Origin of the sequence: Idiomarina sp. 017G, from assembly GCF_004362265.1 — a bacterium.
In the GTDB taxonomy this organism is placed as follows: domain Bacteria; phylum Pseudomonadota; class Gammaproteobacteria; order Enterobacterales; family Alteromonadaceae; genus Idiomarina; species Idiomarina loihiensis.
Map to the genome: position 1 here is coordinate 56,543 of NZ_SNWT01000009.1, position 57,671 is coordinate 114,213.

Annotated in this window: 54 protein-coding genes and 1 riboswitch (2 of these 55 running past the window's edge); of the genes, 34 read left to right on the forward strand and 20 right to left on the reverse strand. The window is 47.8% G+C overall.

Features of this window, described 5'->3' with window-relative positions; translation table 11 throughout:
• The 6 genes from DEU30_RS11430 to pgsB form a co-directional block, all read right to left on the reverse strand.
• On the reverse strand, positions 1-146 hold the beginning of the coding sequence (locus DEU30_RS11430) for an ABC transporter permease (protein WP_011235631.1). 970 nt of this gene lie to the left of the window's left edge; only the first 146 of its 1,116 coding nucleotides appear in the window; its start codon is at positions 144-146; the stop codon falls past the left edge of the window.
• Positions 147-2,876 (reverse strand): ribosome-associated ATPase/putative transporter RbbA, encoded by a 2,730-nt coding sequence (rbbA, locus tag DEU30_RS11435; RefSeq protein WP_114982249.1) that lies wholly within the window; start codon positions 2,874-2,876, stop codon positions 147-149.
• Positions 2,876-3,931, reverse strand: coding sequence for an HlyD family secretion protein (locus DEU30_RS11440; protein WP_011235629.1), 1,056 nt, complete (start codon positions 3,929-3,931; stop codon positions 2,876-2,878). Before DEU30_RS11440 ends, rbbA begins: the two co-directional genes overlap by 1 nt.
• A 111-nt stretch (positions 3,932-4,042) precedes the next feature.
• The gene (gene pgsW / locus DEU30_RS11445) at positions 4,043-5,194 is read right to left on the reverse strand and encodes a poly-gamma-glutamate system protein (RefSeq protein WP_011235628.1); all 1,152 of its coding nucleotides are present in this window, start codon (positions 5,192-5,194) and stop codon (positions 4,043-4,045) included.
• A 14-nt stretch (positions 5,195-5,208) separates the two neighbouring features.
• On the reverse strand, positions 5,209-5,784 hold the full coding sequence (gene pgsC / locus DEU30_RS11450; RefSeq protein WP_011235627.1) for a poly-gamma-glutamate biosynthesis protein PgsC: 576 nt from the start codon (positions 5,782-5,784) through the stop codon (positions 5,209-5,211).
• Positions 5,781-6,986: a poly-gamma-glutamate synthase PgsB gene (pgsB, locus tag DEU30_RS11455; RefSeq protein WP_011235626.1), complete on the reverse strand. Its 1,206-nt coding sequence runs from the start codon at positions 6,984-6,986 to the stop codon at positions 5,781-5,783. Before pgsB ends, pgsC begins: the two co-directional genes overlap by 4 nt.
• A 103-nt stretch (positions 6,987-7,089) precedes the next feature.
• Here pgsB and DEU30_RS11460 point away from each other — a divergent pair, with 103 nt between their 5' ends.
• On the forward strand, positions 7,090-7,584 hold the full coding sequence (locus DEU30_RS11460) for a DUF4199 domain-containing protein (RefSeq protein ID WP_011235625.1): 495 nt from the start codon (positions 7,090-7,092) through the stop codon (positions 7,582-7,584).
• Here the strand turns inward: DEU30_RS11460 and DEU30_RS11465 are convergent.
• Genes DEU30_RS11465 through DEU30_RS11475 form a run of 3 tightly spaced genes read right to left on the reverse strand, consistent with a single transcriptional unit; the run spans position 7,581 to position 10,574 of the window.
• Positions 7,581-8,789, reverse strand: coding sequence for an ectonucleotide pyrophosphatase/phosphodiesterase (locus tag DEU30_RS11465; protein ID WP_011235624.1), 1,209 nt, complete (start codon positions 8,787-8,789; stop codon positions 7,581-7,583). The two genes, DEU30_RS11460 and DEU30_RS11465, sit on opposite strands and share 4 nt — an antisense overlap.
• A gap of 21 nt (positions 8,790-8,810) precedes the next feature.
• Positions 8,811-9,149, reverse strand: coding sequence for a zinc ribbon domain-containing protein YjdM (locus DEU30_RS11470; protein ID WP_034822721.1), 339 nt, complete (start codon positions 9,147-9,149; stop codon positions 8,811-8,813).
• A gap of 60 nt (positions 9,150-9,209) precedes the next feature.
• Positions 9,210-10,574 (reverse strand): SLC13 family permease, encoded by a 1,365-nt coding sequence (locus DEU30_RS11475; RefSeq protein WP_011235622.1) that lies wholly within the window; start codon positions 10,572-10,574, stop codon positions 9,210-9,212.
• An 88-nt stretch (positions 10,575-10,662) separates the two neighbouring features.
• Here DEU30_RS11475 and DEU30_RS11480 point away from each other — a divergent pair, with 88 nt between their 5' ends.
• Both DEU30_RS11480 and DEU30_RS11485 read left to right on the forward strand, forming a co-directional pair.
• Entirely contained in the window at positions 10,663-11,883 is a 1,221-nt protein-coding gene (locus tag DEU30_RS11480) for an APC family permease (RefSeq protein WP_114982250.1), read from the forward strand.
• A gap of 9 nt (positions 11,884-11,892) precedes the next feature.
• A complete protein-coding gene (locus tag DEU30_RS11485) occupies positions 11,893-12,840 on the forward strand; it encodes an alpha-L-glutamate ligase (RefSeq protein ID WP_114982251.1) in 948 nt (315 codons plus the stop codon).
• A 64-nt stretch (positions 12,841-12,904) separates the two neighbouring features.
• Here the strand turns inward: DEU30_RS11485 and DEU30_RS11490 are convergent, their stop codons facing one another.
• Complete coding sequence (locus DEU30_RS11490) at positions 12,905-15,040, reverse strand: TonB-dependent receptor (protein ID WP_114982252.1); 2,136 nt, start codon at positions 15,038-15,040, stop codon at positions 12,905-12,907.
• Positions 15,041-15,269: 229 nt separating this feature from the next.
• Between DEU30_RS11490 and DEU30_RS11495 the strand changes: the two genes are divergently transcribed.
• From DEU30_RS11495 to DEU30_RS11505, 3 genes are all read left to right on the forward strand, one after another.
• Entirely contained in the window at positions 15,270-16,211 is a 942-nt protein-coding gene (locus DEU30_RS11495) for an META domain-containing protein (protein WP_114982253.1), read from the forward strand.
• An 18-nt stretch (positions 16,212-16,229) separates the two neighbouring features.
• Entirely contained in the window at positions 16,230-16,682 is a 453-nt protein-coding gene (locus DEU30_RS11500) for an Rrf2 family transcriptional regulator (protein WP_110013448.1), read from the forward strand.
• 94 nt (positions 16,683-16,776) lie between these two features.
• Positions 16,777-18,051 (forward strand): amidohydrolase family protein, encoded by a 1,275-nt coding sequence (locus tag DEU30_RS11505; RefSeq protein WP_114982254.1) that lies wholly within the window; start codon positions 16,777-16,779, stop codon positions 18,049-18,051.
• Between the two features lie 17 nt (positions 18,052-18,068).
• Here DEU30_RS11505 and DEU30_RS11510 read toward each other — a convergent pair whose 3' ends face one another.
• Both DEU30_RS11510 and DEU30_RS11515 read right to left on the reverse strand, forming a co-directional pair.
• Positions 18,069-18,959, reverse strand: a complete 891-nt coding sequence (locus tag DEU30_RS11510; RefSeq protein WP_114982255.1) for a MaoC/PaaZ C-terminal domain-containing protein — start codon at positions 18,957-18,959, stop codon at positions 18,069-18,071.
• Between the two features lie 112 nt (positions 18,960-19,071).
• Positions 19,072-21,114, reverse strand: coding sequence for a BCCT family transporter (locus DEU30_RS11515; protein ID WP_114982256.1), 2,043 nt, complete (start codon positions 21,112-21,114; stop codon positions 19,072-19,074).
• 153 nt (positions 21,115-21,267) lie between these two features.
• On the opposite strand from DEU30_RS11515, the gene DEU30_RS11520 reads away from it, so the two are divergent.
• Complete coding sequence (locus DEU30_RS11520; protein WP_227016381.1) at positions 21,268-22,434, forward strand: PAS domain-containing protein; 1,167 nt, start codon at positions 21,268-21,270, stop codon at positions 22,432-22,434.
• Here the strand turns inward: DEU30_RS11520 and DEU30_RS11525 are convergent.
• Positions 22,431-23,699, reverse strand: a complete 1,269-nt coding sequence (locus tag DEU30_RS11525) for an AMP-binding protein (protein ID WP_114982258.1) — start codon at positions 23,697-23,699, stop codon at positions 22,431-22,433. The genes DEU30_RS11520 and DEU30_RS11525 overlap by 4 nt on opposite strands.
• Position 23,700: 1 nt before the next feature.
• On the reverse strand, positions 23,701-24,078 hold the full coding sequence (pyp, locus tag DEU30_RS11530) for a photoactive yellow protein (protein ID WP_114982259.1): 378 nt from the start codon (positions 24,076-24,078) through the stop codon (positions 23,701-23,703).
• 143 nt (positions 24,079-24,221) lie between these two features.
• Between pyp and DEU30_RS11535 the strand changes: the two genes are divergently transcribed.
• Positions 24,222-24,812, forward strand: a complete 591-nt coding sequence (locus DEU30_RS11535) for a TetR/AcrR family transcriptional regulator (protein ID WP_114982260.1) — start codon at positions 24,222-24,224, stop codon at positions 24,810-24,812.
• Here the strand turns inward: DEU30_RS11535 and DEU30_RS11540 are convergent.
• Positions 24,796-26,043 carry a CynX/NimT family MFS transporter gene (locus DEU30_RS11540; RefSeq protein ID WP_227016382.1) on the reverse strand — a complete coding sequence of 416 codons (1,248 nt, stop codon included), beginning with the start codon at positions 26,041-26,043 and terminating at the stop codon, positions 24,796-24,798. The genes DEU30_RS11535 and DEU30_RS11540 overlap by 17 nt on opposite strands.
• Before the next feature lie 76 nt (positions 26,044-26,119).
• Between DEU30_RS11540 and gmk the strand changes: the two genes are divergently transcribed.
• The 4 genes from gmk (at position 26,120) to DEU30_RS11560 (ending at position 29,692) form a co-directional block, all read left to right on the forward strand.
• On the forward strand, positions 26,120-26,752 hold the full coding sequence (gmk, locus tag DEU30_RS11545) for a guanylate kinase (RefSeq protein WP_114982262.1): 633 nt from the start codon (positions 26,120-26,122) through the stop codon (positions 26,750-26,752).
• 68 nt (positions 26,753-26,820) lie between these two features.
• The gene (gene rpoZ, locus DEU30_RS11550) at positions 26,821-27,090 is read left to right on the forward strand and encodes a DNA-directed RNA polymerase subunit omega (RefSeq protein WP_011235607.1); all 270 of its coding nucleotides are present in this window, start codon (positions 26,821-26,823) and stop codon (positions 27,088-27,090) included.
• Positions 27,091-27,192: 102 nt separating this feature from the next.
• The gene (spoT, locus tag DEU30_RS11555; protein ID WP_114982263.1) at positions 27,193-29,298 is read left to right on the forward strand and encodes a bifunctional GTP diphosphokinase/guanosine-3',5'-bis pyrophosphate 3'-pyrophosphohydrolase; all 2,106 of its coding nucleotides are present in this window, start codon (positions 27,193-27,195) and stop codon (positions 29,296-29,298) included.
• 1 nt (position 29,299) lies between these two features.
• Complete coding sequence (locus tag DEU30_RS11560; protein ID WP_011235605.1) at positions 29,300-29,692, forward strand: RidA family protein; 393 nt, start codon at positions 29,300-29,302, stop codon at positions 29,690-29,692.
• Here DEU30_RS11560 and DEU30_RS11565 read toward each other — a convergent pair whose 3' ends face one another.
• Positions 29,693-31,033: a Na+/H+ antiporter NhaC family protein gene (locus DEU30_RS11565; protein WP_114982264.1), complete on the reverse strand. Its 1,341-nt coding sequence runs from the start codon at positions 31,031-31,033 to the stop codon at positions 29,693-29,695.
• A 122-nt stretch (positions 31,034-31,155) separates the two neighbouring features.
• Here DEU30_RS11565 and DEU30_RS11570 point away from each other — a divergent pair, with 122 nt between their 5' ends.
• Entirely contained in the window at positions 31,156-32,685 is a 1,530-nt protein-coding gene (locus tag DEU30_RS11570; RefSeq protein ID WP_011235603.1) for a bifunctional GNAT family N-acetyltransferase/carbon-nitrogen hydrolase family protein, read from the forward strand.
• Between the two features lie 5 nt (positions 32,686-32,690).
• Here the strand turns inward: DEU30_RS11570 and DEU30_RS11575 are convergent, their stop codons facing one another.
• Positions 32,691-33,899, reverse strand: coding sequence for an HDOD domain-containing protein (locus DEU30_RS11575; RefSeq protein ID WP_114982265.1), 1,209 nt, complete (start codon positions 33,897-33,899; stop codon positions 32,691-32,693).
• Positions 33,900-33,995: 96 nt separating this feature from the next.
• On the opposite strand from DEU30_RS11575, the gene trmH reads away from it, so the two are divergent.
• The 11 genes from trmH to hemB are packed head-to-tail and all read left to right on the forward strand — an operon-like array spanning position 33,996 to position 44,730.
• Entirely contained in the window at positions 33,996-34,676 is a 681-nt protein-coding gene (trmH, locus tag DEU30_RS11580) for a tRNA (guanosine(18)-2'-O)-methyltransferase TrmH (RefSeq protein WP_011235601.1), read from the forward strand.
• Between the two features lie 9 nt (positions 34,677-34,685).
• Positions 34,686-36,767, forward strand: coding sequence for an ATP-dependent DNA helicase RecG (gene recG / locus DEU30_RS11585; protein WP_114982266.1), 2,082 nt, complete (start codon positions 34,686-34,688; stop codon positions 36,765-36,767).
• 41 nt (positions 36,768-36,808) lie between these two features.
• A complete protein-coding gene (ubiE, locus tag DEU30_RS11590) occupies positions 36,809-37,564 on the forward strand; it encodes a bifunctional demethylmenaquinone methyltransferase/2-methoxy-6-polyprenyl-1,4-benzoquinol methylase UbiE (protein ID WP_114982267.1) in 756 nt (251 codons plus the stop codon).
• On the forward strand, positions 37,564-38,169 hold the full coding sequence (locus tag DEU30_RS11595) for an SCP2 sterol-binding domain-containing protein (protein ID WP_110013436.1): 606 nt from the start codon (positions 37,564-37,566) through the stop codon (positions 38,167-38,169). Before ubiE ends, DEU30_RS11595 begins: the two co-directional genes overlap by 1 nt.
• Positions 38,170-38,171: 2 nt before the next feature.
• Positions 38,172-39,833, forward strand: coding sequence for a ubiquinone biosynthesis regulatory protein kinase UbiB (gene ubiB / locus DEU30_RS11600; RefSeq protein WP_181396968.1), 1,662 nt, complete (start codon positions 38,172-38,174; stop codon positions 39,831-39,833).
• Positions 39,834-39,853: 20 nt separating this feature from the next.
• Positions 39,854-40,075 (forward strand): twin-arginine translocase TatA/TatE family subunit, encoded by a 222-nt coding sequence (gene tatA / locus DEU30_RS11605; RefSeq protein WP_011235596.1) that lies wholly within the window; start codon positions 39,854-39,856, stop codon positions 40,073-40,075.
• A complete protein-coding gene (tatB, locus tag DEU30_RS11610) occupies positions 40,076-40,426 on the forward strand; it encodes a Sec-independent protein translocase protein TatB (RefSeq protein ID WP_034822687.1) in 351 nt (116 codons plus the stop codon).
• On the forward strand, positions 40,419-41,153 hold the full coding sequence (gene tatC / locus DEU30_RS11615; RefSeq protein ID WP_082815468.1) for a twin-arginine translocase subunit TatC: 735 nt from the start codon (positions 40,419-40,421) through the stop codon (positions 41,151-41,153). Before tatB ends, tatC begins: the two co-directional genes overlap by 8 nt.
• Complete coding sequence (locus DEU30_RS11620) at positions 41,143-41,934, forward strand: TatD family hydrolase (RefSeq protein WP_034822683.1); 792 nt, start codon at positions 41,143-41,145, stop codon at positions 41,932-41,934. The genes tatC and DEU30_RS11620 overlap by 11 nt, the downstream gene beginning before the upstream one ends.
• The gene (locus DEU30_RS11625; protein ID WP_011235592.1) at positions 41,927-43,705 is read left to right on the forward strand and encodes a diguanylate cyclase; all 1,779 of its coding nucleotides are present in this window, start codon (positions 41,927-41,929) and stop codon (positions 43,703-43,705) included. The genes DEU30_RS11620 and DEU30_RS11625 overlap by 8 nt, the downstream gene beginning before the upstream one ends.
• Positions 43,706-43,722: 17 nt before the next feature.
• Positions 43,723-44,730: a porphobilinogen synthase gene (gene hemB, locus DEU30_RS11630; RefSeq protein ID WP_011235591.1), complete on the forward strand. Its 1,008-nt coding sequence runs from the start codon at positions 43,723-43,725 to the stop codon at positions 44,728-44,730.
• On the opposite strand, the gene DEU30_RS11635 is transcribed toward hemB, so the two are convergent.
• On the reverse strand, positions 44,727-45,653 hold the full coding sequence (locus DEU30_RS11635) for a Ppx/GppA family phosphatase (RefSeq protein ID WP_011235590.1): 927 nt from the start codon (positions 45,651-45,653) through the stop codon (positions 44,727-44,729). The genes hemB and DEU30_RS11635 overlap by 4 nt on opposite strands.
• Before the next feature lies 1 nt (position 45,654).
• Positions 45,655-46,932 (reverse strand): ATP-dependent RNA helicase RhlB, encoded by a 1,278-nt coding sequence (gene rhlB, locus DEU30_RS11640; protein WP_011235589.1) that lies wholly within the window; start codon positions 46,930-46,932, stop codon positions 45,655-45,657.
• A 91-nt stretch (positions 46,933-47,023) separates the two neighbouring features.
• Here rhlB and trxA point away from each other — a divergent pair, with 91 nt between their 5' ends.
• The 9 genes from trxA (at position 47,024) to DEU30_RS11685 (ending at position 56,347) form a co-directional block, all read left to right on the forward strand.
• Positions 47,024-47,350, forward strand: a complete 327-nt coding sequence (trxA, locus tag DEU30_RS11645; RefSeq protein ID WP_011235588.1) for a thioredoxin TrxA — start codon at positions 47,024-47,026, stop codon at positions 47,348-47,350.
• A 249-nt stretch (positions 47,351-47,599) separates the two neighbouring features.
• Positions 47,600-48,868 (forward strand): transcription termination factor Rho, encoded by a 1,269-nt coding sequence (rho, locus tag DEU30_RS11650; protein WP_011235587.1) that lies wholly within the window; start codon positions 47,600-47,602, stop codon positions 48,866-48,868.
• A 7-nt stretch (positions 48,869-48,875) separates the two neighbouring features.
• On the forward strand, positions 48,876-50,348 hold the full coding sequence (ubiD, locus tag DEU30_RS11655) for a 4-hydroxy-3-polyprenylbenzoate decarboxylase (protein WP_114982268.1): 1,473 nt from the start codon (positions 48,876-48,878) through the stop codon (positions 50,346-50,348).
• Positions 50,349-51,050, forward strand: a complete 702-nt coding sequence (fre, locus tag DEU30_RS11660; RefSeq protein ID WP_114982269.1) for an NAD(P)H-flavin reductase — start codon at positions 50,349-50,351, stop codon at positions 51,048-51,050.
• A 50-nt stretch (positions 51,051-51,100) separates the two neighbouring features.
• Positions 51,101-51,199: riboswitch (TPP riboswitch) on the forward strand.
• A gap of 49 nt (positions 51,200-51,248) precedes the next feature.
• Positions 51,249-53,378 carry a TonB-dependent receptor gene (locus tag DEU30_RS11665; protein ID WP_011235584.1) on the forward strand — a complete coding sequence of 710 codons (2,130 nt, stop codon included), beginning with the start codon at positions 51,249-51,251 and terminating at the stop codon, positions 53,376-53,378.
• An 11-nt stretch (positions 53,379-53,389) separates the two neighbouring features.
• Positions 53,390-53,647: a YkoF family thiamine/hydroxymethylpyrimidine-binding protein gene (locus DEU30_RS11670; protein ID WP_034822670.1), complete on the forward strand. Its 258-nt coding sequence runs from the start codon at positions 53,390-53,392 to the stop codon at positions 53,645-53,647.
• A complete protein-coding gene (gene pnuC / locus DEU30_RS11675; RefSeq protein ID WP_011235582.1) occupies positions 53,640-54,266 on the forward strand; it encodes a nicotinamide riboside transporter PnuC in 627 nt (208 codons plus the stop codon). Before DEU30_RS11670 ends, pnuC begins: the two co-directional genes overlap by 8 nt.
• Entirely contained in the window at positions 54,263-55,006 is a 744-nt protein-coding gene (locus DEU30_RS11680; protein WP_114982270.1) for a phosphotransferase, read from the forward strand. The genes pnuC and DEU30_RS11680 overlap by 4 nt, the downstream gene beginning before the upstream one ends.
• A gap of 15 nt (positions 55,007-55,021) precedes the next feature.
• The gene (locus DEU30_RS11685; RefSeq protein ID WP_114982271.1) at positions 55,022-56,347 is read left to right on the forward strand and encodes an MFS transporter; all 1,326 of its coding nucleotides are present in this window, start codon (positions 55,022-55,024) and stop codon (positions 56,345-56,347) included.
• A 14-nt stretch (positions 56,348-56,361) separates the two neighbouring features.
• Here the strand turns inward: DEU30_RS11685 and DEU30_RS11690 are convergent, their stop codons facing one another.
• Positions 56,362-56,559: a DUF3185 family protein gene (locus DEU30_RS11690; protein WP_034822665.1), complete on the reverse strand. Its 198-nt coding sequence runs from the start codon at positions 56,557-56,559 to the stop codon at positions 56,362-56,364.
• A 179-nt stretch (positions 56,560-56,738) separates the two neighbouring features.
• Between DEU30_RS11690 and DEU30_RS11695 the strand changes: the two genes are divergently transcribed.
• On the forward strand, positions 56,739-57,671 hold the 5' end (the start) of the coding sequence (locus DEU30_RS11695) for a TonB-dependent receptor (protein WP_114982272.1). The gene runs 1,524 nt beyond the window's last position; the window shows 933 of its 2,457 coding nt (coding positions 1-933); it begins with the start codon at positions 56,739-56,741; its stop codon lies beyond the right edge, outside the window.

The window sequence follows — 57,671 nt, forward strand, 5'->3', positions numbered from 1 at the left end:
TTGTACAAAGTTTGTGGCGTGGCGGATGCCGCGGTATAAATAAATACGGTAAAAGCCAGCATAATAAACAGCAGTAACATAGGGTCACGCGACAAGCTAATGAGCTCTTTCACACCTAAATGAGCAATATTTTTAACTGATCGCATTTATTGGTCCTGTTTCCTGACTAAGCTAATACCAATGGCAATGAAGAGAATGGCTGCGATGCTGAGCCCGACTAACATGACCTGCAGCTCATTAAACGACAGAGCTTTCGAAAACACGCCTCGGCTGACAATCATATAGTAAGTTGTCGGATAAATTTCGCCGATAACCTTAGCAAAACCTTCCAGCGAAGTAACCGGTGTGATCATTCCTGAGAACTGCGATGCAGGCAGGATGGTGGCAAGTGCAGTACCAAAAAGCGCGGCAATTTGACTGTTAAGAAAAGCTGACATAATAAGTCCAAGTGCGGTTGCACACAGAACATAGAGAAAGGTCGCGAGTGAGAAGGCCAGAAAACTTCCGGTGAGTTCTACGTTAAAAATAAACAACGCCTGAGCAACCAATATTAAGAAGTTCGCCATTGCGAGAACGACATAGGGGAGTTGCTTACCAATAAAAAACTCACTTTTGCGAGTTGGGGTAACATAAAAGTTCGTAATAGAGCCCAGTTCTTTCTCTCTCACTACCGACAGTGACGTCAATATCGATGGGAAAAGCATTAACAACAGTGGAATGACAGCAGGCACCATGGCTGGCAAGCTTTTAACGTCGGGGTTATAGCGGTATCTCGACGCTATATCGACCGTCGCTGGCTTTGTTGACTGGCTACTTAATTGTTGTTGCTGTTTTTGTAACCAGTCAATATGCATGCCCTGAATGTAACCTTGCGCGGTCTCTGCGCGCATTGGCATCGCACCGTCAATCCACGCTCCTATACTGACGTTTTCTCCACGCTGCATATCACGAGCAAAGCCGCTGGGTATTTCTATAGCTAAGCTGATTTCTCCGGCTTTTAAGGCATCGTCAACTTGTTCATAGCTTGTCAGGGGTGTTTTTTCATTAAAATAACGAGAACCCGATAAGCTTAAAATATAGTCCCGGCTGGTGCTGGTCTGGTCACGGTCTAATACCGCGAAATCAATTTCATCAACGTCCATATTAATGCCGTAACCCAAAACAAACATCAGAATAACGCTACCGACTAAGGCCATCACTAAGCGAACTGGGTCGCGGATAAGCTCCAGGGTTTCGCGGTGACTGATGCTGAGCAGTCGCTTAATGCTGAAACCGTGACTGAGTTTCAGTTTTTCATTATGTTGCAGCTCTGGTGAGTCTTCCATCGACTGTTCAGCTCGCTGAGAGTCAGATGCCTCTTCTAAATAATTGACAAAGGCATCTTCCAGCGAATCACTATTACGGCTTTTAGTAATAGCTTCGGGGGTATCGGTTATTAGAACCTTCCCGGCATGCATTAAGGATATGCGATCACAGCGCTCAGCTTCGTTCATAAAGTGCGTTGAGATAAATATGGTGACACCATGATCGCGCGATAGTTTTAGCAGAATTTGCCAGAAGTTATCCCGCGCAACAGGGTCAACGCCCGAGGTTGGTTCATCCAGTATTAATATTTCTGGCTGGTGGATCATTGCAACCGCTAAAGATAATCTCTGCCGTTCCCCCACAGGAAGCTGGGTCGGTAATTGCCGAAACAGTCGCTGTAAATCGAATTGCTCAGCAACGACGTCTATTCTGTCTTCTATGCTGTTTTTAGGAATATCGAATAACTGGGCGTGTAATTTTAAGTTTTGGTAAACCGTTAATTCTCCATACAAGGAGAAGCTTTGAGCCATGTAGCCTACACGTTTTCGGGTTTCAAGAGGGTTATTCTCAATTGGCTGATCAAAGAGCCAGGCCTTACCCGCGCTTGCGGTAAGTAAACCAGTCAGCATTTTCATGGTAGTGGTTTTACCGCAACCGTTAGAGCCTAAGAAGCCAAAAATCTCGCCTTTTTTAATGCGAAAACTTGCTTTATCTACGGCGGTAAAGTCACCAAATTGCATGCTAAGATCCTGAGCTTCGATAGCAATCGATGTTTCTTTTATCGGGAGGCGCGCGGTATTATCAAAGCCTTGATTGGATCCCGCACCCAGCAATTTGATATAGGCTTTTTCAAGAGTCGATGTTGCCGTTTGCTGCAGTAATTCGTCTGGAGAGCCTGCGGCTAATAACTTCCCTGCACTCATAGTGGCGAGCCAGTCAAAGCCTTCGGCCTCATCCATATAAGCGGTAGCGACTAAAACGCTCATGTCAGGGTTCTGTTGACGAATATCAGTAATGAGTTGCCAGAATTGACGACGAGACAAAGGATCTACGCCAGTGGTAGGCTCATCAAGAATAAGTAGCTCGGGTTCGTGAATCAATGCACAGCAAAGCCCAAGCTTTTGCTTCATACCACCGGATAACTTGGCACTGGGGCGATCCCGAAACTCCCATAAGCGAGTGGCTTTTAGCAAGCGACTGACACGGCGCCGACGTTGTTTACCGTCAATGCCGAAAAGTTGTGCGAAAAAGCTGAGGTTCTCCTCAACCGATAAAGTCGGGTAAAGGTTTTTGCCGAGCCCCTGTGGCATGTAAGCCAAACGACGATACAAATGTTTGCGTTGACGCGACTGACTCAAGTCTTCACCAAGCACGTGTAATTGGCCTGTTTGTAGCGCGCGTGCCCCGGAAATCAATGAGAGTAAGGTGGACTTCCCTACTCCGTCGGGACCAATAAAACCGCAGAGCTTACCATGAGGAATAGTAAGCGATAATGATTCAAGCGCTTGTTGTTTCCCGTAGCAATAATTGATCTCGCTAAGTGTTACTACTGAGTCATTGTCTGTTGACATCAGTCAAGCTCCGATTGTAGCTCAATAGGCCAACTGTCCTGTCCATCAAGTTTGACATAAGCTACCCCGGGAAGCCCGGTTTTTACCCGTTCCAGATGTTGTTCTAGTAAATTTTTATCAATGCTGGCCCGGACCCGAAACATCAACTTTTCGCGTTCTTCCTGGGTCTCTACTGTTTTAGGTGTGAATTGAGCTACGTCTGAAATAAAGCTGACATTAGCCGGAATGCGGTAGTCCGGCAGGGCATCTAATACAATGCGGACTTCACTACCGACTGAAATCTTTCCAATAATCTGGGTTGGTAAGAAAAAAGTCATGTAAACATCGCTCAGATCGACCATATTAACTACTCGACCGCCACTCCCGATAACTTCGCCAGGTCTTGATACTATGTATTGAATGCGGCCATCACGGGGAGACAAAAGGGTACTATCATCAATTTGGATTTGGATACGTTCGATGGTTGCTTTGGCTGCTTCAGCAGCAGATTCGGCTTCTTCTCGCTGTGAGATGGCCGTGGTAATTGCCGCTTCAGTAGAAGCAATTTGAGATTTTGCTGCAGCTACCGCCGACTCTGCGCTAACAACAGCGGCTTTTGCATCATCAAGCTCCTGGGCCGACATAGAGCCTTGTTGGGACAAGCTCTGTACGCGTGCCAGACGCTTTTTGGCAAGGTCTAACTCAGATTCTCGTTGTTTTAATAAGGCCTGTGCGGCGTCTTTTTCAGCGCGCCGTTGGTTAACTTGGCTTTTGGCGGTATTGATGGCGTTTTGAGTCTGTTTAAACTGTGCCTGGGTTTGAAGCAGTTCAGCTTCCAGAGTGGTGGTATCAATTTTTGCCAGTTTGTCGCCGGTGAGCACGAACTGACCCTCTTCAACCCATACGTTGTCGAGGCGACCGGCAACTTTCGTGGCTACATTAATTTCGACGGCTTCTATTCGCCCATTGCCACTGGCAATGCCTTCATAGTTAGTCGACTCTTTGTTGATACTAAGATAAACGAAAAGGGCGATGCCAATAATGACCACCGCCCAGACAATATTCCTTTTGTTCATGCTCTCATCTCACTAATAAGCGCTAATATATTACTGTTAGTTTTAGCACTAAATTAGCCAGTATGTAAGCTAGCCTAAAAGAGGGAGTAACTCCCTCTTTGTTGGTATCTATTAAACCATCGGTTTCGTGCTCTTACCGCTTTCGCCGGTTCGGCGCCACAAGCTAGTGATGCGTGCAGAGCGGACGATAAGCCAGGTCATGGCGAATAAACCAAGGCCTAAACCAAGTGCTAACCAGCGGTTATAAACGGTTGCTGAATAGATACCGCCATTGCCAACGGGCACAACTTCTTGTGGCATTAACGGAAGGCCATGTCGTGTGGCCATATCTTTAATGCCACTAAAGTGAATACCCGGAATATCTTCTTGCAGGAAATAGCCCATCATGGTGTCGACAGCAAAAGCTCGTGAAGGAGCGTCCCTCTGAAGACCTGACTTGAACATATCATCAATACCAGGAGGGCCTACTATAGTTGCGCCACCACCAACATTTATGAAGGCTTTGTATTGACGGTCAGCTGAATATTCACGAAATATGGCAATACGGTCAGCGACGGCTTCCTGGTAGCTTGCAGGATCAATAAAATTGATACCGGCTCTTTCTATTGTATTTCGTATTGAGGTAATGCCTTCTTCGGGAATACCAATTCCCCGATCTTCAATACCTCCAATAGAAGCGTAAACGGGTTTTGAACTGAGTACGCCGGCTTCGCGGAGTTCTCGCTCCATATCAAGCCATAGAAAGTTGGGTACGTTTCCGCCCCACTGCGAGGATGATGCGGAAGCGATAATAATCGCTTCTGCTCCCATCGCTTCGATAGCTGAATAGACGGCCAGGTTCATTGCCGGAAAGGAGCCTGATACCGTAACTGCAACTAAATCTCCTTCCTGCACACCAGCATCTGCCATTAATTTGACCGCGACCGCTGCCCAATTAGGGTTAACCGTGGTTTGTTTGGATTCGCGACTACCATGGTTAGTGGTAACAATACTGTTTTCCAAACCAACCATGCCAGAGCGTTGGGGGTCGAACTCCGGGTTAATTGGAGCCAGTTTTGCGCGTAACGGTTTAAGAACCTGCATACCTTCACGCATTATTTTTGACGCATTAACCATGGTTGCGTAATTGTCATCAACGACGGGATCGCGTTGTTTTATATTTTCCGCAGAAACCATAACGATTACTGACAGTACGATAAGAAAAATAAGTCCCCAGGTTGGTACGCCCGACGAACGCCAATAAATCTTTGTAAAACTACTCATGATTCGTCCTCCTGTTACCAGCCTGGCATCTGAAATGCTTGGCTTGCTTCGTACATTTGTAATGATTCCGGCATAATGATGATAAGTGCCAAGCGGACCAGTACCGCAGTTACTGCGAGTCCGCATAAGGTCTGCAGTACGCCTTGCCGATCAAACCAAATAGCGATAAGCCCGGGAATAATGTAGCCGACGATGCTACTTTCCATAATCGACATCATAAAGCTAGATTCAAGAGTGGCAACTTGAGCCTGTGCATCACCACCGCCTGCTATCATTTGCAAATCTACCCAGTTAACAATGTTACCAAGGAATAAATCCATCAAGCCGGCAATGAGATAACCGGTAAGAATCATGATAATGGTTTGGCGACGCCCATAAATAATAGCGAAGCTGGCAATAACTCTGACAATTAGGTAGGTAATAAGCGCCGCAACAAGCGTGATAGCCAAGCTTAGAGGATCAGTCAGTTGCAATGCAACATAACCCGGAACAACCAAGCCGCCGGCGGCTAAACCTAATGTTTGTGTGAGTAACAAAGTAAAAAATAAACCGACACCAATGGCAACGGCAAGAATGTTTAATGCAATCATAAATCTTCCTCCTTGATTGCCCGGTTCTGGAAGAAACGAGCGACTTCTTCGCCACCTCCGTGAATGTTGCACATACCGACAACTAATGCGCTGCTGCCGGATTCTTCTAAAATAGTTTCGGTAATTTCGGTCATCTCAGCATTTTCCATAACAAGTAGCTTTTCGGGGTCAAGGCCGTATTTCACGGCATTACGGACGAAAATGAAGGTTCCTGAGCCCATTAACAGGTATTTATCTGCGGGACTCCATTTAACGATGTCTTCGGCCATTTGCTGAGAGCGGTGGGGGCGGTCAGCCCTGCAGTTGATCAAAACAATTTTACGTCGCTCTTCGCCATGTTTTTCCAGCATATTTTCCCAAATGCGTCCTGTAGACTCAGGGTCATTGGCTGCAAAGGCGTTGACGAATACAATTTCGCGCTTGAAGTAGTTAACGTGAAGAACCTGCATGGCACCCGCTTCCGGCTCTAATGCAACCATGCCATCCAGAGCTTTCTCCCGGTCAACACCAAGGTGCTGGCAGACATTCAGAGCTAAAGCAACATTTTCGGCGTGCTCTGCGTAACGGAAACGCTTCATGGTGTCATCGGTAATAGCGTTAACTTCGTCCTCGGTTACGCCATGCAGTTCACTTTTACGGTCGTTACATGAATGTTTAAACACATCCAGTAAGTCGCGTTCGGCGGTGAATAAGTCGCCTTTTAGTGGGGTGCTACCTGCCAGAGCTAAGGCGACATCGTTCTCACCGGGGCCCATAACATCTAAATGGTCGGCACGGGCATTGGTAATAACACCAACAGTTGAGCGAACCATTCGCAATTCACTCAAAGACTGATACTGAGGCTGCAGTGCCATACATTCCATAACCACAATTTCAGGCTTTAATGCTGCCATTCTTTTGAGTGTGCGCATTTGTTCAATAATATTTGCACCGCTTATTCGGTAAATAGGAAATTCGCGACCATCCGGGTCGGTAATAGCTGCTGCAGAACCAGTTGTTTTAGCACAAATGCGTTTACCACCACTGCGTAATCCTGCCGCAATTAACCGGGTAACGCTGGTTTTTCCCCGAGTACCATTTACATGGACTCGCACTGGAATTTTACGGACAAGTGCCCAATGGCGAACGGCCTCAAAAGCGCCGGCTATCACCAGAACAACCCACAGTGCAGCCACGATAGCGAGCATGCTGGGTATTTCCACGAGAATCCTCCTGAATTAATTCGTTTAAAACGGGACTATAATTACAGACTATCCCTTAATAGTGCTATTGTTTTTAGGGATCTTTACAAAAGGGTAATCCAGAATGCTTAAAACACGAACAACAGAAATAAAGTGGGGCGTTATTTTTATTATAGTCAGTATGTTGTGGGTATTAATAGCAAGGCTAGTTGGTCTTCATGACAATTACATTGCTTACCATTCAACTTACTCGAACTTCTTTGCACTTATTGCTATCGCCATTTATGTATTAGCACTTAGAGAAAAACGAGAAAAAGATCTTAACGGATCAATGACTTGGAAGCAGGGATTCATCAGTGGTCTGATTATAGCCATTGTGGTGGCGGTTTTAACGCCAATTAGCCAGTGGATAACACACGTTATTATTTCACCGAATTATTTTGAAAACGTTAGTAACTTTGCTGTTAATGAAGGTGGGATGGACGCTGAGCAAGCAGAAGTTTATTTTACTTTAGGTAGCTATATTATTCAGTCAATGCTTTTTGCCCTTGTTGTCGGCACCATCACGGCAGCAATAGTCGCGATATTTATGAAAACACCGCAACTTGACGATAATTAATTCGCTTTTAAGATTGGCCGGAGTACGTCAGCCCGGCCATCAATTTCGGTGAGCAGATCTAAATTGAGTAATTCTGCCAGCATTGGGTATATATGGATGTTCTCAAAACGCTCAATTTGCTGGCCACGATGAAAACCGGTTCCGGCTGCAACAAAAAAGCCGTCCATATCGCGGGTGCCGTAATACCCGTGAGTGCCGCCGTCTGACCACTGATCACGCGGCCGTGTAGCGAAGCTGGTAGGAGCATCCGTTGCTAAAACAATGGCAGGAACCCGTGGGCTATTCACGAAGTGCCGTTGAGCCAACGCTGCTTCCGATTCTGTATAAAAGGGGGCATCAGCCATTTGGTTCAAGCGTTGTCGGAGTGAGTCCACTTGCTTGTCCGAAGTCTCCTCATTTGCGTAAATAAGCAGTCGAGTTTGTGCATTTACAACGTTAAAAAGCTCTTCATCAATATTCAGCTCATTAACATCAATCATCTTGTTGGCCTTTATTGGCGCCATGCCGTGGTCAGAAACCAGAACCAGATTAACCGGCGCATCCACTTCCGTTTGCATTCGCTGCCATAACTCGCCAATAAGCTTATCAACGTGCTGAACTGCACCTTTCACTTGTTTAGCGTCCGGGCCAAACCGATGACCCATGGTGTCAACGACAGAAAAATAGCCAGTAACCAGTCTTGGACGCGCTTTCTCCGGTAACTTTAACCATTCAATAATTTGGTCTACTCGTTGGCTATTAGGAACCGGTGTACTGTAATGATAGAAGTAACTGGGCGTCCGGCCATTAATGCGGGCATCAGACTCAGGCCAGAAAAAGGTCGCCGCTTTTACGCCCTGAAATTCGGCAAGGTTCCATAGGGGTAAAGCGGTAATCCAGCTACTGTCCTCTAAGCCGTCGCCCATGCTGTACTTTTGCTGGCGTTCGGTATCGTAAAAATTATTATCCACCAGGCCGTGATTAGTGGGATAACGGCCGGTGATAATAGATAGATGATTTGGGAATGTCTTTGACGGATAAACAGGAATAAGCCCTTTACTGCGCACACCGCTTTTAGCTAATTCTGCAATGTTTTTGGCGTCATGTTTTTCAATATAGTCGTGACGAAAGCCATCAATTGAAATAAGCACCACAGTTTGTTCATTACTTTTCCCGAAAGTAAATGACGAAAAAAGAACAAGGCAGACAGCTAAAAGCGTTCTCATAGTAATTTCCGGTATCCGATTTTAGACCTTTTTAACAAATTCAGATTTCAGTTTCATTGCACCAATACCATCAATTTTACAGTCGATGTCATGGTCACCATCAATTAAACGGATATTCTTAACTTTGGTACCGACTTTAACGACCGATGATGAACCTTTAATTTTAAGATCTTTAATGACAGTGACAGTATCGCCGTCTTCCAGTGGTGCACCGTTGGCATCGCGAAAAGTGGGTGCATCGTCAGTTGTTTCTGGCTCGTTTTCAGACCATTCGTGTCCGCATTCAGGACAAACTAATAAGGTACCATCGTGGTAGGTGAAGCTTGATTTACACTCAGGGCAGGCTGGGAAGTCGCTCATGTCAGATCCTTTTGAGGAGATGAAAGCGTGCGATTATAGCCTGTCAGAGCTGTCGGCGCACTAGACAAAAATTAATACCACTAGTGTTGTGACAATGGCCAGCAAAATATTCAGTACCAGGCCTTCTTTCGCCATGTCTTTTATAGTGACTCTATTAGAGGCAAAAACAATAGAGTTTGGCGGTGTGGCCACCGGCATGCAAAAGGCACAACTGCAGGCAATAACCGCCGGTATCATGAGTAACTCGATAGGTAACTCAAGTGCTGTTGCCGTGGCAGCCAGAATTGGCATCAGCAAGGTGGCAGTTGCTGTATTGGAGGTGACTTCTGTAACGAAGGATACGGTCAGACTCAAAACAAAAATCAGTAACCACAATGGCAGAGCGTCCAACGCCGTGAGAGACTGACCAATAAGTTCGCCAAGCCCACTTTCCATAACGCCGCGGGCTAAGCAAATACCGCCGGCAAATAATAGCAGAATGCCCCAGGGAATATCTCTAGCCAACGGCCAGTTTAACAGTTTCTCGTTTTTCGCATTTCCGGTAGGAATAACAAACATAGAGACAACGCCGGCCAGGGCAACGGTCGCGTCATTGAGGCTGCCAACGCCAAGCAATCCAGTCCAGCCGCCAAAGGGAGCGGTACGTGTTATCCACAAAACGACGACAGTACCAAATACCATCAGCACGCGCTTTTCGTAGGTTGTCATTTCACTGGTGGTTGGCAACTCAAGTGGCTTTGACAGTTTGACGTTACGCGTTAACCAAAGTGCGATAATAGGTAACCCCAGCAGAACCATGGGTAAACCAATGCCCAGCCAACGGGTAAAACTGAATTCTACGCCGGTAATATTCTGGTAAATAGACGCAAAAATCAGATTTGGTGGTGTTCCTACTAACGTCGCGACGCCGCCAAGTGAGCCGGCGTAGGCCAGGCCTAACAGCAAAGCCCGCTGGAAATTTTCGTCGTCGCTGGCATCGGCCAGAGCTAAAGCAACGGGTAAAAGTGCTAAAACACTCGCTGTGTTTGATATCCACATGGACAGAAAGGCGGTTGCTGCCATAAAGGAAATAACCACTTTGCGACCATTGTCAGCACCAATGCGGGCAATCAAAGACAGAGCCATGCGTTTATGAACACCGCTGGCTTCAACGGCTTTGGCCAGCATAAAAGCGCCCATAAACAACAGGATAATATTGTCACCTAAAGCGCCTGCGGCGGTTTGTGTGTCGATAACCCCAAACGTTGGAAGCAGCACAAAAGGCAGTAATGAGGTGACAGGTAAAGGGATGCACTCGGTTACCCACCACCAGGCCACCCAGACAACGGTGCTTAAGGTTAGAGCCGCGGGTAACGGCATGTTTGCCAGCTGTGTTGTGAGTAATACAATAAGGGCGGTTATGGGTCCCAGTGCTAAATGTTTCATTAAGTGGTTGTCACATCCAGTTCATCTTTTACCCTGTAAGATAATAGAGAAGTGACTGAATCACCAACGAAAGAAAAAAGGGCAGCCTATGAGTCAACAACTCGTGCGTTCCACCTCGCTGGCCGGAGCTATAGTTTTAGGGCTGGGTTCCATTTTAGGTACCGGTGCGTTCGTTAGTGTGGGTATTGGTGCGGATATTGCCGGTGGTGCCGTTTTATGGGCCATTCTCATTGCGGCAGTAACGGCTTTATGCAATGGCCTGTCTTCGGCTCAGTTAGCTTCCGCACATTCAGTAGGCGGCGGCACCTATGAATATGGTTATCGGTTTCTGACCCCGGCTTATGGCGTAACGGCGGGTAGCTTGTTCGTAGTAGCAAAAAGTGCGTCAGCGGCAACCGCTGCGCTGGCGGTAGGCTGGTATGTGACGAATGTCACGGCAATACCTGAATATTTAGCACAGTGGATAGCCGCCGCAGTATTGGTGCTATTTACGTTATTAGTACTGGGGGGCGTTAAGCGCACAAACTGGGTTAATGCAGCCATTGTTACGGTGAGCATAGTGGCTCTGTTGGCTTTTATTATTACAGGTCATCAACAAACCGCCGTTGTTGAGCGGGCTTCGGTCGAGTGGTGGCACGTTTTGCAGGCGGCAGCTCTGCTTTTTGTTGCCTACACAGGTTACGGACGTATTGCCACCATGGGGGAAGAGGTACAAAATCCGCGTCAGGTTATTCCGCTGGCCGTTATTTTAACTCTGGCGGTTGTGACGCTTCTGTATTTGGGGGTTGGTAGCGCGCTCTTGCATTTTCCCAGCATAGCGGACTTCCAGGCGGAGCACTTCTCTTTGGCGAGTTTGTTGCCAACTGGACCTATACAATGGTTGGTCACCGCGGGTGCAGTGGTCGCTATGGGCGGAGTTATTCTCAACTTAATTTTGGGGGTGTCGCGGGTGGTTCTGGCCATGGGGCGCAGAGCCGATTTGCCAATGCGCTTTGCTAACTTAAATGACCAACAAACCTCGGCGCCACCGGCAACCTGGTTAACTTGTTTTGTCATGCTGGTGTTGGTCGCAATTGGTGATATAAAGACCGCATGGTCGTTCAGTGCCTTCACGGTTTTAGTGTATTATGGCATCACGAATTTAGCGGCACTGAAGGTCACAAAAAGTGATCGTTTTGTGCCTAAATGGGTATCCATACTAGGTTTAGTCAGTTGTCTTGGGCTGGCCGTTTTTGTTCCCTGGCAGGTATTGTTGTCAGGGCTTATTTTTATTGTCGTAGTTCTGCTGATACATCAGCTGAGACGCTAAGAGGTAACCATGCGAGATATTGTTATTCTGCACGAAAATGAAGAGTGGCTGGTGCCACTAAGAGCAGAGTTTGAGAAGCGCGGTGTGCAAGCCAAAGAATGGTTCCTGGATACGGGGGTTATACCTTTTTCCGAGCTTCCGGAAGATGCGGTTTACTATAATCGTATGAGTGCCTCCTCGCATACAAGAGGACATCGTTTTGCACCGGAGCTGACTCGCATGGCGTTAACCTGGTTGGAAAACAGTAATAGAACCGTGGTTAATGGTACCCGTGTGCTGGCGCTGGAAGTGTGTAAGCTGTCGCAGTATGCGGCGTTACAGAAAGCCGGCCTTAGCGTGCCGAAAACGCAGGCAGTGGTGGGAAAAGAACTGCTGACAGAAGCGGCTGAAAAGTTTGCCGAGTGGCCACTAATTTTAAAGCCTAACCGCGGTGGTAAAGGTTTAGGTGTTATTAAGTTTGATGATGTCGCTGGCTTAAAGAACTACCTAAACAGCGACGATTATGAAGAGCCTTTAGATGGCATTTGGCTGTTACAAGAATACATTCAGCCAAAGCAGCCGCATATTACGCGCAGCGAATTTGTCGGGCAGAAATTTGTTTACGCGGTTAACGTGAACACTGAGCAAGGCTTTGAGTTATGCCCTGCCGATGTGTGCAGTGTGGATGATGCGTTTTGCCCAACCAGTGAAGCGCCTGTTGCAGACGACCAGCCGAATAAATTCACTATTACGCAGCGCTTTAATGACCATGAAATTATTTTTGCGCTGGAAGCCTTTTTAAAAGCCAATGATATTGATGTGGCCGGCATTGAGTTTATTGAAGACGCAAAAGGCGAACTGTACGTTTACGATGTGAACACTAACACCAATTATAATCAAAGTGCAGAACGCGAAGCGGGTGTTAAGAAAACAGGCATGGGCGCGTTAGCGGATTACCTGATTAGCTTAGCGCAATAAGGCGGCCCAGAAAAAATGGCCCCATAAAAATGGGGCCATAACAAATCCAGGGAGGGATTGTTTTTTAGAAAGTGTATTCCACACCTAAAGAGGCTGTTTGAGGTTTGTTCGGACGCGCACCATGTGGTGAGCGAGCAACAATCTTCTGCTGATCGAACAGGTTCTCAACTTTGAAATAAACCGCCATGTTGTTGTCGACTTCATAACGGCTGACAAAGTCGGTCACAAACAGTGATTCGGTTTTGTTGAAACGGCTGTTGTCACGGTTACAGCCAACAGAGACGCACATTTCGTCAATGTATTTACCGACCACATAGTTTACCCAGCCTTTATTGTTGTCTAGTGCAATACGAACGCTGAAGGTATTCTGCGGAATGTCATTCAGTTCATCGCCATCCATCAAACCTGTTACCACATTGTCCTGACTGATTTCACCTTTAGTGTAGGTGTAAGCAAAATCAACTGGCATAAGGAACTGACCCAATTCAAAGGTATTGCTTGCCTGTAACTCCAGACCCGTTACGGTCGATTCACCCAGAACATAAGAGCCCGATTCAGCACCGTTGTCACACGGGTTAGCAATTGAACACTGTTGTGTGGTGTCGCTAAAGTCGCTGTAGAAACCAATGGCTTCCGCAAAGAATGAACCTTGGTTAAAACGAACACCGGCTTCGTAGTTATTGCTGGTTTCTGGTTCCTGGAACTCTTTGGCTCCGCCACCTAAAGGAGAAAAACCTTTATGTGCGCCAGCCAGAACCTGCCAGTTTTCGTTCACGTCATAAGTGAAGGATACGCCCGGCAACCACTCGTCACTGTCGTTTGAACGCGTGCTGTCCAGTTGCTCGCGAGCCGTATCAGAAAACTGATTACGATAAGACTCGACGTCTTCATAACGCAGCGCAAAGTGTACGTTAAGGTTTTCAGTTGCCTGCCATTGGTCGGTTAACCAGAAGCTGACGGCGTCAGCGCCTTCTAAACGGTTATTGCCGCCGCTTGGCATGACTTCGCCCTGGTATACGAGACTACCGTTAACCTGGTCATAAATTTCAACCGGCTGAAAACGATCCATCTCGTCGCTGTGGTCACGAACACCGACTTCCAGGTTATGAGTCCCTAAAGCAAACTGAGCATTGGCTTCAATACCTTTAGATTCATAGGCGCGGTTGTTGTTCTTGTAGTTCAAACCGGCTTCATCCTGAGTGCCTTGCAAAATAGCCAATGCATCGGCGTCACCGTTGTTAGCCGCACTGACGTATGCATTGCCGCCATCCAGCTTGAACCAGTTACGGGCAAACTCATTATAGTAACCCAAAACATTCACGGTCAGGTTATCGGTTGCTTCAAATGCATAGTTTAAACTGTAGCCTTTGTGCGAGTTATCCATCTGATCAATTTCAGAAAGGCCATAACGGCGATTTTCATTCTGAGCAAAATCGGTATCAGTCAGGCCAAGATAGGTTTCATTTGAGATTTCTTCGGAGTACTGAACTTTAGCTAACAGACTCTGGCGATCGCCAGTCCACTGCAGTTTTGCAACATAGTCCTCAATATCAAAACCGGTATCGCGGCTGCTGCGGTCAATTTCTTTGAAGCCGTCGCTGCTGCGTTGCACGGTTTCTAATAAAAATCCCCACTGGCCTTCAGTGCCGCCCACGTGAGCGTGAATGTCACGACTGCTGTTTTCGCCAAACTGAGTCAGAACCTGCCCACCAAAGTCTTCTGGAATAGGTGTTGTCACCAGGTTTAAAACGCCGCCTGTTGTTTGCGGGCCGTAACGTAATAAAGGTGCACCTTTTAATACTTCAACTGACGACATACGGAAGGTCGTCGGGAAGTAGTAGGCGGCCGGATTTGAATAAGGTGCCGGGGCCATCATGACGCCGTCTTCCAGCAGAGTGACCTTGCTGACACGCCCGGCGGTTGCAGCACGAATACCGATATTAGGACGCAGGCCTTCGCCATCTTCTTCACGGACATAAACACCCGGTATGGTTTTCATTAACTGGTTAATGTCGCTCGGAACCTCAATGCGCATCTGTTCTTCGTCAATAACAGCGCTGGAGCCGGCAACATTGCGGGCATCTGTTTTACTGCCAATAATTTTGATTTGTTCGATATCAGTATCGCCTGCTGCATTATTGGCCATAGCGGGAGCTGCAAGAGCGGTCAATATGGTGCTGGCTAAGATCGTTTTCTTCATAACGGACTCATTTCACCTTTTTTAAAAAGTTATTTTAGATTAATTAAATTCGAGGTGAATGATAATTAAAATAAGAATGATTCGCAATAATAGATTCTACCGTTTTTATCTAACTCTTTATTCTGGCGCCCGTTCGGCAGATTTGAAAAAGACTTGGAAGAATTAATGCAATTACCAGCGTGATCTATAGAATTCTAACTTAACGGTTAAAAATATAAGGATGGCAAGTATGCCTGCGATACATATGAAAGGAAGTGTCTCTATTCTCGTTGTAATGCTGCTGTCAGGTTGCGCCCTGTTAACTCCGAAAGAGCAAGTGCCGACATATTACCAGTGTGGAGCCAGCGAGCTCAGTGTGCTGCAAAAAGAAAAGGGTGTGCTGTTAAGTTACGGGTCGCAACAAGAAGAGTTACCTCAGGCGGTGAGTGGCTCGGGAGCCCGCTACTCAAATGATAAAGAACCATTAACTCAGTTTTGGAGTAAAGGTAACGAAGCCGATATTATCTGGCGGGGCCAGGAGATGCCACTTTGTGTTGAGCAAGGCACTTTACCTAAACACTTTACGGCGAAAGGCAACGAACCTTTCTGGCAAGTGGCGGTAAACCCCCAGCATATGGCACTGACAACCCCTGAAAGCGAAGCGATTATTGACTTGGCCGCAGCGGAGGTTGTGTCTGAGCAACCTTACGAGTGGCGTATCGAGTCGACAACCGACAAACATCTTATTGTCATTGACAGACTTTGTCGTGATTCAATGAGTGGACGTTTGTACCCCTATCAGGTCGATTTACAGGAATCCGACCGCATGTATTCTGGCTGCGGTGGCGACAGTGAATGGCTACTTCAGGGGGCCAGTTGGGAGTTGTCAGAATTTGAAGGGCATGCCATTCATTCTAAACCCGCAACCATTCAGTTTTTAAAAGACGGTCAGCTTGCCGGTTTTAATGGTTGTAATCGTTATTTCGGGAATTACAACATGGGTGGCGAACTTGCCCAGATTCGGCTTACCGGAAGCACAAAAATGGCGTGCAGCGGCGAAGCGAACGAACTCTCGCAAGAGTTCAGCAGTGTTCTGGAACGAGTTTATCAAGTGAATATTGATGATAAAGGACGCTTGATATTGAGCACTCGCGGAGGTCGTCAGATGACATTTAAGCAACAGAGCGAATAAAGGTATAAGGGCGCCACCATGCAATTAAAAAAGTACACAGATTACGGTCTGAGAGTTCTTATGTATCTGGCTGCAAAAGAAGATACGAAGCGCGCCACTATTGATGAGTTGAGTGGCATATTCAATGTGCCACGCAATCACTTAAACAAGGTCGTTCATCAATTAGGCAAAGAAGGCTTAATTGAAACGCGGCGCGGCAAAAATGGTGGCTTCCTGCTGGCTATTGAACCGGCTGATATACGGCTGGACAGAGTCATACGCCGACTGGAAGGTGATGAGTACTGGGTCGACTGCCATAAACCCGAGTGCGCTATTTTTCCCGTTTGCGAGCTGAAAAATGTGATTAACCAGGGCAAAGAGACCTTCTATGACTTTCTGTCCAACTATACGCTTGCTTCATTGGTGAGTAACGACGCACAAATTCGAGAGTTTTGGGGTACCCCTATTCCGGTAACTATCGACAAAGACTGACTTTTTGTCTCAATGTTAGCCACTGTCGTTGCAATTGGTTAGAGTTCGGAGTATCAAAGAAGAACAATAACTAAAATGAAGATGAGGGAAAACTATGCTGAAAAAGATAGCCATCGGATTGACTGTTGCCTTAGCCGGTCATTCTGCTCAAGCCGGTGAATGGCTGCATTGCGGAAACGTTTTTGATAGTGAAAGTGGTCGGCTGGCCGGCGAACGCTATATTGAAGTCACTGATAACAAAATCACGGCGGTAAAAGTGAACAGTCCGGGTGACGATGCTTCGGTTACTGACTTAAGTTCTCATACCTGTTTACCCGGCCTCATTGACTTGCACGTGCATCTTGACGGTCAGTCAGGGCCAAACTCATATATAAAGCAGTTTACCGAAAATCCGGCTGATCTTGCTTTAACTGCTCAGCATTACGGGATGAAGACTCTGAACGCGGGCTTTACCACAGTAAGAAATCCAGGCGACTCTCATAACGTGACTATTGCTCTGCGTGATGCAGTGAATGCAGGTGTGGTTGACGGTCCCCGAATCTACTCTGCGGGCAAGTCACTGGCAACAACCGGCGGCCATGCTGACCCGACTAATAGTTGGAAAGAGGAATTGATGGGGCGGCCTACGCCTAAAGATGGCGTAATCAACAGTGCCGCAGGTGCCCGTGAAGCGGTACGACAGCATTATAAAGATGGTGCGGACTTCATCAAAATTACCGCGACCGGCGGTGTTTTAAGTATGGCCAGCAGCGGTGATAATCCGCAGTTTACCGAAGATGAGTTAAAAGCTCTGGTGGATATTGCCAACGATTATAACTTTCACGTTGCAGCCCATGCTCACGGCAAAGCGGGTATGCTACGTGCTGTGAAAGCAGGTATCACCTCGGTGGAACACGGCACTTACATGGATGACGAAGTAATTGCCGCGATGAAAGAGCATGGCACGTATTTGGTTCCGACAATTATGGCCGGTAAATTTGTTGCCAAGAAAGCTGAAATTGACGGTTATTTCCCTGATGTTGTCAGACCCAAAGCCCGTGCCATAGGACCTAAAATTCAGAATACTTTTGCTAAAGCGTACAAAGCTGGAGTGAATTTCGCCTTTGGCACCGATAGTGGTGTTTCGGCGCATGGCGATAACGCGCTTGAATTCCAGTACATGGTAGAGGCCGGCGTATCAGAAGCTGAGGCAATTCAGTCAGCGACTAAAACGGCAGCGAAAATACTGAAGAATGACAATATTGGGCATCTTGAAGAAGGTAAATTGGCCGATATTGTTGCTGTAAAAGGAAACCCGCTGGAGGACATCACGGTATTACAAAATGTGAGTTTCGTGATGAAAGACGGCAAGGTTTATAAGCACCAGTAATGCACCACCCGGAAGGGTTAGTCGAAACGAACTGACCCTTCCAGTTTCAATGAACTGTGATCCGCACTGCGCACTTCGTATTTGGTTTTATCACCTTGCTCTGACGCCCATAGCTGCACCCGTGCAGGTAAAATAACCGGGCGCTTAAAGGTAACGTCGATATAAGTTACGGCTTTTTGCTGACGCTGCTCAAGCTCAGCCTGAGCTCTTGCCATCATATACATGCCATGAATAATTGGTTTTTCAAAGCCAAACCAGCGTGAGACCAGCGGATGCAGGTGAATTGGGTTAAAGTCGCCGGAAATGCGTGCATAGCGTCGGCCCATACCACTGCCTAATTGCCAGTGACTGAGATTTTCCCAGCTGGCTTCCGGCTCAAATACTTTTATCGGAGGCGTCGATTTTTTCGTTGTTCCAGCATTCTGTCCACTCATCACCTGATAAACGCTGGAGCATGTTGCCACTTTCTCATTATTTTGCCAGAACTCAACCACAAACTGGGGGCGCAGGCGACGCGGAGAAACATCAGGGCCGCGCTTAGGTACTTTTACTCTGGATACCAGCTGAAAAGGCGCTTGCGCAGAAATGACCTGATGACGCTCAATTTTATTGCTGACATGAACCAGACCAGGCGCAGGCCAGGGAAAGCTGTCATCGAGCATTTGCGATAAATGAGCTCTTTGCGCAATGCAGTACAGCATGGCCAGAGGAACATCACTGACAAAACCACCAAACGACTGTTGATAACGGCTCAGATGCTTAGCTGTTGGCGCGGGAATAGAATACTCTTTGAGCAAAGTTTCAGACTCTGCTGCTGACTCATCGCTGCGTTGTAACGTTAACAGAGAACGCAGTAACATGCTGGGCATCGGGCTTAGCTTTTGCGGGCTTGTATCAACACGTTCCATAGTGATAGTTAAACTCCATACTGACAATATGGCTATTCTCGCACATGTCTCCTGCTATCAACAGTCCGACCACTAAAAAGCCGCTCCGGAGAGCGGCTTCTTTACGTTCCTTTTACTTTTGTGATTCAAGGTCTTCATTCAGGTCTTCGTCATGCTTTTCAAGGTCCCACGGGAGAACTCCGGGACTGTTATGACGGAAGTGCAGATAGTTCTCAAACTGATTAATCACATCGTTGATGATATCAGTCTGCTCATAACCATATAGATTATAAGACTGCCCACCTTGTCTGAGGAATACTTCAGCTCGATAATAAACTTCTCTGCCTTCATCGTTAGTTAAAGCATACTCTGGCAGCAGGTAGTCTTTTAAGCGAATTTCGTAAGCAAATTCTAAGTCGCCTTTTCGCTCAACGCTGAGAATAATGCGGTTGTGCTCTTCGTCAGCCCTGAATTCTGCCGGCCAGTCCTGGCCTTTCAATTCGTCCCGCACCTTTTTCATGCTTTCGGTAGCTGGTCCATTGATAAACTTAAGTACTGACTCTTTATTCGGAAAGTCGACCAGCCCAGCCAGACGTTTTTTCCAATAGTCGGCTCCCTCATTGACTCCGCGACGATGAGAATGGCGATGACTCTGAAGGCTCTTAGACTGATGACCTTCAATTATGAGCGCGCGCCACATACCCGCTGCCGAGATTAAGATAATTACCGCAAAGGGTAATGCACTGGTGATAGCGGCGGTTTGCAGAGCACCTAAGCCCCCCGCTACGAGCAATACGGATGCAACAATACCTTCAGTGCTCGCCCAGAAAACACGCTGCCAGACAGGCGTTTCCATCATGCCGCCGGAGGACAATGAATCAATAACCAATGAGCCAGAATCCGATGACGTTACAAAGAAGGTGATAATTAACAGTACTGTCAGGAAGCTCAGGACACTGGTCATAGGTAGATTCTCGTAGAGCTTAAACAACGCTACCGCCTGGTTATCCTGAACTTCTGAAATTAAGGTTGTGTAACCTTCATTCATGATCATATTCAGTGCTGTATCACCGAACACGGCAAACCAGAAGAAAGTGAATATGGTTGGCACCAGCATAACGCCAAAAACAAACTGGCGGATGGTGCGACCGCGGCTGATTTTGGCAATAAACAGCCCGACAAAAGGTGCCCAGGCAATAGTCCAGCCAAAGATAAATAATGTCCAGTTACCAATCCAGTCACTGCGCTCATAGGCCTGTAGATTAAAGGTGCGCTCTACAATGCCGCTTAAGTACGCGCCGGTATTTTGCAAGAAAGTTTCCAGAATATGGATAGTAGGTCCAACCGCAAAAACAAACAGCAACAAGAATATGACTAAGGTAATGTTGATTAGGGAGAGTCGCTTAATGCCTTTATCCATGCCTGCAACGACCGATGCGATGGCTGCTAACGTGATGAGTCCAATGGTAATAACCTGAACCGTTGTTCCAACCGGAATGTCTTCCCATAAGTAATTTAGGCCGGCGTTAATTTGAATAACCGAAAGCCCAAGGGTTGTTGCAATACCAAACATAGTACCGAGGATGGCGAAGGTGTCGACTGTGTGTCCAATAGGGCCGTTGATTCTGTCGCCAATAAGCGGGTAGAGCGTTGAGCGCATAGAAAGCGGTAACCCGTGGCGAAACGAAAAGTAAGCCAGTACTAAACCGACTAAGCCGTATATCGCCCAGATATGAAAACCCCAGTGGAAATACGCAATTTGCATGGCCTGCTTGGCTGAACTCACGGTTTCTGCAGCGCCAGCCGGTGGTTCCGCGTAATGCAGTATGGGCTCGGATACACCAAAGAACAGCAAGGCAATACCGTACCCGGCCGAAAAGAGCATGGCGAACCAGGACGTAAAACTGTACTCCGGTTCGCAATGGTCGGGTCCTAATTTAATTTTGCCCCAACTTGAAACAGCCACACCAATAATGAACATGAGAAAAAGTGCGACCGCTAACATATAAAACCAACCGAAGTTGTCGGTAATACCAGCCAGGGTCCAGTCAAACAGCTCGCCGGCTTTTTCCGGGGCACTTAAAGTGCCTATAACCAGTAAAGCTATAACGATAACCGCAGGAAGAAATACTGGCAGTAAAATTGCAGAATGCCATTTTTGCTTCTCGGCTGACATAAAAGCTCCTGTTTTTATTATGATTTATTTATATATAGACTACTTAAAAAGATTTGTAATGGGTCACTTTGCATTTATTTGCTGTCTAGTTTCTGGCCTGTAGGTTAAGATTATGGCTGTTATGGTTGTCGATAAAGAGTCATGTTGCAGTTTATGGATTTTGAAAAAAGCTTGGTTAATCTTGAACATTTAGCAAACTCGGTACCGGGTGCGCTATACCAGCTTGAACGCTCACCGGACGGGCAATTGAAATTTAATTATGTCAGTCAGGGCGTTGAGGCCATTTTTGGGTGCTCTGCTGAGTCACTGGCAAATGACGTGACATTGCTGAGTGAAATTATTCATCCCGACGACTTACAATCTGTTTTGAGCAGTATGCACAACTCTGCCCGCTATCAATATTTGTGGGTGAAAGAGTATCGAGTGATTAAAAATGGAAGAGTAAGCTGGATATACGGGCACGCAGTGACCAGTCAACAGGCCGACGGCAGTACACTCTGGAATGGACAGATGCTGGACATTACTGAGAGAAAAATGCTGGAGCTGAAAGTTGAAGAGAACCAGCGAAATTTAATGCTTGCTGAACGAGTTGCCGGGTTAGGCCATTGGCAGCTCGACTTAGAAACCGGGCAGTCGCAGTGGTCGGATACCATGTACAATTTGCATGGACTGAACAAGGCCAAAGTTACCCCCTCCTTGGCTCTGACTTTAGAAAGAACTCATCCTGAAGATAGGCAAGCTGTAACAGAAGCAATAAATGCCGTTAAACAGTCCGGCGCGAGAGATGTCGAGCATCGCGTTATGTTGGGTGACGGTGAAATTCGATGGTTAAGACGCTCGGGGATTTACCATATTGACGAAGCCGGGCGTGAAATTATTTTTGGTACCACGCAGGATATTACCGATTATAAAGAGCTGGAACTCAGGCTCAGAGAAACTGGTGGTAATGACGAACACACCGGGTTTTATAATCGCAGGCTGATGCTGCAGTCTTTGCAACGGCGCTTTAGCTTATATCAGGCTCATTCTGAGCATCAGTATTATTTGATGGTCGTGCGAGTTGCTAACAACGCAGAAACTTTAAAAGCGGTCAGTAAAATTGTTCGTCAGAATATTCAGGATTACGACACTCCGGGTTGCTTGGGAAAAGGAATTATCGTTGTACTCATGTCAACGTTGTCGGCTGAGCAAAATAAGAACTGCCTAAAGGCTACCCGGCAGTTGTTAGAGCAGCACGAAATTGAGCACAAAATAGCGTTAGAGTGTGCACAGATAACGGATCTAAGATTTGACGATGTGTTATTGCGTGCGTTGAATTAATCTAACGGCTTACCCGTTGGCGAGTTATCGATACTCCAGTCTTGCGCCTTACCCATAGAATTTATGGGTAATTGCTCCCCAAAGCTAATTCGTTCAGGTATTTCCGCGGCACAGAGGTTGTCACTTAACCAGGTTTGAACACTTTGCTCGGTAACCGTTTCGTTAATACTTTCTTGTAAAACAATAAAGGCCTTCAGCCCACAGCCTTCATCAGCTCTCATCGGGCGTACCGTTGCATCGGCAACTGCCGGGTGTTGACGCAGACACTTAGCAATATGAGCCGGGAACACATTGATCCCTCGTATCGAAACAGCCTCGTCGACTCGTCCGGTAATTTGGAATTCATCCTCTGTATGCCATCGGGTATTATCTGGTATTTCGTAATTAACTTTTGTTTTTTTATCAATTAGCTGCTGTTGGTTTTCTGTATTTTTGCGCCAGCGTGATAACAGACGGTAGTTATTTTCTGGTTTACTCCGGTAGCCCATACCTGCAGTCTCTGAACTACCATAAATTTCGACAGCGCGAGCTGCGCCTATAGCATACAACTGGTGCACCGTACTGGCCGGGCATGGTCCGGCAGAGCTAAGAAAAAGTACTCCGGGCGGTAATGGTGGCATCTCTGACGATAACTGAGTGAGTAACTCAGGGTAACCGACAACAACATCTCCGGCACGTAAGCCTCCGTTGCGAACATGGCTATAAGCTTTAAAGCCGCGCAGCACCGGGGCATCAACAAGATGCGGCAACAATATGGTAAACAGGAAGCCGTAAATATGATGGCTGGGCACTAAAGCGACAATACGAGCTGGAGATAACTCATAATCGTTTTCAAAGATGCGGACAAACTCTCTCACTTCCTCAACTAATGTACTCCATGAATGCTCGCAGGCCTTAGGTTGGCCGGTGCTGCCGGAAGTGGTAACTGTTAAGTTTTGGGTGTGAACTTGCCGCGATTTCAGAACAACTTCAGCCCATTCGGCCAGACTGTTACGGCGCAGAAGGTAATCTTCAACTCCGCTGTCTCCCATATGAAAGAACTGAACTACACGACCAGCTAAAGCCAGTCTTTCCAAAGAATCAACTGGAACTTCATCCTCGCCACTGTCTTTGGTTGATTTGTGTTTTGCCACTAAAGTGTCGTCTTCATGCCATTGACGACGTTTCCAGTGCTCACTTTCAGTCGGGCGCATACGCGCAAGTTCATCGGCGATAATATCGCCGATGACAGTAACAACAAGGTGCTGCTGAAGTGAGTCTGTCACTTTATAGTCGCTTCACGAATACCCAGTAGGTGTCGCCGGTTAAAGCTTTCTTCATATGAACTTTAACTTTGGTCGGCTGCATTTCGTAATCAAAAACATATTCAAACATGGTGTTTAAATTACCGCTTTTAACGCCTTCGTCGAAGCGCCCTTTAAACTCAGGGCTGTTGGTACATGGCGCCACTTCGTTAAAGAAGTTTTTGCCAACGACAGCGCCCGGATCACGACCGGTAATGTCGCCTTCGGCGGCGTTGTATTGAATAATTTTACCGCTAGCGTCTAACTGAATAGCGCCAAAAGCAATGTCGTTTAACTTGTCATCTGACATTTTAGATAAAGTGTTTTCGATATCATCAGAACCGAATTGAACAATCTCCATTGTGTTACCTCTAAGTACGAAATGTATGGGTTAATAGTGGAGCCCGAGATATTTAGATCATGTTTTCTTAACACTTCTTAAAGTGAAATTAACAACAAGCAGGTCTATACTTGCCTTCAGGTAAATAATTAAGGATAAAGATAATGCCCAGAACGCCTAAATTTCACCGGGAAACAGCGCTTAACAATGCGCTGAAGCTTTTCTGGCGCAAGGGATACCACGCAACCTCTATGAAAGACATAGAGGAAGAAATGGATATGAGGCCAGGAAGTATTTATGCTGCATTTGGCAATAAAGAAGCCCTGTTTAAAGAGACCCTTGAAGAATATTCCTCTCTCGCAGAGGAAGAGTTTAAGCAAGCCTTAGCGCAAAAATCTTCGGTGCTGCAGGGAATAAGTTTGTACCTTCGTAACATTGCGGTAGTGACAGCAACCTGTGCACCAACGCAGGCTTGTATGCTGGTAAAAACCTTGCTGGAATTTACGCCGGAAGACAAAGCGTTTAGCGAGCCGGTACAAAGTTATCTTGAAAAATTCGAGCAGCTTTTTACAGAGGCGTTTCAGCAGGCGCAGCAGCGAGGAGAAATTGGTAGTTCGCAGTCTCCTGAACGTCTAGGCCTTTTATTACAGACGAATATTATTGGTTTACGAACCATGGCCAGGCGAGAAATTCCGCGGCAGCAGCTGGAAAGCCTGGCCGATGATATAATTGCGAGAATTATTCCCGCAAGTTAAACAGGCCACGGTAGCTGTTAGGGTTAAATTGCCAGGTTATAAGCAAAATAAGAATGCCGACAATAATATGTAACTGCCAGCCTAAACTGTAATTACCGTAAACGTCTCTGAACCATCCGGTCAACAACGGCATCAGGCTGGCAAACATAAAGCCAATACCCTGCATAAAAGAAACCAGGCGCCCTGCCTGCACAGGGTTATCGATATGGTCCAGCGCCATAACAATACATAGCGGGAAGGCACCACCTAAGCCAAAGCCGCAAAGTGCCGACCATAGCCAGGGAGCTTCGGTCGGAAACCAGCTTAACCCCGCAAAGCCTGCCATTTGAATAAGTACCGCGGCTGTTAGCCACAACCGTCGGTCTTGTGTGCGCGATAGAGCCGGTAGCAGCAAAGCTCCAATAACCTGAACCAGAGAAAACAACGCCAGTAAATTCCCTGCTTTTTGTGCGGGCCAACTGAATTCACCATAAAATGGCGCTATCCACGCAATAAATCCGGCGTATCCTGCATTCACCAGGGCAAAATAAATACCCAGGAGCCAAGCCCTGGGGTAACGGTGAGCCCGCAATAACAGGTGCCGGGGAGGAATGCTGGCAACCGGTGTGCGGTTAAAAGGTAAGTACCAAATAATCAGCACTATCGCCGCTAAAAGAGACCAGCTGCCTAGTGCCTGAAAGCGCTCTGGTAATAAATTTGCAGCCCATGGCGTAGCGACAGCACCTAGCGCCGCGCCGCCCATGAGTGCCGCAGACCAAAGGCCAGTGACCATACCCAAACGATTCAAATACTGTTGTTTGGTCAGTTCCGGAATAACGATATGCAGTAACGCAATACCAACTCCGCCCACTAAAGCACTGGTAATCATACTGGTGCTGGTCGGCTCAAATAGCCGGGCAGTAAGGCCTGCGCACAGAATCAACAAGCCCAGCCCAATACCTTGCCGATAACCCAAAGCGGTTGTCACCCGCCCGGCAAATAAGGCCATTAAGCCAATCATTAGAATGGGCAGTGTCGTTAACAGCGATATCTCACTGAAAGACAGACCTGTGATGGTTTGTAGCTCATCGGTTAGTGGCCCTACGGATGTCAGCAAAGGACGCAGATTAAGCCCCAGTAATACCAGTACGAGCAAGCCGAACAGCAGGGGGAATTTAGACGGTTTTGCGACAGGCGCCGATTGAGTCTGCAAAGTAATACCACGAGTCCTTAAAAGCCATACTTTACTCAATTTTCATCGCGGTGTGAAACCGTGTTATTATTTCGCGCCAACAGTGATCGTCCGTTTCTTAAAAAGAGAACCCGTTATGACCGCGTCTCCGGTGTTAGGGAATTTGTTTATCATTGCGGCCCCGAGTGGCGCAGGGAAGTCGAGCCTCATTCGGGCTTTGTTGGAAAAGCATCCAGATCAGTCAATGCAGGTGTCTGTATCATCTACTACGCGTAATCCGCGTCCGGGAGAGGTTCAGGGCGTCCATTACCACTTCCTCAGTACTGAAGAATTTGAACAACGCATTGATGCCGGTGAGTTTTACGAATGGGCGCGTGTATTTGGCAATTATTACGGCACCTCCCGCAAAGTCGTAGAGTCTTTGTTAGCTGAAGGCAAAGACGTGTTTCTGGATATTGACTGGCAGGGCGCTCAACAGGTTCGTGAACACCACCCTGAAGTGCGTTCGGTTTTTATTGTTCCGCCCAGCCTGGAAGTTCTGGAGGAACGTTTACGCTTTCGCGGACAGGATTCCGACGAAGTTATTGCCGAGCGCATGGCAAAAGCTCAGGCAGAAATGTCGCATTATCATGAGTTTGACTACCTATTGGTAAATGATGACTTTAACAACAGCCTGGCATCGCTGGAGCATATCGTTTTAGCTCAGCGACAAAAAATGCCGCATCAGCAAATAAGATATTCAAGCGTATTGAAGGAATTGCTTGGATAATAGGCCTTAATTCCGTATAATTCTTAGCCTTTCGAAAAATACGACTCACGCTTTATTGGGAGTAAACCATGGCTCGCGTAACTGTAGAAGATGCTGTAGACCGTGTTGGTAACCGTTTTGATTTAATTTTGTTAGCCTCACGCCGCGCGCGTCAGTTGGCCAATGGTAAAGAGCCATTAGTTGAAACAAAAAACGAAAAACCAACTGTTATTGCTTTGCGTGAAATAGAGCAAGGCCTTATCGACAACGAACGTCTTGATATTGAAGATCAGGCGGCTCAAAAGCAGCAAGACGCTGAAGAACTGCGTGCGGTAGATGCGCTGCGCGGTATCGAATAAAAGTTTCTGTTCGCCAACGGCATCAATGCCGTTGGCAATTCCGTCAAATCCCCTTATTCTGAAAGTATATTCATAGTCCGGTATTACCCGGGGAGTTAACTGGTGTACTTATTTGAAGGCTTAAAGGCTCAGGTTAGTGAGTATCTTCCGTCCGAGCAGGTGGAACGTATTCGTGATGCCTTTGTTGTAGCAAACGAAGCCCACAGTTCGCAAAAGCGCAGTAGCGGTGAGCCTTACATTACGCACCCGGTTGCGGTTGCAAGCCTGCTTGCCGACATGAGACTGGATTGCGAAACCTTAATGGCGGCTTTACTTCATGACGTTATTGAAGATACTGAAACCAGCCGTGAAGATTTGGCCGAGCGTTTTGGGGCAACCGTTGCCAGTTTAGTGGAGGGTGTTTCTAAACTGGATAAGTTGCAGTTTAACTCCAAAGAAGAAGCCCAGGCTGAAAACTATCGCAAGATGATTATGGCGATGGTGCAGGATATTCGGGTTATTCTGATTAAACTTGCTGATCGCACCCATAACATGCGCACCATTCAGCATCTGCGCCCCGATAAACGCCGCCGTATTGCCCGTGAAACCTTAGAAATTTATGCTCCACTGGCACACCGGCTGGGTATGCACGATATTAAAAATGAACTGGAGCAACTGGGCTTTTGGGCGCTGTACCCCTGGCGTGGGAAATTGCTTGAGTCAGAAGTAAAACGTGCCCGCGGTAACCGTCGCGAGTTTACAGAGCGTGTGCAAAGTGAAATCAGTTCGCGTCTGGACGGTAACAATATTCAGGCGCGGGTCTCTGGCCGTGAAAAGCATCTGCACAGCATTTACCGGAAAATGCAGGCCAAAGAAGTGAAGTTTGAACAGGTCATGGACATATACGCTTTCCGCGTCATTGTGGACAGTGTCGATACCTGTTACCGGGTTCTTGGGGCGTTGCACAATTTGTATAAGCCCATTGAAACGCGGTTTAAAGACTACATTGCTATTCCAAAGTCGAACGGTTATCAGTCGTTGCATACCTCTTTAAAAGGCCCGCATGGCGTGCCGGTAGAAATTCAGATTCGTACCGAAGAGATGGATCTGATGGCTGACCGCGGTGTCGCCGCGCATTGGATGTACAAACAATCAGACGATTCCAGCACCACGGCTCAAGTGCGTGCGCGTAAGTGGATGCAAAGCTTGTTGGAGCTACAACAAAGCGCGGGTAATTCCTTTGAATTTATTGAAAGTGTAAAGTCTGACTTATTCCCGGATGAAATTTATGTCTTTAGTCCCGACGGGCGTATCACCGAATTACCTCAGGGCGCTACGGCGGTAGATTTTGCTTACGCGGTTCATACCGACGTTGGTAACACCTGTATTGGAGCGAGAGTTAACCATCGTACTTATTCGTTGAGTAAACCGCTGGAAACCGGACAAACGGTTGAGATAAAAACAGCACCTAATTCGCGGCCGAATATTGCCTGGTTAAACTTTGTGGTAACGGGTAAAGCCCGGGCTAAAATTCGCCAGTACCTGAAAAGTCAGGAAGCTAATGAAGCGCAGCAATTAGGTGAGCGCTTACTTCGCTCAGCACTCGGGCAGGTCAGTTACGACGAAATTCCAGAGTCGGAATTTAAGCGCGTGTTGCAGGAAACGAAAATTGATAGCCGTGAGAATTTGCTGAAACAAATTGGGCTGGGCAATATGATGTCGGTGGCCATTGCGAAGCGCCTTTTAGGCGACTTACAGCCGATAAAAGATGACAACGCATCACAAAAAAGCCTCTCGATTAAAGGCGCCGAAGGCCTGCTGGTCAGTTTTGCCAAATGCTGTCGCCCTATTCCGGGCGACGATATCATTGCCCATGTGAGTCCGGGTAAAGGTTTGGTTATTCATCGTCGTGAGTGTAAAAACGTTCGCGGGCACGAAGATGACCCGGGGCGTTACTTCCCGGTTGAGTGGGATAACAAACCCGAAGCCGAGTTTATTTCTGAAATTCGCATTGAAATTGTCAATAATCAGGGCGTGCTGGCTAAGTTAACATCGGCTATTGCAACCACGGGCTGTAATATTGATGGTCTGCAGACCGAAGAAATTGATGCCAACATTTATTTCATTGATGTGGCTTTAACGATAAAAAACCGTAAGCATTTAGCGGATGTGATCCGTCATATTCGTAAGATGCCGGATGTTCAGCGCGTGACGCGCTTAAGGAAGTAATATGTCTAAAGTGATTATTTCAACGGATAAAGCGCCAGCAGCTATCGGCACTTATTCACAGGCGGTAAAAATTGGTACGACGGTGTATCTTTCCGGACAAATTCCTCTGGTTCCTGAAAGTATGGAGCTTGTCAGCGAAGACTTCACGGCCCAGGCCGAGCAGGTGTTTAAAAACCTGACTGCTGTTTGTGAGGCATCCGGCGGCGAACTGCAGGACATGATAAAGGTGCAGATTTATCTGACCGATCTGGGGCAGTTTGCCATTGTAAATGAAGTTATGGCGAAGCATTTCAGAGAACCGTATCCGGCTCGCGCGGCTATCGGCGTAAAGCAGTTGCCGAAAGGCGCGCAAATTGAAATTGACGGCATTATGGAACTGCCCAGTACCTACTAATTAAACTGTTTCTGGTGTCGGCTCTCTGTCTTCCAGAGGGCGGCGCCAGATGATAATGGCAATAGCCACGGCTGCCAGAATAAAGCAATACCCCGTATGCAGACTGACCGATAGTGGCGATATTTTAAAGCTGGCTCCCATCAACAGTGCCTGTGCCCCGTAAGGCAAAGCTCCCTGTACAACGCAGGCAAAAATATCCAATAAGCTGGCGCTTTGGCGCGGTGCTAAATTGCCCACTTTGGCCAGTCGTTTACTGACTTCGCCGGCCAATAAGATGCTGACGGTGTTGTTGGCGACGCATAAATTTGTCAGAGCAGTAAGTGCGGCAACACCAATAGCTGATGCACGCTGTTTGTGTTTACTGACCTTATTGGCTGCGCTTTCGACAAAACCCGCTAAGAAAGCCAATCCCCCTTGCTGGCGAATTAACGCCGACAAGCCACCAATGAGCAGCGACAGCAGGAAGATTTCCTGCATACTGCCAAAACCTTCGTAGATATCCTGACTAAAAGCTACCCACTCGTAGTCGACAGTGAACATGCCAAAAGCGGCGGCTAAGACAATGCCAAGCCCGAGTACGGCGAAAACATTAAGCCCCATAACCGCTAAAACAATAATGACGAAATAAGGTAATGACAGCCATAGGTTGGCTTCCGGAATTTCCAAAGGCACCTGGCTGGTATCGTATGTCACTAACCAAATGACGGTAAAGATAGCCGCAGGTATGGCAATTTTTAAGTTCGCGCGGAACTTGTCCCGCATGGTACAGCCCTGTGTACGAGTTGCGGCAATGGTGGTGTCCGAAATGATAGATAAGTTGTCGCCAAACATGGCACCACTAACAAGTACCCCGGCCAGCAGCGGCAAGCTAATATCGGTTGCTTCACCAATGCCCAGAACCACCGGAGCAAGCGCTGCCAGTGTTCCCATAGAGGTGCCCATGGCGGTAGAGATAACCCCGGCAATAATAAACAACCCGGGCAGCAGGAAAGAAGCCGGAATAACATTTAGCCCCAGTGCCACCATGGCATCGACGCCGCCGGTTGCTTCTGCCACCGTCGAAAACGCCCCCGCCAGCAAGTAAATGAGGCACATGGTAATAATGTTATTGTCGCCGACACCGCCAACGAAGGTTTCGATGCGCTCTTCAAATGCCTGCTTACTCAGTAAAATACCAAGGACTATTGCCGGCAGAATCGCAACCGGGCTGGGTAATTGGTAAAACGCGTATTCAACCCCTTCGCTTTGAAAATACAATCCGGTTCCTAAGAACAGGATCAAGAATAAAGCGAGAGGTAACAGCGCTTTAGCGCTAGCCGGTTGTGGCGAAGCATTGGTCATGTGTCAGCCTTCTTATTTTTATTTGGACGTCCAGAAGTTTATACAGCTAATTATCCTGATGCAACCTTATTCCAATTACGTGTAGACTGTCGGTAAAGTTGTTTTAGATCAGGATAGAGATAATGAGCCCCGATGAACTGCATTTGCAAATACGAAATTTGCGGCTGGAAGATTACGAACAGTTAAAAGAATTAATGGATGCTGTCTACACAGACATAGGCGGCTCCTGGAGCCAGTTCACCATAGAAAAGCTGATAAAAGATTTTTCTGAAGGTCAGTTTTGTCTGGAGGATAATGGCCGCATTGTTGGTGTCGCCTTAACGGTTAAGGTGGCCTACACCAAGTTTTCTAACCCTCACGCCTATGACGATTTAATTGGTCACAGAGAGGCGATTCTGAACAATAAAAAAGGTGACGCGCTCTATGGGCTGGATGTACTCATTCACCCGGAGTATCGCGGTTACCGTCTGGGACGCCGTTTGTACGACGCACGTAAAGAGTTGTGCCGCCAGGCCAACCTGCGCGCCATTCTGGCCGGTGGTCGTATTGTCAATTACCACAAATATGCAAATGAGCTGACGCCAAGTCAGTATCTGGATAAAGTGCAGCGGCGTGAAATTTATGATCCCATTCTGACCTTTCAGCTGGCGAATGACTTTAGCGTAAAACGCCTGTTGGGTAAGTATCTTCCGGAAGATAAAAAGTCACGCGGCTTTGCCACTTTACTGGAGTGGAATAACTTTCTGTACGAGCCTTCAGATAACATTCTGACAACCCGTATTCAAAATGTGCGTGTGGGTGCCGTGCAGTGGCAAATGCGCTCGGTGGAGTCGGTAGAAGAACTGCTGAAGCAAGTGGAATACTTTGTTGATGCTCTGTCGGGTTATCAAAGTGACTTTGCCGTCTTTCCGGAGTTTTTCAATGCGCCGTTAATGGGGCTCACTGACCAGAGCCAGCAAATGGACGCAATTCGTTTTCTGGCTGGGTACACCGATCTGTTTAAGCGTGAAATGTCGCAAATGGCAGTCAGCTATAACGTCAATATTATTACCGGATCGATGCCGGTGCAGGACGGAGATAGTATTTATAACGTCTCGTATTTGTGTCGTCGCGATGGCTCGGTAGAAGAGCAGTACAAATTGCATATTACTCCGCACGAAAAGCGCGACTGGGTCATTGAAGGCGGCAACGAAGTTAAAGTCTTTGATACCGACGCCGGACGCATTGGCATTTTAATTTGCTATGACGTGGAGTTCCCAGAACTGGGCCGCATAATGGCGGACGAGGGATTAGAAATTCTGTTTGTACCGTTCTGGACAGATACCCGTAACGCCTACCTGCGTGTACGACACTGTGCTCAGGCACGTGCGGTCGAGAACGAGTGTTATGTGGTGATTTGTGGCAGTGTCGGCAACTTGCCTGAAGTGGAAAGTCTGGATGTGCAATATGCGCAGTCGGCAGTATTCTCTCCTTCGGACTTTGCCTTCCCGCACGACGCCATCATGTCGGAGACCACGCCGAACACGGAAATGCTGATGTTTTCAGATTTAAATCTGGATGAGCTGCGTTATTTACACCACGAAGGCTCGGTGACCAATAAAAAGGATCGTCGTACGGATATCTATGAAGTATCTCGTAAACGGATGAGCTAGGATATTTAGAACAGAGCTAAACGACACCATTGGCTGGCATCGATATAGAGCTGGCCAATATCGGTGCCGTTTAGTTTTTGTTTTAGCGGGTGTTTATCCAGAGCTTCCCACTCGCCGCGCTCATAAAGCTCAGTCATTTGCAGCAGATATCCCCACACTCCCTCGCGGTTTTTCAACGCTTTGGTAATGTCTTTAGAAAGCGGAAGCTGTTTAAGAACATCCTGCATAGATACGCCCAATATGATATCCAGTAAAGAGAGCATGCCTGTTAAAAAAGCACTGGAACGGTGCTTTTCGTTAAGAATTTCAACCGTAACTAACTCCATAAACCGGGCGCGGGTTACCGACTTAATGGTCAGCTCTTCAGGCTGCCCTGCTGACACATTAGCTAAAACAACCAGAGTAATAAAACGGCGAATTTCGGTTGTCCCCAAGTAGACCAGCGCATGCTGAATGTTTTCAATCTTTTTACGGCCGCCGTATAGAGCGCTGTTGACCAGTTTAAGCAAACTGTAAGTGAGTGATAAGTCCTGTTCAATAGCCTGTCGTATGGTATCTAAGTCGAGCTCTTTTTTATGCGCCTCAGACAACAATGTCAGCATACTAATACGGTTAGGCGCGAGCGATTTTTGCTGGACTATTTGCGGCTTTTCGAAGAAAAAGCCCTGAAAATAATCAAAGCCTAACTCCAGGCAACGCTCGAACTCGTCCCGGGTTTCAACCCGCTCGGCGAGCAGTGGAACGCCCTTTTCTTTAAAGAAGCGAATTTTTTCGTCAAGCTCTAAACCTTGCTCCTGGATATCAACTTTCACCATATTGATCATAGGAATGAGAGGTTCCCATTGCCCGGCAAAATCATGATCATCCAATGCAATTCGGTAACCTTTGGCGCGAGTGGCACTGCATGCTTCTAATAAAGGCGCATCAACCCCCACGGTTTCCAGAAGCTCTACCCACACGGTGCGGGCGTTGAGGAAAGAAGGGAAGTCATTTAGCAAAGTACGGGCATGAAAATTGATAAATGCCTGCTTTCCCATACAAAGTGTCTGAATGTCACCCAGTAAATGTTGCTGCAAAAGCAGTTTAGAGGTGGCCTCGTTAGGATCAATATTCGGAAAACTGTTTTCAGTACTGTTGCGGAACAGCAGTTCATAACCAAAAACTTTTTGGTCTCTGGTTAAAATAGGTTGCCGCGCAATGTAGGAGTACGACATTGTTATTCTTATTATCCTGAGTGGAGCATAGGGTTAGTTCTGACCGAATCTCTCGGGTATACTGCTTATATCTAGTCCTATTTTCATAAAAAAGCAATGAGTCCTGAACGATATCAACGAATTAACCAAATGTTGGACAAACGTCAGCCAGACCTTACCGTTGTCATGGAGAACGTGCATAAAAACCATAACTTGTCTGCGGTGGTTCGCTCAGCAGATGCGATAGGTGTACATGAAATGCACGCCATATGGCTGACCAAAAAGGCGCGTTTGTCGGGTGGTACAGCTTTGGGCAGTCAAAACTGGGTGAAAATCCATAATCATAAAACGGTTGGTGAAGCGCTTGAGGCAACTCAAGGTCGGGGTATGCAGGTTGTAGTGACTCACTTGTCGGAACACTCGGTGGATTTTCGTGAAGTGGATTACACCAAACCAACTGCAATTCTGTTGGGGCAGGAAAAGTATGGTGTTACCGATGAAGCTTTGGATATTGCTGATTATCACGTAATGATTCCTATGGTAGGCATGGTACAGTCACTGAATGTCTCTGTTGCTGGCGCGGTGATGCTGTATGAAGCGCAGCGACAACGAGAGCAGGCTGGCTTATACGATAAAACACATATCAGCGCCGAAGAGCGGCACAGGGTGTTATTTGAAGGTGGTCATCCAATTTATGCAAAGGCGTGTAAACGTAAGAATATGCCTTACCCGGAGCTGGATGAAAATGGACAAATTGTCGCTGATGAAGCCTGGTGGCTGGCGATGCGCGCAAGATAAGGAGCAAAGGTGGCGGTAAAAGGACTGCAGCACATTCCACTGACGGTACTTAAAGGTGTGGGCGAAAAGGTTGCGGTTAAGCTGCGCAAGCTGGGCTTAGCCTCTGTCAGTGATGCACTGTTGCACCTGCCGCTGCGATACGAAGATCGTACCCAAGTGACCGACGTTGCAAATTTGCGTGCCGGTGTGGCAACCAATGTTTTGGTCACGGTGCGGCATGCCGATATTAAGTACGGCCGTAAGCGCATGCTGATTTGTCAGGCCAGTGACGAAACCGGCAGTATCAGTCTGCGGTTTTTTCAATTTAGCGCGGCTCAGTTAAAGCAATTCGCACAAGGCACACAGTTATTAGCCTTTGGCGAAGTGCGTCGGGGCATGACCGGCTGGGAGATGATTCACCCCGAGTACCGAATGGTCAAAGCTGGCGAGCCGTTGAATATGCAGGAAACTCTGACGCCGGTCTACCCCATGACAGAAGGCGTGACTCAGGGAATTTTGCGCAAGATCATCGAGCAGGCACTGACGTACCTTCAGCCCGGCTCTTTACCTGAACTGCTGCCTGAAAATTTAAGACCCCATCAACTTTCTTTAGAGCAGGCTATTTTGACTCTGCACCGGCCGCCGGTGGATGTTCCCCTGGCACTGCTGGAGCAAGGCGAGCATCCCGCGCAGCAGCGCCTGGCATCGGAAGAACTTATTGCTCACCAGTTAAGTTTGCTGCAGTTACGCCAGGCTCGACAGGCTCAGGCGGGCTTTACCATAAAAGGCAATGGTGCGTTACAAGAGGCATTTTTAAAGCAGTTGCCGTTTTCACCCACTGGCGCGCAGACAAGAGTGGTGAAAGAAATTACCAGCGATATGGCGCAAGGTCAGCCAATGATGCGACTGGTGCAGGGTGATGTCGGCTCAGGCAAAACTCTGGTTGCTGCGCTCAGCGCTCTGGCAGCCATTGAAGCTGGATATCAGGTGGCTTTAATGGCGCCGACCGAGCTTTTGTCTGAACAGCACGCCATTACTTTTAGCCAGTGGCTGATGCCCCTGGGTATTAATGTCGCTTGGTTGAGCGGCAAATCCAAAGGTAAGTCCCGTCGGGAATTGCTGGCACAGTTAAAGCAGGGAGATATTCATTTACTGGTTGGTACCCACGCGTTGTTTCAGGCGGATGTTGAGTATCGGCGCCTGGCATTGGTGATTATTGACGAACAGCACCGTTTTGGTGTGCACCAGCGGTTACAATTACGCGAAAAAGGCGTTCAGGCCGGCGTGCATCCTCACCAGTTAATTATGACTGCAACACCCATCCCGCGAACTTTGGCTATGACAGCGTATGCGGATTTAGCCACATCAGTTATTGATGAATTGCCGCCCGGACGCACACCGGTAACCACGGTTGCCATTCCGGATACCCGTCGGGAACAAATTGTGGAGCGTGTGCGGGAGGTCTGTGCCACTGAAGGCCGTCAGGCGTATTGGGTTTGTACCCTTATTGAAGAGTCCGATGTACTTGAATGTCAGGCGGCAGAAGACACCGCCAATGACTTGCAGGAGCAATTGCCGGGCTTGAGTATTGGCCTGGTGCATGGCCGGCTTAAACATGAGCAGAAAGAACAGGTGATGCAGGCGTTTAAAGCGGGTGATATTGACTTATTGGTCGCAACGACGGTCATAGAGGTTGGGGTGGATGTTCCCAACGCGTCGCTCATGATTATTGAAAACCCGGAACGGCTGGGCTTAGCTCAGTTACACCAGTTGCGCGGCCGCGTTGGCCGGGGCTCTGTAGCCAGTCATTGCGTGCTGCTGTATCACAGTCCGTTATCGCAAACTGCACAGCAGAGGCTGGGCGTTTTACGCGAAAGTAACGACGGTTTTGTGATTGCACAGCGCGATCTGGAAATTCGTGGGCCGGGTGAATTGCTAGGCCACCGGCAGACAGGGTTAGCTGAATTAAAAGTGGCTGACTTAGAGCGCGATGAAGCGTTAATACCAGAAGCCCAAAATATTGCTCAGCACGTATTAGAGCATTATCCGCAAAGCGCAGAAGCGCTAATTGAGCGTTGGTTACCGCGTCGTGACCACTATGCTCAGGTGTGATCATCAAGTACACTAGTACAAAATCAGTTCGGGATAGTTGAATGAACGAGAAAAACGAAGAATCCATTGATTTTGGGTATCAAAAAGTCGCCCGTAATCAGAAAAAAAACCTGGTCGCTGATGTCTTTCAATCGGTAGCGGCAAAATACGATGTTATGAACGACTTAATGTCGTTTGGTATTCATCGTTTATGGAAGCGTTATACCATTGACTGCAGTGGTGTTCGCCGTGGTATGAAAGTATTGGATATTGCCGGCGGAACTGGCGACTTAACGGCTCAGTTCTCACGCCGTGTTGGTGCCGAGGGCGAAGTTGTGCTGGCCGATATTAACGATGCTATGCTGAAAGTGGGTCGTGACAAGCTGCGTGACAGAGGCATTATTGGCAATGTTCGTTACGTGCAGGCTGACGCGGAAGAACTTCCGTTTGATGACAATACCTTTGATGTTATTACCATTGCTTTTGGTTTGCGCAATGTCACCGACAAAGACAAAGCTCTTCGCTCTATGTTGCGGGTACTGAAACCTGGCGGTCGGGTACTAATTCTTGAATTTTCTAAGCCGGTATCGGCTACATTGAATCAGGTGTACGACTTTTATTCGTTCAACATTTTGCCAAAAATGGGGCAGGTTGTTGCTAACGACTCTGACAGCTATCAGTATTTGGCGGAATCTATCCGTATGCACCCGGACCAGGAAACACTGAAGTCAATGATGGAAGCTGCTGGTTACGAAAAAGTCGACTACCAGAACATGACTGGTGGCGTGGTTGCACTGCACCGAGGGTATAAGTTCTGATGACGTTATTACCGCTTATTCCAATCTTGTTGGTCGAGAAGTTAGCAAACAATGTGCTGCACCGTGACCCGGAATCGGCGGAACGTTTGCAGCGGCTGGACGGTAAGCGCCTGCGTTTTCATCTGAAGGAACTGCCCTTTGAAGTCACTGTGAGTGTTGATGCCCATGGTGTTCAGCTTAGTACCTCGGATGACAGCGAAGTAGACTGCCGTATTGCAACAGAAATGGGTGTATTGCCGGAGTTGCAGGATACCGCTAACCTCACGCGGCTGATAAAAGCGGACTTACTGGATATTGATGGTGACCCCATGCTGGCGCAACAAGTGGTTAGCTTGTTTAAGTCGCTGAATGTTGACTGGGAAGCTGAGCTCGCGAAAACCGTTGGTGACGCGCCTGCCTACTGGCTGGGAAAGCTGTGGCGACGTAGCCGTGAGCAGGTAAAAACACATTGGCAACAGCAGCAGCGCTGGGTGCATGGTGTGTTGACCGAAGAGAAGAAATTATTACCGGTAAGAGCTGAATTTGACCAGTTTAAAACCGATTTACAACAGCTGCGGGCTCAAATCGAGCGCCTTGAACGCCAGTGTCGTGAGAAGAAGGGTTAATGATGCGGACGCGCCGCTTTTACAAAATCACCAAAACACTACTGAGTTACGGGTTAGATGATCTTATCCCTGCGGGTTGGTTGCCCTGGACTATCCGTTTAGGCCGCCATGCTTTTTTCTGGTTGCCTAATAAGCATAAAGACAAGCCTGCCGGTGTGCGTTTAAGACTGGCACTGGAAGAGCTGGGCCCGGTGTGGGTCAAGTTCGGGCAAATGCTCTCAACCCGCCGCGACTTATTACCGCCCGATATTGCAATTGAACTGGCACGCCTGCAGGACAAAGTTCCTCCTTTCGATGGTCATGCCGCACAGCGTATTATCGAAAAGTCCTTAGGCTTGCAGAGCATCCATGACTGTTTTGCAGATTTTGACACAACGCCTTTAGCGTCAGCGTCAATTGCTCAGGTGCACACCGGGAAACTGAAGACCAGAGACGGTGAGCTAACGGATATTGTCATAAAAGTTATTCGCCCGGATATTCGCGAGACCATTAATGCGGATTTAGAATTGATGGAAACCCTGGCTTCGGTAGCTGCACACCATTTGCCCGACGGGCGGCGTTTAAAACCTAAAGAAGTGGTTAAAGAGTATCGCAAAACCCTGCTGGATGAGCTGGACTTAATGCGCGAAGCCGGTAACGCGATACAGCTGAAGCGCAACTTTGAAAACTCCGACATGTTATACATTCCGGTGGTTTACAGCGACTACAGCCGCCACAACGTGATGGTAATGGAACGCATTGATGGCATTCCGGTGAGTGATATTGCCACCCTGAAAGCCCGCGGCGTAGATATGAAAAAACTGGCTGAGCGGGGTGTTGAAGTCTTTTTCACTCAGGTATTCCGCGACAGTTTTTTCCATGCCGATATGCACCCTGGCAACATTTTTGTGGCGAAAGATGACCCATTGAATCCGCGCTACATTGGTATTGATTTTGGTATTGTCGGAACTCTGAACCGCGACGACAAACGTTATTTAGCTGAAAACTTTTTGGCATTTTTTAACCGCGATTACCGCAAAGTTGCGGAGCTGCATGTTGATTCAGGCTGGGTACCCAAACACACCAATATTGAAGAGTTTGAGTCTGCCATAAGAACGGTTTGTGAACCTATTTTTGAGAAGCCGTTGGCGGAAATTTCATTCGGGCATGTGCTGATTAACTTATTTAATACGGCGCGACGCTTTGAGATGGAAGTTCAGCCGCAGCTGGTATTACTGCAGAAAACCCTGTTGTACATTGAAGGTTTGGGGCGTCAGTTGTACCCGGAGCTGGATTTATGGAAAACGGCAAAACCCTTCCTTGAACGCTGGATGAAGGAACAGCTGGGCTGGCGGGCGATTGTGCGGTCGGTAAAAGAGAACGCGCCGTACTGGGCGGAAAAACTGCCGGAAATGCCAATGATGTTGTATGAAAACCTTCGTCAACAACATAATATTGATGAGCGCGAGCGAGAGTTACGTAAGCAGCAGTTATTAACACAAAGACAAGCATCGACGTCGCTGTTCTGGACTGTGTTAACCGGCAGCGGCTTAATTTGTACGACTCTGCTCTGGAACCAGACTGAGCTTTCAGAAGTGACGATTGGAGCGGGTATTGTCACTGTACTGCTGGGCCTTATGGCCTGGCGCACTCGCCCGAAAACAAAGAATAGTGAATTTGTTTAACTTAAACGGTAGGAAATAACATGGGTGTATCACCTTGGCAGTTACTCATCTTGTTGGTCATTGTTGTATTGCTGTTTGGCACCAAGCGTCTGCGTAGCCTGGGTTCAGACTTAGGTAATGCGGTAAAAGGCTTTAAAAAGTCTATGGGCGACGAAGATGACAGCAAAGATAAAGACGACTCTTTGCAGCACAAAGAAGAACATGACGATAAGTCCAATTCGGATAAATCCGGGAAATCTTAAATGTTCGATATTGGTTTCTGGGAGTTATTGCTGATTGTGATAGTCGGCTTGCTGGTGCTTGGTCCCGAGCGCCTGCCTTCGGCTATTCGTGGCTTTCAGAGAACCTTGTCGAGTATTAAGCAGTACTCTCAAAAAGTACAGAATGAGCTTGACCATGAACTGCGTATTAAAGAGCTGCACGAACATTTGAAACAAGCTGAGAGTCAGGACCTTGAAAATTTAAGTCCGGAACTGCAACGCTCGCTAGTCGAATTAAGAAGTGCGGCAGAAGAGGTTCAGCGACCCTATTCTAAGCCAGATTCCGAACCCAAAGAAAAACCCGGAACCGATGTGGGTAAAGGTAATGAGTGACTCCCCTTTATTAAATCATTTGCTGGAGCTCAGAAGCCGACTATTACGCTCGGTATTGGTTATTCTGGTTGTGTTCGCTGCGCTCGCTTACTTTGCCAATGATATTTATCATTTTGTCGCCCAGCCCCTGCTGATGAACATGCCGGTTGGTTCGCAAATGATCGCCACAGACGTTGCGGCGCCGTTCTTTACCCCTTTTAAATTAACTTTGGTCGTGGCTCTGGCTCTTACCGTCCCTTATTTACTGTGGCAAATATGGGGCTTTATAGCGCCGGGCTTGTATGGTCGAGAGAAGCGCTTAGTAATTCCGCTTTTGGCTACCAGCACTTTGCTGTTTTATGCCGGTATTGCCTTTGCCTATTTTGTGGTTCTGCCTCTTGCCATGGCATTTTTCAGCAGTGCAGCGCCGGAGGGGGTCACGGTTGCCACCGACATCTCCCGTTATCTGGACTTTATTCTGGCTATTTTTGTTGCTTTTGGTATTGCCTTTGAAACGCCGGTTGCCATTATGCTGTTGATCTGGACCGGTACCTGTACCCGTGAGTCACTGGCTAAAAAACGGCCTTACATTATTGTTGGTGCGTTTGCTATTGGTATGTTGCTAACCCCACCCGATGTTATTTCCCAAACGTTATTGGCAATACCTATGTGGTTGTTGTTTGAGTTAGGCTTACAAGTTAGCCGTTGGTATACACCCACCCAGCAGGAAGACGACGATGTGGTTTGATGCCGGAGTGAATTTAACCAACAAAAGGTTGTTGAGCGATCTGGACGGGGTTATGGCTCGTGCAGAGCAGGACAATGTGAAAAAGCAGCTGATTATATCGACCTCTATTGAAGAGGCTGAGCAAGCCGTTAAATTGTGTCAGCAGTTTCCTGAGAAGTTGCTGATGACCGTGGGTATTCACCCACACGACGCCGGCGAGGCGCCAGCAAATTACAAAGAGCAGTTACGGGAATTGGCCGGGTTGCCTTATGTTGTGGCTATTGGCGAATGTGGTCTGGATTTCAACCGGAACTTTTCTCCCCGCGATGTTCAGGAAGAAGTATTCGTTGCTCAAATTGAGCTGGCTAACGAGCTAAGCCTTCCGCTGTATTTGCACGAACGCGATGCAATCGACCTTCAAATAGAGCTGTTAAACCAGTATTGTAATGACTCAACACCCTGCTTAACTCATTGCTTTACCGGTGGCGTTGAAGCTCTGAACCGTTATGCCGAGCGAGGCCATTGGTTTGGCATTACCGGTTGGGTATGTGATGAGCGACGTAACCAGGAACTGGTGTCAGCTTTGCCGTATTTGCCTCTGAACAGGTTGGTACTTGAAACGGATGCACCGTTTTTATTACCGCGGGGGCTGAAGCCGCGTCCTAAAATGAATGAGCCTGCGCTTTTACCAGTAGTTGGAGAAGCTCTGGCTCATTATCTTGACGTGTCGGTAAAGCATTTAGCCGAGCTGACCTATGCTAATACGGAACGGTTTTTCGGGCTGGGAGAGAACAGTGACTAAAACTTCCGGAGTAAGTGCACTGCTGTGGCTATTTTTAGCTCTAGTGGCTCTGCTTTTTTCTGCATCCGCTGCGGCAGCGCAAATACTTCCTGAGAGCCAGTCAGAACTGTCAATTGAATACACTAACAGTCAGCAAAAGCTGGACTTAGAAACCGCAAAAAGCTTACCTCCAACTGACTGGCGTAAGCTGGATACAGACCGGGCCTCCTTTGGTTACACCACGGATGAATATTGGTTTCGCTTTAAACTCGAGGCTAAGCCTTACGACCGTATTCTGCATATTGCCTACCCTTTGCTCGATGAGCTGACCATTTATATCATGAGTCCGGAAGGGGTAAGAACTTATCGAATGGGTGACACTTTGCCTTTCGACGAGCGTCCAATACCAACGTCAGAATTTGCGGTTCCTTTACCCAACGACATCGGCGGTGAAATCTATATCAAGACCAATACGCAAAGTTCAATGCGTTTGCCTATTGCCGTGCGTACCGAAGTTGGTTTTTTTGAGACACAAATGAATCGTCGTATTGCCGAAGGAATTTACTTTGGCGTACTGCTTTGTATGGCGGTTTATAACCTTTTCGGTTTTATTGCATCGCGCGAGCCCGAATTTGGTGTGTATTCGCTTTACACGTTATTTTTTGCCGGATTGATGCTGTCATTAGAGGGGCTTGGCTTTCATTATTTATGGCCTGACTCTCTGTATTTGCAGGATAAGGGAATTCCTATATTTGGTAGTCTAACCTTTCTGACCGCTGCCTTGTTTGCTTATCAGCTCCTTGAACTAAAACGTTATCGATACACTTGGGGCAGAGGGTTAATGGTGATGGCATTCCTTGCTGGTTTGAGTCTGCTAATTGCTATTTTTGCCAACTATCGAGTTAGCATTCATGTGTTGTTGAGTTTAGCTGTACCTGGTTGTTTATTCCTGCTGGTTGTGGGCGTATATATGTGGCGTAAGGGTTTTGTTTACGCCCGCATTTTCACCTTAGCCTGGTGTAGCTTGCTCGTTTCTGTAGTTGTGAATTCTCTCGGGTATCTGGGCATCATCGACAGCATGTTCATTCAGCGTCATGCCATTATGATAGGTTCAGGTATTGAAATTCTGCTGTTGTCCTGGGTTCTGGCCGTACGCTACAGCGAGCAACGTAAAGAGCGGCTGCAGGCCGAGCAACGTCATAACCGCGAGCTGGAAGAAAGTGTTGATGAACGTACGTTCGAGCTACAAGTTGCTCTGCGCGAGCTCCAGGACGTTAACACAGAGCTGGAACAGAAGAATACGGAAGATCCGTTGACCGGTTTGTATAACCGCCGTTATTTCCAACAGCATCTGGAACGTGAACTGCGGCGCACATTACGCCGCGAGTTACCGCTTGCATTACTGATGGTCGACGTCGACCATTTTAAACCAGTTAACGATACCTATGGTCATCTTGCCGGAGACCAGATTCTGCAGCAGTTGGCAAAATTGATGCAGCAGCACGCTAAACGAGCCGCTGATATTGTCTGCCGTTATGGTGGTGAAGAGTTTGCCATTATTTTGCCGGAAACCGACCTTCAGGAGGCTGAAGCTTTTGCCAGTCAGTTACTGGAAAAGGTTCGTAATACCGAATTTAAAACCGATGCTGGTTTGCTTAAGATCACGCTGAGTATTGGTGTGATCTCCACTAGCGTACGTATTTTTGATAATGTAGATGAGCTTTTTAAAGCCGCCGACGACGCGCTATATGCGGCTAAACATGAAGGCCGTGACAGATTAGCGGTGCAGTAATCAATCAGGAGTCAAGAATGACAAATCAGGGTGCTTTCCCGGGCAGACGCCTAAGACGTTTACGCCGCCATGACTTTAGCCGCCGGCTGGTGGCAGAAAACCAATTAAGCGTGGACGATTTAATTTACCCTATGTTTGTTCTCGAAGGTGAGAATCAGCGTGAGCAGGTCAGTTCAATGCCCGGCGTTGACCGTGTGAGCATTGACCTGTTGTTGCAAGAGTGCGCTCGGTTGGTTGAGTTAGGTATTCCTATGGTCGCTTTATTCCCGGTGACTCCTGCTTCGGCTAAGTCGGAGATGGCTGAGGCGGCTTATGACGATAACGGTCTGGCTCAGCGTGCAGTCAAAGCCATAAAAGCTGACTTTCCGGAGCTAGGAGTAATGACCGATGTTGCTTTGGATCCTTTTACCATCCATGGTCAGGACGGCATTCTTGATAACAGCGGGTATGTAGTCAATGACATTACCACTGAGGTTCTGGTAAAGCAGGCGGTGTCTCACGCGCGTGCCGGAGTAGATGTTGTGGCTCCGTCGGACATGATGGACGGGCGTATTGGCGCTATTCGTTCAGCACTGGAAGCCGAAGGCTTTATCAACACTCAAATTATGGCGTATTCGGCTAAATATGCCAGCGCGTTTTACGGCCCATTCCGCGACGCGGTCGGCTCTGCCGGCAATCTGAAGGGAGCTGACAAAAAGACCTATCAGATGGACCCGGCTAATTCAGACGAAGCTCTGCAGGAAATTGCACTGGATATTCAGGAGGGCGCTGACATGGTGATGGTGAAGCCGGGCATGCCTTATTTAGACATTGTGCGCCGTGCAAAAGATACCTTTGGCGTGCCGACTTTTGCGTACCAGGTCAGTGGTGAATACGCCATGCTCCAGGCGGCCATTAAAAATGGCTGGCTGGGTCAGGACGTTATTGAAGAAAGTTTGCTGGGTTTCAAGCGGGCAGGTGCTGACGGCATTCTTACCTACTTTGCAAAATCGGTAGCTGAACGTCTGGCAACGAAGAAAGGCTAAGCTGTTATTTCATTGGCAAGTTGCGCGAGTAGCCCCTCGCGTAACGCGCCTGTAGTCACCTCAAAATCGTCCACACTAAGTGCTTTCAGTGCCGCCAAAAGTATAGTGATTCCGCCCATTAGAACAGTGCGGCGGTCATCACGTAATCCGGCAAAATTCAGACACTCAACTTGCCCCTGCCGGATACAACGCTGAATCAGTTCACTTAACCAGATTTGAGTAAGCCCCGGTTGTTTCTCTGCCGCCGCTATTTCAGTAAGTGCACGAAAAGTACCTGAGGCGCCAAGAACTCGTAGCCATCCATGCTGCTGATAATCAGCGATGTAGGGCCTAATAAGTTTGGTAGCGGCCTGAATGGCCAGCTCTACATTATCCGGGTTAATTTCTCCACCTTTAAAGAAACGGTTTTGAAACACCACACAGCCCATATCCAGACTATGAAGCACATTGGCCTGAGTTCCATTACCGGCTACAACCTCAGTACTGGCACCACCAATATCAATAACCAGAACTTTATCCCGGCATTGTGACGCACTACAAACCCCGGCATAAATAAATTCAGCTTCACTCTCTCCGGTAATAACTTCAATGGGGAAGCCTAATGTCGACTCAAAGCGTGCAAGAAGTTCTTTCTGATTACTGGCTTTGCGCAGCGCCGCAGTTGCTACCGCTTTTACTGCAAAAGGCTGGAAGCGCTTAAGCTCTTCGGCAAACAGAGTAAGGCAATCTATGCCACGGGAAATGGCAGCGTCGTCTATGCTGTCATTGTCGTTCAAGCCGTCGGCTAAACGAACTTTCTGCTTATGCTGGGAAAGAATCCGGGGTTTAGGAAAGAACCCCGTCATTGAAACTTCTGCCATCAACAGGTGAAAACTGTTGGATCCCATGTCGATGGCAGCAAGTTTGCGCTTTTTGGCTGGCATATTATGACGCGTTGCGCGGAGGTCCCGAGCGACGGCCGCGAGGTTTGCCCTTGCCTCCGCCTGAGTTATGACGACGACGGCGCTGAATTGGACGCGGACGTCGTAAATCAGAAAGCAAAGCATCGCCATCGTATTTGGTGACCGGAATGGTGTGACCAATATAGTCTTCAATAGCCGGTAAGTTGTATACGTACTCTTCGCACGCCAGGCTTATTGCAGCGCCACTGGCGCCTGCGCGACCTGTGCGGCCTATACGGTGAACATAGTCTTCGCAGTCATCCGGTAAGTCGAAATTATATACATGGGTTACTTCAGGAATGTGCAGACCACGTGCTGCGACATCGGTAGCAACTAAAAAGTCGAGCTTTCCTTCGGCAAAGTCTTCCAAAATGCGTAAACGCTTTTTCTGCGGAACATCACCGGTTAACAGACCCGCACGGTGCTCGTTCGCGACCAGCCAGCCATGCACTTTCTCGCAACCGTGCTTGGTGTTGGCGAAAACAATGGCTTTATCCGGCCAGTCTTCTTCTATTAATGTCAGTAGCAACGGAAACTTTTCGGGTTTAGAAGGATAAAACAGTTCTTCAGTTACCCGTGTGGCCGTTTTTTGTAACGGTTCTACTTCGAGCTTGGTCGGTGCATTCATGTGTTCGTACGCCAGTTCCTGCACACGATAAGACAAGGTTGCAGAGAACAGCAGATTCAGACGTTTGGATGGATCCGGCATTTTCTGTAACAGGTAACGAATGTCATCAATAAAGCCCAGATCGAACATGCGGTCGGCTTCGTCCAGCACCACAACTTCAATATCTTTAAGGCTAAATAGATCCTGCTTATAAAAGTCTATAAGACGACCCGTGGTGCCGACCAGTATGTCTGGTTGTGCAGCCAGTTGTTCTTTTTGACCTTCGTAGCCTTCGCCGCCGTAAATTACGCCCATTTTCAAACCGCAATGCTCAATGAGGGCATCCGCGTCGTGAGCTATCTGAATAGCGAGCTCCCGAGTCGGTGCCATAATCAGCGCGCGTGGGCCCGATTCGGTTTTTTCGGACGATTCGTTCTGCATTAAGCGGTTGAAAGTAGCCAGCAGAAATGCCAAGGTTTTGCCTGTACCTGTCTGAGCCTGACCAGCAACATCGCGGTTAGACAGAGCAACGGGCAGACTTAACGCCTGAATTGGAGTACAATACTCAAATCCGGCACTGGATATTGCTTGCTGGATTTTGGGGTGAAGCGCCAAATCAGCAAAGCGAGTTTCTGTAAGATGTTTTTTAGTCATAAGTTATAAGCATATCAGTTTGCGCTTGTATTCAAAAACAGAAATAATACTATTCTAATATTTCCACGCGAAGAAAGTAGCGGAGAGTACCATGAGTGACGTAATAGTTCAGCTAAGTGATGACAGTTTTGATGCTGATGTCATAAATTCCGATAAACCCGTATTAGTCGACTTTTGGGCTGAGTGGTGTGGACCATGTAAAATGGTAGCGCCTATTCTTGATGACATTGCCAGCGAGTACGCTGATAAATTAGTTATTGGTAAGCTGAACGTCGACCATAATGAACAAACTCCACCTAAGTACAATATTCGTGGCATTCCAACGTTATTGTTGTTTAAAGGCGGCGAAGTTGTCGGAACGAAAGTGGGCGCATTATCACGTGCTCAATTGACTGAGTTTTTAGACCAGCATATTTAATGATTGTCAAAAAACGGCGTGTTATGCGCCGTTTTTGTTGAGAAAACTGGACGAATCGCTTTTTTGGTGATAACTTCTGCTCATTAACTGTTCATACGGGTTCACCAACTCCACCGGTTAACCTGTTTTTAAATGAAACGTCTGTTTCTGGTTTCGCACTTCGCGAATTCCGAATGTTCCAATTGTTTTACTTTCTAGAGTCAAATTAAAAAAGGCTTTGTGTTCAATCGATAACTCGAAAACCCTCCTATGAATCTAACAGAACTTAAAGATAAACCCGTAAACGAGCTGGTTCAGCTCGCGGACTCAATGGGCCTTGAGAATATGGCCCGCCTACGTAAGCAAGACATCATTTTTGCTATCTTAAAAGCTCACGCTAAAAGCGGTGAAGACATTCACGGCGGTGGTGTGCTGGAAATTTTGCAGGATGGCTTTGGCTTCTTGCGTTCAGCCGACTCGTCTTACCTGGCTGGCCCGGACGACATTTACGTCTCGCCAAGCCAAATTCGTCGCTTTAACCTGCGTACGGGTGACACAATTGGCGGGAAAATTCGCCCACCGAAAGACAGCGAACGTTATTTTGCCCTGCTGAAAATTCGCGAAGTTAACTTCGACAAGCCTGAAAACTCCCGCAATAAAATCTTATTTGAAAACTTAACGCCGCTACACGCGGAAGAGCGTTTTCACTTAGAACGCGGCAATGGCAGTAAAGAAGATATCACTGCGCGGGTACTGGACTTATCAGCGCCAATAGGTAAAGGCCAGCGTGGTCTTATTGTTGCGCCACCAAAAGCGGGTAAAACCTTACTATTGCAGAATATTGCAACTTCTATTGCGGCGAATCACCCTGATGCTGAACTGATTGTTCTGTTGATTGATGAGCGTCCGGAAGAAGTCACCGAAATGCACCGTCTTGTACATGGCGAAGTGGTTGCTTCAACCTTTGATGAACCTGCCAGCCGTCACGTTCAGGTGGCCGAAATGGTTATTGAAAAAGCCAAGCGCCTGGTTGAGCACAAAAAAGACGTAGTGATTTTGCTGGACTCAATTACTCGCCTTGCCCGTGCTTATAACACCGTTATTCCAAGCTCCGGTAAAGTGTTAACCGGTGGTGTGGATGCTAACGCATTGCACAAACCTAAGCGTTTCTTTGGAGCTGCGCGTAATGTAGAAGAAGGCGGTAGTTTAACCATTATTGCAACCGCGCTTATTGATACCGGCTCGAAAATGGATGAAGTCATCTACGAAGAGTTTAAAGGTACCGGTAACATGGAGCTGCATCTGAACCGTAAGTTGGCTGAACGCCGTGTGTTCCCTGCCATCGACTTCAACCGTTCAGGTACGCGTCGCGAAGAGTTGCTGACTACGCCGGACGAGCTGCAAAAAATGTGGATCCTGCGCAAAATCATGCATCCAATGGGCGAAGTTGAGGCCATGGAATTCCTGATTGACCGTCTGCAGATGACCAAAACCAATGACGAATTCTTCGAATCGATGAAACGTCAACGCAACAGTTAAGTGGCGTATGAAATATCAAGATCTGCGTGACTTTATCGCGCTCCTCGAGGAGCGCGGTGAACTTAAGCGCATCCAACAAGAGATCGATCCCTACCTCGAAATTACCGAAATATCAGACCGTACGTTAAAAGCACAAGGCCCGGCCTTATTGTTTGAAAACGTGAAAGGCCATGATATGCCTGTATTGGCTAATTTGTTTGGCACACCCGACCGCGTGGCTTTAGGCATGGGTCAGGAGTCAGTAACCGCTTTACGGGATGTGGGCAAATTGCTGGCCTTTTTAAAAGAGCCTGAGCCTCCTAAAGGCTTTCGCGACGCGTTGAATTTACTGCCTAAGTACAAAAAAGTGCTGAGTATGTCGCCAAAAAGCATTAAAAAGGCACCGTGCCAGCAAGTGGTTATGAGCGGCGACGACGTTGACTTAACCAAGCTGCCTATTCAGCACTGCTGGCCGGGCGACGTTGCGCCTTTGGTGACCTGGGGTCTTACGGTAACTCGTGGTCCGCATAAAGAACGCCAGAACTTAGGCATTTACCGCCAGCAACTCTTAGGTCCTAATAAACTGATCATGCGTTGGTTATCACACCGCGGTGGTGCGTTGGACTTTCAAGAGTGGTGCCAGCAGCATCCGGGCGAGAAGTTCCCGGTGTCAGTTGCTTTGGGGGCTGATCCTGCCACTATTTTGGGTGCAGTAACCCCAGTACCGGACAGTTTATCGGAATACGCTTTTGCCGGTTTGTTGCGTGACAGCAAAACCGAAGTAACGCAGTGCCTCAGTAATGACTTACAAGTACCGGCGCACGCTGAAATTATTCTGGAAGGTTACATAGAGCCGGGCGAAATGGCACCGGAAGGGCCTTATGGCGACCATACTGGTTACTATAACGAAGTGGATGAGTTTCCGGTGTTTACTGTGACTCATGTTACCCACCGCAAAGACCCTATTTACCACAGCACTTATACCGGACGTCCACCGGACGAACCGGCTGTGCTGGGTGTTGCTTTAAATGAAGTTTTTATTCCGTTGCTGCAGAAACAATTTCCTGAAATTGTCGATTTTTATTTGCCACCGGAAGGCTGTTCGTACCGTTTGGCCGTAGTCACTATGAAGAAGCAGTACCCCGGTCACGCGAAGCGTGTGATGATGGGTGTCTGGTCTTTCTTGCGTCAGTTTATGTACACCAAGTTCGTGATTGTGTGTGACGACGACGTGAATGCGCGTGACTGGAAAGATGTTATCTGGGCTATAACAACCCGGATGGATCCGGCACGTGATACGACCCTGGTCGAAAATACACCGATTGATTATCTCGATTTTGCTTCACCAGTTTCCGGACTGGGCTCTAAGATGGGAATGGACGCCACCAATAAATGGCCGGGTGAAACCGATCGTGAGTGGGGCGAGCCTATTGTCATGAGCGACGAGGTAAAACAGCGTATTGACGAGCTGTGGGACGAACTGAATATTATGGAGTCGTGAATGAGTCAACAAATGACCTGTAAAGCTGAAATTTCGCGCCAGTTGGCGGATGCTGTGTGGGAAGTGCGTATACAACTGCCGCAGCCGGTTGAGTTTAAAGCAGGCCAGTACCTTATGGTGGTGATGGGCGAACGCGATAAGCGACCGTTCAGTATTGCGTCGTGCCCGTCCAATAAAAGTGAGTGGTTACTTCATGTTGGCGCTACGCCGGACAACAGCTATGCAATGGAAGTGTTAGATAAAGTGCGTGCCGACGGGGAACTAGAAATTGATGCGCCGGACGGTATTGCGTTTTACCGTCAGGAAAACGCTAAACCGGCAGTGTTAATTGCCGGTGGCACCGGTTTTTCTTACACCTATTCTATCTTGCAGCAACACTTACGTGTGTCGCCAGAGAGGCCATTAACGCTTTATTGGGGCGCAAAAAGTTTAAGCGACCTGTATTTGCATGACGAACTGGAACGCTTAGCAAGCCAGTACGAGCACTTTGATTACCACCCGGTAGTCGAAGATGCGGATGACTACTGGGCTTATTCTATTGGTTTAGTGCACCATGCGGTTATGGCCCGTGAGCAAAGTCTGCCTGAGTGTGAAATTTACATGGCTGGCCGTTTCGAAATGATACGCGTTATTCGCGACGACTTTGTCGCTAAAGACGTACCGTTAGAAAACCTTTACGGCGACGCTCTGTCCTTTATTTAATTGCACTGAAAGTAAATTTGTTTAACTAACAAGCTGCGTTATACTGACGCCGCTTTACCAAGGGGTGCCGGCAACGGCTGAGATGCATTAGCGAACCCTTAAAACCTGATCCGGTTAATACTGGCGTAGGGATGGTAGAAAACCCGTCTAATACAGCCTTACCGGATCGTTTCTGACTTTGTTTTGAGGAAATGATCCATGAAAATAATCAATTCATACTTAGCAGCCAGCATTGCCGCGGCGTTATCCAGTGTTCCCGCTTTTGCCTTTGCAGCAGAGGACACACAAGATACAAAAGACATTGAAATTATTGAAGTGAGTGGTGACTTTCACCGCCGCACCTTAAATGAAACCACCAGCAGCGTTTCTATTATTGATAAAGATGCGATGCAACAGCGTCACTCACAGCATTTACAAGACACTCTGAACAGTTTGGCCAACGTGAATTTCTCTGGTGGCACTTCCACGGCTCGGTTTATTCAAATTCGTGGTATTGGCGAGCGCTCTCAGTTTGTTGATCCTGTAACGCCCTCGGTCGGTTTGATAATTGATGGTATTGATTACAGCGGATTAGGCAGTGCCGCATCGCTTTTCGATATTGATCACGTGGAAGTGTTTCGCGGTCCGCAAAGCGGACGTTTTGGCGTGAACGCTATGGCCGGTTTATTGTTGCTGGACAGCACCGCACCGAGCAGCGACTTTAACGGCCAGTTTCAGCTATCAGCAGGCAACTATTCCGAAGCCATGGGCGGCCTTGCTATGGGCGGAAACCTAGGGCTGTTAGGTAACGCCCGCTTCTCGGTCAGCCAGTTTCAGCAAGACGGTTACATTGAAAATACCTATCTTGAGCGTGATGACACGGAACAGCGCGACGAACTCACTGCGCGCTTCAAGCTGGATACAGAGCTCAGTAAAGACTGGTTGCTGCAAACGGTTCTGCACTATAACGATGTCGACAATGGCTACGATGCGTTTAGTCTCGACAACACCCGCGAAACTTTGTCCGATGAACCGGGTTTTGACCGCTTAGAAAGTCAGGCATTGCGCTTGCAGCTCAGTTACCTGGGTTTTGACAACAGCCGTCTGGAAATGTCTGTTAACTACCTGGATGCAGACACCGGCTACGCTTACGACGAAGACTGGACCTATGAAGGTATCGCTCCGGGCTGGGAATACTCAGCTTTTGACGCGTACTTCCGCGACCGTGACGACAAAACCGCCGAAGTTCGCTGGGTATCCGACGAGCCCGAAAGCCTGTTTGGTATTGATAGCGAATGGGTTTTAGGTTTGTACTATTACGACAAATCGGTTCAGCTGACACGTGACTATTTTAACTGGGACTTAGGCCAGCCAAGCATTTTCAACAGCGACTATGATAGCAATCACGTTGCTATTTATGGTGAGCTAACTCAGCATTGGAGTGACCGGGTTAGTACTATAACTGGCTTGCGGGTAGAACGTTACGACAATGACTACCTCGACAGTCGCGGTATTACCGCTGAACCTGAAGACACCATGGTGGGTGGTAATTTCAGTGTCCGCTATCAGGCGTCTGACGACAGTTACCTGTACGCGACTCTGGCGCGCGGATACAAAGCCGGTGGCGTTAATGGTGAAGCTTTAGGAAAAGCTGAAGATCAGGGTCTGGAAGAATTAGAAAACTACTTGTTAGACCGCTCAACCTTTGCTCCGGAAACGCTCTGGAGTACCGAGTTTGGCGTAAAAGGCAGCAGTGCCGATGGGCGTTTAACCTCAAGAGTCAGCGCATTTTACCATTGGCGTGACGATGTGCAGCTCAAGGGCTGGGTAAACCGAGACCAGTCATTTGTGGGTTACATTGAGAACGCCGCTGAAGGCACAGGTTACGGTCTGGAAGCGGAAATTCGCAACCAGTTTACGGATTGGTTGGCGGTTTTCGCTTCGGCCAGCTGGTTAAAAACCGAAATTGAAGGTTTTGTTACCGAAGACGGCACCGATATGACCGGGCGGGAGCAAGCGCAAGCGCCTAATTACCAGTTGAATATTGGCTTTGAGGGTTGGTTAGGCGAGAACTTCCAGTGGGTGATTCAGGCCGACGCGAAAGACGAGTTCTACTTCTCTGACTCGCATAACCAAAAAGCGGACAGCATGGCAGTGTTGCACCTTGCGCTAAACTATCATTATCAGGATTGGCACTTTAGCTTATGGGGTCGTAATTTAACGGATGAAGACTACGAAACTCGCGGTTTTTACTTTGGTAATGACCCTCGTAAGGAGTATGTGCCGGAAACTTACGTCCAATACGGTGAACCGCGTCGCTTTGGTATCACTGTCAGAAAATCGTTTTAAGGGAGCTTAATATGCAAGTTTCAGTAGAAATGTCGCTGTATCCACTGGCTGAAAATTACCTGGATACCATTAAAGATTTTATTGAGCGTTTAAATCAGCATTCAGAACTAACGGTTCTGACCAACACCATGAGTACGCAAGTATTTGGTGAAATGCAGGACGTTATGCGCATTATGGGTGAAGAAATGGAGCTGCTTTTCCAGAATGTGCCGTCGAATGTTCTGGTTTGTAAGTTTATTAACAAAGACTTAAGGCCGGATAATGCCTGAGTCTTTGCTCGAATCCTGGCTTGAGCAGTTGATGGTCAGTTCCCCCTGGGAGCTGACGGCTTTAGTCATGGCTTTGGGGTATTTAGTTCTGGCGGCGCATCAGCGCCAGTGGTGCTGGGCTGCGGCGGCGGTCAGCTGTACTATATACGCTGTCTTGTTCTGGCAAGGTAAGTTGTATATGGAGTCTTTGCTGCAAACAATCTACATTGCGTTGGCAGGCTATGGTTGGTGGCAATGGCAGCGTCAGCAAAGCGCAGCAAAGGAGAGTCCTGATGGCGCGAAATACCCGTTTCGTTGGCACCTGCTGCAATGGGCGTGGTTGGTTCCTCTGGCTGCAGGCATTGCTTATTTACTCTCGGTTTATACCGACGCAGACGCAGTATGGCTCGATACTTACACCACAATATTCAGTTTGCTGGCCACCTGGCTGGTTACCAAAAAAGCGTATGAAACCTGGTGGTACTGGCTGGTTATCGACAGTGTTTACGTTTATTTGTACGCCAGCAAAGGCTTTGTCGCCACCGCCTTGTTGTTCGTGGTTTATCTGATACTGGTGATTTATGCCATGTGGCGCTGGCGCCATGACATTTCGCTGAAATCTGCGAGTGAAGCCGGGTGATTGGCCAGCCCTGCGAAATACATCTGCTTGCTTCCGGGCAGTCGAATCAGACGTTGCGACTGCGAACAGATACAGAAGATTATGTGTTAAAACGCTGGCGCTATGAACAGGTATTCGCGGTTGATCGTGAGCTGGAAGTATCTATACAAAAAGAGCTGGCGCAACAGGCTCTTGCCCCCGAAGTTTTAGCTTACGATGCTAAGCAAGGCTGGTTTTTACAGCCTTACTACCAGGCTCCGTCTTTACAGCAAGTTACGCTGTCGCCTTTGATTAAAGCCACTGTACTGGCTGAAACGCTGTCGAAAATTCACAATACACGAGTTGATATTCCGGCCTGGTCTATGTCTGAGCGGGTCGAGCATTATTTGCAGCAGTTGCGTTCGGTCAATTCGGCGGTTGCTGCTCAAATGAGCCAGAAATTGGTACCCATGCAACCCTTGTTAGAGGACTGGCTCAGTTATCCGGTGTTATGCCACAACGATTTATCTATGAATCATATTTTAATGGCCGATCCTATCCGGGTTATTGACTGGGAATACGCGGGTATTGGTCACCCTTTGTTTGATATTGCCAGCGCAATTATAGTGAATGAACTCAGTGACCAAGCCTCGGTTCGCTTAATAACAGAGTACGAAAAAATAGCCCATTATCAAATTGATCGGCAGCGTTTAGCGCAATGGTGTGAGTTTGTGGAATGGTTGAATAAAGTATGGCAGCATCTATTTCGACACCTTTCTTAAAATGAACACTTTGCCATGACTGATAAAAAACTGACTGAACGCGTTTACGGCTACTTAGCTGAAGACGAAGATGCTCGCGTTTGTAAAGATATTCCTGAGTCTGCCTGTAACGAGCAACCGCGTTCATTCGTTTTGATGTTGTTGTCGTTAACTCTGACAAAACTGGGTGACAGCTTAGTCAGCGCGCGCCTTGTATTGCCGTGGATGTTGAGCTCGCTGGGCGCTCCGGCGGTGTTTATTAGCGCTTTAGTGCCTTTAAGGGAATCTCTGGCTTTATTACCTCAGCTCTTTGTTGCTCAAAAGCTCCGTGAGCAGCCGGTACGCAAATGGTTCTGGGTTGCGGGCAGTGTCGGTCAGGCAGTCTCGTTGCTGGCTATGTTGTTTGCGGTAGCAACTTTAGATGAATCTGCACTGGGCTGGCCTGTGGTTGTTTTATTGGCAATATTTAGCTTGTCGCGAGGCATTTGTTCTGTGGCGAATAAGGATGTGACCGGTAAAACGGTATCTAAAACGCGCCGTGGACGAATGTCCGGTGTCGCAGCGTCCGCCGCCGGATTACTCACACTGTTAACCGCACTCGTTATTATATTTGCACCTGATATGGAAGGTCAGCGCTCATTATTTATTGGACTACTAGGTGCCGGTGTTGTGCTCTGGTTTGTTGCGGCTCTACTTTATGCGGGCATTCCTGAGGTTGCCGGTGCAACCGAGGGCGGTGGTAACGCGCTGACCGAAGCACTGAAATCAATGTCTTTGCTGTGGCAGGATCGTCAGTTTGGACACTTTGTCATTTCGCGGGCGTTACTAGTCGCCGCCGCTTTTGCTATTCCTTATATCGTGGTTCTAATTCAGCGCGAAGGCGAGTCCGAACTGACTAGTCTGGGCAGTTTAATGCTAGCGAGTGGGCTTGCCGGTTTGTTGGCGGGGCGCTTTTGGGGTCGTTGGTCCGATTCTGCCAGTCACCATGTGATGGCAGCAGCTTCCGTTATGTCGACTTTGGTAATATCGGCTGCGCTGGCACTTTATTACTGGATACCTGAGGCGCTGGGCGCGCAGTGGATTGCGGCATTACTTTTATTCAGTTCGGCGGTTGCGCATCATGGAGCACGAGTTGGCAGAAAAACCTATCTGGTTGATATGGCAACGCAAGATAACCGGGCGCAACTGACGGCGGTATCTAATACCGTGATGGGGGTAGTGCTTTTAGCTGGTTTATTACTGGGGTGGGTTGATTCTGCTTATGGCGTTGCTGCCGTTTTATGGGTACTGGGAGCTATTGGCTTACTTGCTACCCTTACAGCCTTAAGACTGCCAGACGTATCAGGCGACACGTCTGGCTAACTACGTTTACTAGGTTACTTTCCGCGAATGACCGCGTAGAGACCAATAATAACTGCGGCAACACCACCAATTAAATACCAAATGGTGTTGTCAGTTGGTTCATTTGTAGCCACTTCTGATACGCTAGAGGCAATTGATTGTGAGGCCTCATATGAGAAATACAATAAAATAGCGCCAACAACTAATAGAACAATACCTACGATACGAGTCATAAAGTCTTCCTTTTGTTGTGTTTACAACTATCAATATAAAGCACTCTGTCAGATCCGCAAGTTTCCTTACAAATATTGATTTATATCATCTGGTATATTCCCAAGCCAATGAAATGGCTGTAGTTGTTAAAAAGCTGGTCGCGTTTAAAACAAAAAAACAACAAAAGTAAGGCAGAACTATGAGCAGAGCATCTTTTAAACTTGGGTATTTGGCCATTTCAATGTCAGCAGCGTTAGCAATCCCGGGTACCGGTTTTGCGCAACAAGCGGATGCTAATGCAGAGTCTGACGAATCTATGGAGCGCATTGTCACCTTGGGTTCGCGGGTTAATGGCAGAACAGCGACAGAGTCGGCTTCGCCAATTGATATTATTTCTGCAGAGCAACTCGTAAATACAGGAGCGACTGAACTCGGTAAAGCCCTGCAAATGAGTGCGCCTTCTTTTAACTTTTCCAGCACAACCATTTCTGACGGTTCTGACATTATTCGTCCGGCAACACTGCGCGGACTCAATCCGGATCAGGTTCTGGTTCTGGTTAACGGTAAACGCAGGCATCAACAAGCTCTGGTGAACGTTCAGGAAACCATTGGTAAAGGCTCGGCAGGCTACGACATTAACGCCATTCCAATTACCGCTGTTGCGCGTGTCGAAATTCTACGAGACGGTGCGGCGGCTCAATACGGCTCTGATGCCATTGCCGGGGTCATTAATATCACGCTGAAAAGCTCCGAAGGCGGCAGTGTCTCCGCTGAAATAGGTCAAACTTACGAGGGTGATGGCGAAGTTAATACTATTGGCGTTAATTTTGGTGTTGAGTCAGACAACGGCTTTTTCAACGGCACGTTGGAGTACCGTGACCGGGGAATGACGAACCGGGCGTCTTCAGCTGAAGCATCGCTCATAGGAGACTGGTCATCGCCCAGCGGCGACCCTGTGGTTCGTCTGCATATTGGTGATGCCGATTCGGAGAACTTATACGCCTGGTTTAACTCCGGTTATAACTTTAGTGAAACGACAGAGCTTTATGCTTTTGGTGGTATCTCCAGCCGTGACGGTGGTTCTTCAGGTTTCTTCCGCGGACGCGGACACCCGAGAACCATAGAAGCAATT

Coding starts and splice junctions, on each gene's coding strand:
- rbbA (WP_114982249.1), bottom strand. CDS start 2,876: ATGTCAACAGACAATGACTCAGTAGTAACACTTAGCGAGATCAATTAT.
- DEU30_RS11440 (WP_011235629.1), bottom strand. CDS start 3,931: ATGAACAAAAGGAATATTGTCTGGGCGGTGGTCATTATTGGCATCGCC.
- pgsW (WP_011235628.1), bottom strand. CDS start 5,194: ATGAGTAGTTTTACAAAGATTTATTGGCGTTCGTCGGGCGTACCAACC.
- pgsC (WP_011235627.1), bottom strand. CDS start 5,784: ATGATTGCATTAAACATTCTTGCCGTTGCCATTGGTGTCGGTTTATTT.
- DEU30_RS11460 (WP_011235625.1), top strand. CDS start 7,090: ATGCTTAAAACACGAACAACAGAAATAAAGTGGGGCGTTATTTTTATT.
- DEU30_RS11465 (WP_011235624.1), bottom strand. CDS start 8,789: ATGAGAACGCTTTTAGCTGTCTGCCTTGTTCTTTTTTCGTCATTTACT.
- DEU30_RS11470 (WP_034822721.1), bottom strand. CDS start 9,149: ATGAGCGACTTCCCAGCCTGCCCTGAGTGTAAATCAAGCTTCACCTAC.
- DEU30_RS11475 (WP_011235622.1), bottom strand. CDS start 10,574: ATGAAACATTTAGCACTGGGACCCATAACCGCCCTTATTGTATTACTC.
- DEU30_RS11480 (WP_114982250.1), top strand. CDS start 10,663: ATGAGTCAACAACTCGTGCGTTCCACCTCGCTGGCCGGAGCTATAGTT.
- DEU30_RS11485 (WP_114982251.1), top strand. CDS start 11,893: ATGCGAGATATTGTTATTCTGCACGAAAATGAAGAGTGGCTGGTGCCA.
- DEU30_RS11490 (WP_114982252.1), bottom strand. CDS start 15,040: ATGAAGAAAACGATCTTAGCCAGCACCATATTGACCGCTCTTGCAGCT.
- DEU30_RS11495 (WP_114982253.1), top strand. CDS start 15,270: ATGCCTGCGATACATATGAAAGGAAGTGTCTCTATTCTCGTTGTAATG.
- DEU30_RS11500 (WP_110013448.1), top strand. CDS start 16,230: ATGCAATTAAAAAAGTACACAGATTACGGTCTGAGAGTTCTTATGTAT.
- DEU30_RS11505 (WP_114982254.1), top strand. CDS start 16,777: ATGCTGAAAAAGATAGCCATCGGATTGACTGTTGCCTTAGCCGGTCAT.
- DEU30_RS11510 (WP_114982255.1), bottom strand. CDS start 18,959: ATGGAACGTGTTGATACAAGCCCGCAAAAGCTAAGCCCGATGCCCAGC.
- DEU30_RS11515 (WP_114982256.1), bottom strand. CDS start 21,114: ATGTCAGCCGAGAAGCAAAAATGGCATTCTGCAATTTTACTGCCAGTA.
- DEU30_RS11520 (WP_227016381.1), top strand. CDS start 21,268: ATGGATTTTGAAAAAAGCTTGGTTAATCTTGAACATTTAGCAAACTCG.
- pyp (WP_114982259.1), bottom strand. CDS start 24,078: ATGGAGATTGTTCAATTCGGTTCTGATGATATCGAAAACACTTTATCT.
- DEU30_RS11535 (WP_114982260.1), top strand. CDS start 24,222: ATGCCCAGAACGCCTAAATTTCACCGGGAAACAGCGCTTAACAATGCG.
- gmk (WP_114982262.1), top strand. CDS start 26,120: ATGACCGCGTCTCCGGTGTTAGGGAATTTGTTTATCATTGCGGCCCCG.
- rpoZ (WP_011235607.1), top strand. CDS start 26,821: ATGGCTCGCGTAACTGTAGAAGATGCTGTAGACCGTGTTGGTAACCGT.
- DEU30_RS11560 (WP_011235605.1), top strand. CDS start 29,300: ATGTCTAAAGTGATTATTTCAACGGATAAAGCGCCAGCAGCTATCGGC.
- DEU30_RS11565 (WP_114982264.1), bottom strand. CDS start 31,033: ATGACCAATGCTTCGCCACAACCGGCTAGCGCTAAAGCGCTGTTACCT.
- DEU30_RS11570 (WP_011235603.1), top strand. CDS start 31,156: ATGAGCCCCGATGAACTGCATTTGCAAATACGAAATTTGCGGCTGGAA.
- DEU30_RS11575 (WP_114982265.1), bottom strand. CDS start 33,899: ATGTCGTACTCCTACATTGCGCGGCAACCTATTTTAACCAGAGACCAA.
- trmH (WP_011235601.1), top strand. CDS start 33,996: ATGAGTCCTGAACGATATCAACGAATTAACCAAATGTTGGACAAACGT.
- ubiE (WP_114982267.1), top strand. CDS start 36,809: ATGAACGAGAAAAACGAAGAATCCATTGATTTTGGGTATCAAAAAGTC.
- DEU30_RS11595 (WP_110013436.1), top strand. CDS start 37,564: ATGACGTTATTACCGCTTATTCCAATCTTGTTGGTCGAGAAGTTAGCA.
- ubiB (WP_181396968.1), top strand. CDS start 38,172: ATGCGGACGCGCCGCTTTTACAAAATCACCAAAACACTACTGAGTTAC.
- tatA (WP_011235596.1), top strand. CDS start 39,854: ATGGGTGTATCACCTTGGCAGTTACTCATCTTGTTGGTCATTGTTGTA.
- tatB (WP_034822687.1), top strand. CDS start 40,076: ATGTTCGATATTGGTTTCTGGGAGTTATTGCTGATTGTGATAGTCGGC.
- tatC (WP_082815468.1), top strand. CDS start 40,419: ATGAGTGACTCCCCTTTATTAAATCATTTGCTGGAGCTCAGAAGCCGA.
- DEU30_RS11620 (WP_034822683.1), top strand. CDS start 41,143: ATGTGGTTTGATGCCGGAGTGAATTTAACCAACAAAAGGTTGTTGAGC.
- hemB (WP_011235591.1), top strand. CDS start 43,723: ATGACAAATCAGGGTGCTTTCCCGGGCAGACGCCTAAGACGTTTACGC.
- DEU30_RS11635 (WP_011235590.1), bottom strand. CDS start 45,653: ATGCCAGCCAAAAAGCGCAAACTTGCTGCCATCGACATGGGATCCAAC.
- rhlB (WP_011235589.1), bottom strand. CDS start 46,932: ATGACTAAAAAACATCTTACAGAAACTCGCTTTGCTGATTTGGCGCTT.
- trxA (WP_011235588.1), top strand. CDS start 47,024: ATGAGTGACGTAATAGTTCAGCTAAGTGATGACAGTTTTGATGCTGAT.
- rho (WP_011235587.1), top strand. CDS start 47,600: ATGAATCTAACAGAACTTAAAGATAAACCCGTAAACGAGCTGGTTCAG.
- ubiD (WP_114982268.1), top strand. CDS start 48,876: ATGAAATATCAAGATCTGCGTGACTTTATCGCGCTCCTCGAGGAGCGC.
- fre (WP_114982269.1), top strand. CDS start 50,349: ATGAGTCAACAAATGACCTGTAAAGCTGAAATTTCGCGCCAGTTGGCG.
- DEU30_RS11665 (WP_011235584.1), top strand. CDS start 51,249: ATGAAAATAATCAATTCATACTTAGCAGCCAGCATTGCCGCGGCGTTA.
- DEU30_RS11670 (WP_034822670.1), top strand. CDS start 53,390: ATGCAAGTTTCAGTAGAAATGTCGCTGTATCCACTGGCTGAAAATTAC.
- pnuC (WP_011235582.1), top strand. CDS start 53,640: ATGCCTGAGTCTTTGCTCGAATCCTGGCTTGAGCAGTTGATGGTCAGT.
- DEU30_RS11685 (WP_114982271.1), top strand. CDS start 55,022: ATGACTGATAAAAAACTGACTGAACGCGTTTACGGCTACTTAGCTGAA.
- DEU30_RS11690 (WP_034822665.1), bottom strand. CDS start 56,559: ATGACTCGTATCGTAGGTATTGTTCTATTAGTTGTTGGCGCTATTTTA.